General features: G+C 34.0%; 39 protein-coding genes, 1 tRNA gene and 1 rRNA gene (1 of these 41 only partly in view). 24 read left to right on the plus strand and 17 right to left on the minus strand.

The features are described from left to right. The 4 genes from ICJ85_RS03670 to ICJ85_RS03685 all read right to left on the minus strand — a co-directional run. On the minus strand, positions 1-186 hold the 5' portion of the coding sequence (locus ICJ85_RS03670) for an outer membrane protein assembly factor BamD (protein WP_188222410.1). It extends 624 nt beyond the left edge of the window; 186 of the gene's 810 nt are visible here — the first part of the coding sequence; the start codon lies at positions 184-186; its stop codon lies off the left edge, out of view. Between the two features lie 191 nt (positions 187-377). Continuing rightward, positions 378-1,301, minus strand: coding sequence for an ion channel (locus ICJ85_RS03675; protein ID WP_188222411.1), 924 nt, complete (start codon positions 1,299-1,301; stop codon positions 378-380). A gap of 1 nt (position 1,302) precedes the next feature. Continuing rightward, positions 1,303-2,181, minus strand: coding sequence for a 4-hydroxy-tetrahydrodipicolinate synthase (dapA, locus tag ICJ85_RS03680; RefSeq protein WP_188222412.1), 879 nt, complete (start codon positions 2,179-2,181; stop codon positions 1,303-1,305). After that, positions 2,174-2,701 (minus strand): DUF6913 domain-containing protein, encoded by a 528-nt coding sequence (locus ICJ85_RS03685; RefSeq protein WP_188222413.1) that lies wholly within the window; start codon positions 2,699-2,701, stop codon positions 2,174-2,176. Before ICJ85_RS03685 ends, dapA begins: the two co-directional genes overlap by 8 nt. A 58-nt stretch (positions 2,702-2,759) precedes the next feature. On the opposite strand from ICJ85_RS03685, the gene ICJ85_RS03690 reads away from it, so the two are divergent. Both ICJ85_RS03690 and ICJ85_RS03695 read left to right on the plus strand, forming a co-directional pair. Beyond that, positions 2,760-3,524 (plus strand): 5'-nucleotidase C-terminal domain-containing protein, encoded by a 765-nt coding sequence (locus ICJ85_RS03690; RefSeq protein ID WP_188222414.1) that lies wholly within the window; start codon positions 2,760-2,762, stop codon positions 3,522-3,524. A 5-nt stretch (positions 3,525-3,529) separates the two neighbouring features. Continuing rightward, positions 3,530-4,447, plus strand: coding sequence for a bifunctional metallophosphatase/5'-nucleotidase (locus ICJ85_RS03695; protein WP_188222415.1), 918 nt, complete (start codon positions 3,530-3,532; stop codon positions 4,445-4,447). Here ICJ85_RS03695 and ICJ85_RS03700 read toward each other — a convergent pair. From ICJ85_RS03700 to prmC, 4 genes are all read right to left on the minus strand, one after another. Continuing rightward, positions 4,444-5,181 (minus strand): hypothetical protein, encoded by a 738-nt coding sequence (locus ICJ85_RS03700; RefSeq protein ID WP_188222416.1) that lies wholly within the window; start codon positions 5,179-5,181, stop codon positions 4,444-4,446. The genes ICJ85_RS03695 and ICJ85_RS03700 overlap by 4 nt on opposite strands. Before the next feature lie 105 nt (positions 5,182-5,286). Further along, positions 5,287-6,009: a hypothetical protein gene (locus ICJ85_RS03705; protein WP_188222417.1), complete on the minus strand. Its 723-nt coding sequence runs from the start codon at positions 6,007-6,009 to the stop codon at positions 5,287-5,289. Between the two features lie 81 nt (positions 6,010-6,090). Beyond that, a complete protein-coding gene (gene ligA, locus ICJ85_RS03710) occupies positions 6,091-8,091 on the minus strand; it encodes an NAD-dependent DNA ligase LigA (protein ID WP_188222418.1) in 2,001 nt (666 codons plus the stop codon). Positions 8,092-8,101: 10 nt separating this feature from the next. After that, a complete protein-coding gene (prmC, locus tag ICJ85_RS03715; RefSeq protein WP_188222419.1) occupies positions 8,102-8,965 on the minus strand; it encodes a peptide chain release factor N(5)-glutamine methyltransferase in 864 nt (287 codons plus the stop codon). A gap of 157 nt (positions 8,966-9,122) precedes the next feature. On the opposite strand from prmC, the gene ICJ85_RS03720 reads away from it, so the two are divergent. Genes ICJ85_RS03720 through ICJ85_RS03735 form a run of 4 tightly spaced genes read left to right on the plus strand, consistent with a single transcriptional unit; the run spans position 9,123 to position 11,804 of the window. Continuing rightward, positions 9,123-9,575: a hypothetical protein gene (locus ICJ85_RS03720; RefSeq protein ID WP_188222420.1), complete on the plus strand. Its 453-nt coding sequence runs from the start codon at positions 9,123-9,125 to the stop codon at positions 9,573-9,575. 6 nt (positions 9,576-9,581) lie between these two features. Beyond that, entirely contained in the window at positions 9,582-10,586 is a 1,005-nt protein-coding gene (gene ribD, locus ICJ85_RS03725; protein ID WP_188222421.1) for a bifunctional diaminohydroxyphosphoribosylaminopyrimidine deaminase/5-amino-6-(5-phosphoribosylamino)uracil reductase RibD, read from the plus strand. Next, positions 10,579-11,190: an HAD family hydrolase gene (locus ICJ85_RS03730; RefSeq protein ID WP_188222422.1), complete on the plus strand. Its 612-nt coding sequence runs from the start codon at positions 10,579-10,581 to the stop codon at positions 11,188-11,190. The genes ribD and ICJ85_RS03730 overlap by 8 nt, the downstream gene beginning before the upstream one ends. A gap of 5 nt (positions 11,191-11,195) precedes the next feature. Next, entirely contained in the window at positions 11,196-11,804 is a 609-nt protein-coding gene (locus ICJ85_RS03735; protein ID WP_188222423.1) for an IMPACT family protein, read from the plus strand. A gap of 1 nt (position 11,805) precedes the next feature. Here the strand turns inward: ICJ85_RS03735 and ICJ85_RS03740 are convergent, their stop codons facing one another. Next, positions 11,806-12,204: an acyl-CoA thioesterase gene (locus tag ICJ85_RS03740; protein WP_188222424.1), complete on the minus strand. Its 399-nt coding sequence runs from the start codon at positions 12,202-12,204 to the stop codon at positions 11,806-11,808. A gap of 184 nt (positions 12,205-12,388) precedes the next feature. Here ICJ85_RS03740 and dnaA point away from each other — a divergent pair, with 184 nt between their 5' ends. From dnaA to ICJ85_RS03755, 3 genes are read left to right on the plus strand one after another with little or no spacing between them, the layout of a single operon-like run. Beyond that, a complete protein-coding gene (dnaA, locus tag ICJ85_RS03745; protein ID WP_188222425.1) occupies positions 12,389-13,816 on the plus strand; it encodes a chromosomal replication initiator protein DnaA in 1,428 nt (475 codons plus the stop codon). 12 nt (positions 13,817-13,828) lie between these two features. Beyond that, positions 13,829-14,281 (plus strand): low molecular weight protein-tyrosine-phosphatase, encoded by a 453-nt coding sequence (locus ICJ85_RS03750; RefSeq protein WP_188222426.1) that lies wholly within the window; start codon positions 13,829-13,831, stop codon positions 14,279-14,281. Continuing rightward, a complete protein-coding gene (locus ICJ85_RS03755) occupies positions 14,281-14,994 on the plus strand; it encodes an SAM-dependent methyltransferase (RefSeq protein WP_188222427.1) in 714 nt (237 codons plus the stop codon). The genes ICJ85_RS03750 and ICJ85_RS03755 overlap by 1 nt, the downstream gene beginning before the upstream one ends. Before the next feature lie 8 nt (positions 14,995-15,002). On the opposite strand, the gene ICJ85_RS03760 is transcribed toward ICJ85_RS03755, so the two are convergent. From ICJ85_RS03760 to dapF, 5 genes are all read right to left on the minus strand, one after another. Further along, a complete protein-coding gene (locus tag ICJ85_RS03760; RefSeq protein ID WP_188222428.1) occupies positions 15,003-15,662 on the minus strand; it encodes a peptidoglycan-binding protein LysM in 660 nt (219 codons plus the stop codon). 112 nt (positions 15,663-15,774) lie between these two features. Beyond that, complete coding sequence (locus ICJ85_RS03765; protein ID WP_188222429.1) at positions 15,775-16,686, minus strand: DUF2279 domain-containing protein; 912 nt, start codon at positions 16,684-16,686, stop codon at positions 15,775-15,777. Positions 16,687-16,700: 14 nt separating this feature from the next. Then, positions 16,701-17,744, minus strand: a complete 1,044-nt coding sequence (gene mltG / locus ICJ85_RS03770; RefSeq protein ID WP_188222430.1) for an endolytic transglycosylase MltG — start codon at positions 17,742-17,744, stop codon at positions 16,701-16,703. Continuing rightward, on the minus strand, positions 17,745-18,269 hold the full coding sequence (locus tag ICJ85_RS03775; RefSeq protein WP_188222431.1) for a GNAT family N-acetyltransferase: 525 nt from the start codon (positions 18,267-18,269) through the stop codon (positions 17,745-17,747). Then, positions 18,266-19,039 (minus strand): diaminopimelate epimerase, encoded by a 774-nt coding sequence (gene dapF / locus ICJ85_RS03780; RefSeq protein WP_188222432.1) that lies wholly within the window; start codon positions 19,037-19,039, stop codon positions 18,266-18,268. Before dapF ends, ICJ85_RS03775 begins: the two co-directional genes overlap by 4 nt. A 236-nt stretch (positions 19,040-19,275) precedes the next feature. Here dapF and ICJ85_RS03785 point away from each other — a divergent pair, with 236 nt between their 5' ends. The 11 genes from ICJ85_RS03785 to ICJ85_RS03835 all read left to right on the plus strand — a co-directional run bounded on the left by ICJ85_RS03785 (position 19,276) and on the right by ICJ85_RS03835 (position 32,884). Beyond that, on the plus strand, positions 19,276-20,679 hold the full coding sequence (locus ICJ85_RS03785) for a trypsin-like peptidase domain-containing protein (RefSeq protein WP_188222433.1): 1,404 nt from the start codon (positions 19,276-19,278) through the stop codon (positions 20,677-20,679). A 141-nt stretch (positions 20,680-20,820) separates the two neighbouring features. Further along, a complete protein-coding gene (locus tag ICJ85_RS03790) occupies positions 20,821-22,269 on the plus strand; it encodes a glyceraldehyde-3-phosphate dehydrogenase (RefSeq protein WP_188222434.1) in 1,449 nt (482 codons plus the stop codon). Between the two features lie 171 nt (positions 22,270-22,440). Next, positions 22,441-23,043, plus strand: coding sequence for a tRNA (guanine-N1)-methyltransferase (locus ICJ85_RS03795; protein ID WP_188222435.1), 603 nt, complete (start codon positions 22,441-22,443; stop codon positions 23,041-23,043). Between the two features lie 128 nt (positions 23,044-23,171). Beyond that, complete coding sequence (gene trmD / locus ICJ85_RS03800) at positions 23,172-23,849, plus strand: tRNA (guanosine(37)-N1)-methyltransferase TrmD (protein ID WP_188222436.1); 678 nt, start codon at positions 23,172-23,174, stop codon at positions 23,847-23,849. A 206-nt stretch (positions 23,850-24,055) separates the two neighbouring features. Further along, a complete protein-coding gene (gene rplS, locus ICJ85_RS03805) occupies positions 24,056-24,406 on the plus strand; it encodes a 50S ribosomal protein L19 (protein ID WP_188222437.1) in 351 nt (116 codons plus the stop codon). 853 nt (positions 24,407-25,259) lie between these two features. Further along, a complete protein-coding gene (locus tag ICJ85_RS03810) occupies positions 25,260-27,470 on the plus strand; it encodes an NADP-dependent isocitrate dehydrogenase (protein ID WP_188222438.1) in 2,211 nt (736 codons plus the stop codon). Between the two features lie 197 nt (positions 27,471-27,667). Beyond that, complete coding sequence (locus ICJ85_RS03815; protein WP_188222439.1) at positions 27,668-28,912, plus strand: efflux RND transporter periplasmic adaptor subunit; 1,245 nt, start codon at positions 27,668-27,670, stop codon at positions 28,910-28,912. Between the two features lies 1 nt (position 28,913). Beyond that, positions 28,914-30,302, plus strand: a complete 1,389-nt coding sequence (locus tag ICJ85_RS03820) for an ABC transporter permease (protein ID WP_188222440.1) — start codon at positions 28,914-28,916, stop codon at positions 30,300-30,302. Between the two features lie 47 nt (positions 30,303-30,349). After that, positions 30,350-31,813, plus strand: coding sequence for a TolC family protein (locus tag ICJ85_RS03825; RefSeq protein WP_188222441.1), 1,464 nt, complete (start codon positions 30,350-30,352; stop codon positions 31,811-31,813). Between the two features lie 29 nt (positions 31,814-31,842). Beyond that, complete coding sequence (gene murQ, locus ICJ85_RS03830; protein ID WP_188222442.1) at positions 31,843-32,664, plus strand: N-acetylmuramic acid 6-phosphate etherase; 822 nt, start codon at positions 31,843-31,845, stop codon at positions 32,662-32,664. Next, on the plus strand, positions 32,651-32,884 hold the full coding sequence (locus ICJ85_RS03835; protein WP_188222443.1) for a DUF6095 family protein: 234 nt from the start codon (positions 32,651-32,653) through the stop codon (positions 32,882-32,884). The genes murQ and ICJ85_RS03835 overlap by 14 nt, the downstream gene beginning before the upstream one ends. Positions 32,885-32,893: 9 nt before the next feature. Here ICJ85_RS03835 and ICJ85_RS03840 read toward each other — a convergent pair whose 3' ends face one another. Next, entirely contained in the window at positions 32,894-33,394 is a 501-nt protein-coding gene (locus ICJ85_RS03840) for a DinB family protein (RefSeq protein ID WP_188222444.1), read from the minus strand. A gap of 159 nt (positions 33,395-33,553) precedes the next feature. Here ICJ85_RS03840 and ICJ85_RS03845 point away from each other — a divergent pair, with 159 nt between their 5' ends. From ICJ85_RS03845 to ICJ85_RS03860, 4 genes are all read left to right on the plus strand, one after another. Next, positions 33,554-37,471: a hybrid sensor histidine kinase/response regulator transcription factor gene (locus ICJ85_RS03845; RefSeq protein WP_188222445.1), complete on the plus strand. Its 3,918-nt coding sequence runs from the start codon at positions 33,554-33,556 to the stop codon at positions 37,469-37,471. Between the two features lie 401 nt (positions 37,472-37,872). Next, positions 37,873-39,189: a T9SS type A sorting domain-containing protein gene (locus tag ICJ85_RS03850; RefSeq protein ID WP_188222446.1), complete on the plus strand. Its 1,317-nt coding sequence runs from the start codon at positions 37,873-37,875 to the stop codon at positions 39,187-39,189. A gap of 3 nt (positions 39,190-39,192) precedes the next feature. Then, positions 39,193-40,878 carry a hypothetical protein gene (locus tag ICJ85_RS03855; protein ID WP_188222447.1) on the plus strand — a complete coding sequence of 562 codons (1,686 nt, stop codon included), beginning with the start codon at positions 39,193-39,195 and terminating at the stop codon, positions 40,876-40,878. 339 nt (positions 40,879-41,217) lie between these two features. Continuing rightward, entirely contained in the window at positions 41,218-42,768 is a 1,551-nt protein-coding gene (locus tag ICJ85_RS03860) for a T9SS type A sorting domain-containing protein (RefSeq protein WP_188222448.1), read from the plus strand. Between the two features lie 66 nt (positions 42,769-42,834). Here the strand turns inward: ICJ85_RS03860 and ICJ85_RS03865 are convergent. Beyond that, positions 42,835-42,907, minus strand: a tRNA-Lys gene (locus ICJ85_RS03865). 76 nt (positions 42,908-42,983) lie between these two features. Beyond that, positions 42,984-43,057: ribosomal RNA gene (gene rrf, locus ICJ85_RS16875) — 5S ribosomal RNA — on the minus strand; the annotation flags it as partial.

Here is a 43,057-nt window from a genome sequence, read left to right on the forward strand (position 1 = left end):
TTTCCCTCTATAACTGGCAATAAGCGGCTCGAACAATCGGTTTGCCTTGGCGTATTTACCTTCGTTATAAAGTTCTTCTCCCATTTTATACTTTGCAGCAATATCTTCAGACTTTAAGGTTTTCTGATATTCGCTACAAGAGTTTAAAACTGTGATTGTTAATACTAAATAAAGAAATCTTTTCATTTGTTGTTATTACCTGTTTCTATTATCAATTGTAATATGCATAACATAAACATATTTAATTTATTGTAAATATGCACATTTCATTGCTTTAAAACAAGATGCAAAATTAAGTTAATAATATGGATTTTAAAAATATTATTTCACGCTAAAATACTTGAAGGATTATAGGAACCGTAAGGATTAAGTAATATTTAACTTTTATGAGGTTCGATAGCATCGAAAAGATCGTAGTCCAGAATTAAAGTTCCTTCAGGATTAAAATTCTGCGCCTTAACAAACTTGAAGTCAACCTGAGCTTCTTTTAAAACATAAGAGTGAATTTTATGCACTTCCTGATTAAAGGATTCGTCGTAATAACTCATCATGATAATTAACTCGCCATGAAGTTTTTTAATGGCTTCATTGGAATAACCCGATAACGGACTTTCTTCATCCAATTCATGAACAACAGTCCAGGTTGTTGGTAAATAATCGATGGCATCACGTTCCAGATTCAGCAAATAAAAATTATTCTGATATTCTCCGGAATCATTGGGCTGCGACAGCATTAAAGTTACTGATATTTTTGGCTGAATCATTACTGATTTCCTATCGTTAACCAACCTAAACATAACGGCGCGATGTTCTTTAAAGTCTCTTAAAATAAGATGCTCGCTAAACCTGACTGCCGATCGTGGTTTAGAAAATCGGCCGTAAATTAAACCGGTAACAAAGGCAAACAACATTAAGCCGAGAAAAGATTCAATAGACGCTACCATACCACTTAACCAGCCCTGTGGCGCTAAGGCTCCATACCCAACTGTAGTAAAGGTTTGAGTACTAAAGAAAAAAGCATTAAAAAAATCCTGAACCACACTACCCGACAACGCCGTGATTTCTTCAATACCAATTAACAGATAAATTAACGCAAATACAGCATTAATTATGAAGCCTACCAAAAATGAAAGACCAAAAAAATAAAACCACGAAATATTTACTAAAAAGTGATAAGCTTCGGTAAATTTTCGTGGTTTATTCTGATATTTTAAATTAAAAGACCCATCAGGTTTAAGCATTCGCTTAGCGTACTGCGCAGAGGCATTCCCTACTCCCGGATCTTTTATTTTATTTATCACATTAAAAGTTTGCTACAAACGATTTAATTTTTGCTTTTAACTCATTAGATGCAGGCACTAATGGTAATCTAACCGTATCTTGACAAAGTCCTAAAGCTTCGAAAACACCTTTAATTCCCGCTGGATTGTTTTCTTCAAATATATACCCAATCACATCTATTAATTTGAAATAGATTTTATGTGCATCTTTAGCATTTCCGGACAATCCTAAACGAATCATCTCTGAAAATTCTTTAGGGAACCCTTGACCAATTACTGAGATTACACCAGCACCTCCAGCTAAAACAACTCCTAAAGCTAAGTCATCATCACCAGAAATAATGGCAAAATCTTCAGGGCTATCCTTTAATAGGTCTAAATACTGAGCCACATTATTTCCTGCTTCCTTCACCCCAACTACATTAGCAAAATCGTTTGCTAAACGCAAAGTTGTCGATACTTCCATATTTTTAGCAGTACGGCCTGGTACATTGTATAATATAATATCCACCGGACAAGCCTCTGAAATAGCTTTGAAGTGTTGATAAATACCTTCTTGTGTTGGTTTACTATAATAAGGGACTACCGATAAAACAGCATCCATTTGACTTAAATCGGTTGATTTTATTTCTTCTACAACTAGAGCCGTATTGTTACCTCCAATACCTAAAACCATAGGTACGCGACCATTGTTTGCTTTAACTACAGTTTCAACAACTTCCTTTTTCTCCTGCTTTGTTAAGGTAACAACTTCTCCTGTTGTTCCGCAAATTACAAGATACTCAACTCCATTTTCTATATTGAAATTTACAATATTAGTCAAAGCCTCATGGTCCACACTTAAATCTGATTTAAAAGGTGTAACCAAAGCAACTCCAGTTCCTAGAAACTTACTATTCATTTTTAATTTTATTTAATATAGTTAAGTATTTAAAAAGTTCGTTTTTAAATACATCAAATTCATTCAATTTGGTTTTAATAATTAAATCGTTTAAACGCTCATCTTCTTCCAAAACACCAATTTTAAATTTCGCTTTAGACAAGGCGGTCAGTAATTTTAATTCTAAAACATCTTTGCTGTAATAACTTATTAAAGCATCAAACTCTGTTTTTAAAAAAGCTTTCAATTCTGAATTATTTATAGAACCTTTCCAACCTAAATCTTTAACATTATAACACACATCCCAAGCACTTTGCAAATCTATTTCTCGTTCAGAAAAAGCAATTATTTTTACTCTATTAGGAAGTGCTTTTATTAGGTCGGCTAACTTTTTAAATTGTTCAAAGTTTTCCGTTTCATCATAATTAAAGATAACGCCTAAACTTTCTATTTCACTATCATCAACAGTTCCCTGTCGTTCAGCTAACACTTTGTTTAAGTACTTTTTATTAGATTTTTCTTTAAAACCCTTTAAAATCATTTATCTTTATAATTTGCGCAAAGGTAACAAAACTAGATTCAAAAAATCTACTAAAAATATGAGGTTTACATTTTTAATTTATTTGTTATATATATCACTTTTTACCAATTGTAAACAACCTGAATATCACCTAACAAAAATTGAAGGCAAGCAAATTGGAGTTACAGACAGCTTAAAAGCAATCTCTGAAATAGACAGTTTTATTCAACCCTATCGTGCCCATCTTAAGAAGGACATGGATAGCGTTCTAGCTTATTCCGTGGGCACCTATTCTAGAGATGATGGCGAATTTAATACCGCCATAGGAAATTTTATGGTCGATGCAGTTCATGAGCAAGCGAACCCTATTTTTAAACGCCGCACCGGACATGATATAGATATGGTTTTATTTACCTACGGGACAGTACGCACCATAATCTCTAAAGGTGATATTACCATTAGAACGGTTTATGAACTCATGCCTTTTGAAAACAACATTGTTGTAGTCGCATTAAAACAACCGCAAATAGATAGCATGTTGCAGTATTTGTGTAAAACAAAAAAAGCAAATCCGTTTTCAAAACTAAAATTAACAATTGATAAAAATTACGATTTAGTAAATGCAACTATCAGCGGCAAACCTATAGACAACAACAAAACCTACTATGTAGCAACCCATGATTACCTCTATAATGGCGGAGATAACATGACCTTTTTTCAACCAAACGACAGCCTTTACAAGCTTAATTACAAAGTTAGAAATGCTTTAATAGACTACCTGAAAAAAGCAGATACTATTAATCCCGTTATGGATGACCGCTACATTCAAATTCCCCGAAAATAAACACTATGAAACGACGAGATTTTATTCAGCAGGCTTCTGCTACAACAGCATTAATTTCATTAGGTGGTATCGGGCTACATTCGTTTTCTAACAAACCTAGTGCCAAGCAAATCACCATACTTCATACCAACGACGTGCATAGCCATATCGATCCGTTTGGTCCAGATGATGGTAAATACCCGAATATGGGCGGTGTAGCCAGACGTGCTAGTTTAATAGAATCCATACGACGAGAAAACCCAAATACACTTCTTCTTGATGCTGGTGATATTTTTCAAGGCACTCCTTATTTTAACTATTACGGAGGTGAATTAGAATTCAAACTAATGAGCATGCTCAAATATGATGCTGCAACATTAGGAAATCATGACTTCGATGCCGGAATTGACGGTTTATATGCGCAGCTACCTCATGCTAAATTTGATTTCATTTGTTCTAATTACGATTTTTCAAATACCATAATGGACACTCATACTAAACCCTATAAGGTATTCACTGTAGATGGAATTAAAATTGGAATTTTCGGATTAGGAATTAAATTAAAAGGATTGGTTGACAGCGACAATTACAAAGAGACCACCTACCTAGACCCTATTGAAACTGCACAGGAAATGACGCGTATTTTAAAAACCGAAAACGCATGCGATTTAATTATATGCCTGTCTCATTTAGGGTACCATTACAAAAAGGAACCTAATAAATTATGTGATTTAAAAGTGGCAAGCCTAACCAAAGACATCGATTTAATTATTGGCGGCCACACCCATACGTTTTTACCCAAACCAACAGTAGTTAAAAACAGTGAAGAAAAAAGCATGCTTGTTAATCAGGTGGGATGGCACGGCATCAACTTAGGAAGAATTGATTTTTATTTTGATTCAGACAAAAACAAGTCAGCCAACGGAACTTCAATTATAGTTTAAGCCAGAACATTATTAGTATTTATTTCCTTTGAATCCTGAATTTGCATCTTATCTGAAATCGCATATTTAAACAAGAAATACAAAGCCGAAGCATACAAAATACGCTCTACAGCAACAAAACCTAAATGATAAAAATAATAGAGGTTTACATAGTTTAACACAACAGAAACAAACAAACTGCCCACTCCTATTAAAAACCAGACAGACACTTTTGTTTGCGTATTTAAATACACCCCAAACGATATCAACCCCAAAACCACAAGGCTTAAACTTTTCACAGCAAATAGTTGTACTTCCGTAGCGCTATTTAATACCACATTCAGTATTGAATAAATCTGAAACAAAAAGAACATGATGATACAAAACACACCTACTAAATAAGACCCCACCAAAGCACGAATTTCTGATACTTTAAATTTAGGCAAAATCATAATCAACAAATACATAAACCCCAAAAAGTAAAAAACGCTTGAAGCTTTGGTGAGCATATTTTCTGAAAAGAAGAGATTTGAAGCATCTCCTAAAAAAGAAAACAACAAATAGGCTATAAAACTAAATTGTAAAGACTTGTATTTGAAAAAATATGCTACCGAAAATAACGGCACATATAACAATAAACTATACGTTACAAGAGAAGCATTTGAGGTTAAAGCTGCAATAAAACTTACAGCAACAAGCAACCACAAAGCTAATACAAAGACTCTATCGTCTGTATTGGCGATCCAGTTTTTCATGGTAATTTCATAAGTAGGTTAATCAAACTTAATAAAATTTTACGTTTCACACGAAAAAACAAACCGTTAATCGATGAAATACCATGTTTTTAAAAATGAGGTTGATTAAATTTCCTGTGACACCATCTCTATTCCTTCATTTTTTTCATCTAACAGTTTAGACTGCTTGTAGAAGAAATAAAAGCCAACAAGATATAAAGTTGTCGACAGCAAATTCAGTAAGTTACGCTCAGCAATATAGGTATAAGCCACCCACATGACCTCAGCAAAAACAACACAAAGAACACCTATAAACAAATACAAGGCTTTTACGTTGTCTTTATAAAAATACCCAAGAAGCGCTACAGAGAGAAGTGATAAAAGCACGATATTATAAATCAACTCTACATAATATTCATCTGTTGTAACCACAAAAGGTTTAACTATATTTTGCAATACATACACAATATACACACTCAAAACAGACAACACCACTAAGTGGATATAAAAATTCTTCACTAAAAACCTTATTTTAATTGACTTACAAATTTCGATAAGCAAACAGACGTACGACATAATGTACAAAGCATTTCCAAAATAATAGTCAATATGCTTATAAACGTCAAAACTCTCAAAAAACACCAATATATCTGAAACTGAAAACAATACTAAAAACAGCGTAAAAAACAACGACTTATCTTTCACTTTAATAAAGTAAATAAGTGTGATAACTGGTAGAATTAACGAACTGGAATAATAAGCCAAATCATCATGCCCCGTAAACTGAAACAGTACAAATAATATGTAAATTAATATAACCAAACCCTCTATTATTTTCGATTTAAGCATAATAGCAATCTAATTCTTAAGGGCAAATATAAACAAATAATGTAATTAAACGGTAAAAAAGTGCTTTTTATCGATAAAAAATTATCCGAAGCTTATCATTTGTAAGAATTCAGATTCGGATTTTATAGCAATATTCAAGCTTTCCGCCTTTTTTAACTTACTTGGCCCCATTTTATCACCCGCAACCAAAAAGCTTGTTTTCGACGATATTGAACTACTTACTTTACCTCCGTTATCTTCGATTAGCTTTTTAAGTTCTCCTCTTGAGACTATTTCGAACACCCCAGAAACCACAATACTCTGCCCTTTTAAAATATCGGTTTGTCCCTGAAGCTCTTCTGCCGAGATTTCTAACTGTACTCCAAAAGATTTTAACCTTTCAATGATATTTAGGTTTTCTTCAGAAGCAAAAAACGCCAGAACACTTTCTGCTATTTTTACACCAATCTCATCCACATTCACTAATTCATCTTGGGTGGCCTGAGCAATAGCATCAATACTTTTATAATGCTTAGCCAACTTTTTTGCTACCGTTTCCCCCACATAACGAATTCCCAACGCATACAGTACGCGTTCAAAAGGAATGCTTTTAGAAGCCTCTATACCCTTAACTAAGTTCTCTGCACTTTTTTCCGCCATACGCTCTAACGGAACAACCTGCTCTTTAGTTAATTCATATAAATCGGAATAATTACTAATAAGACCCGCTTTTACAAGTAAAGTCACTGTTTCACCCCCTAAACCTTCTATATCCATCGCTTTACGAGAAATATAATGCTGAATACGACCAATAATTTGAGGTTCACAACCATTATAATTAGGACAATAATGCTGCGCTTCTCCCTCTTGCCTCACCAACTCGGTTTGACATTCCGGACAACGCGTGATGTATTCTGTAGGAACAGAATCCAATGGACGCAGAGATAAGTCAACACCTAAAATTTTTGGAATTATCTCTCCTCCCTTTTCAACATACACTTCATCTCCTACTCGAATATCTAATTTTACAATCTGATCGGCATTGTGTAACGACGCACGTTTAACAGTAGTTCCTGCCAATTCCACAGGTTCTAAATTAGCAACAGGCGTTATAGCTCCGGTACGCCCCACTTGATAGGTGATACTATTTAATCGCGTAGACACCTGCTCTGCTTTAAACTTATAAGCCATTGCCCATCGTGGCGCTTTGGCTGTATAACCTAATTCTTCCTGTTGTTGCAGATTATTCACCTTTATAACCACTCCATCGGTTTCGTAAGGGAGATTATGGCGTTCTTCATTCCAATAATCAATAAATTCCAGAACTTCATCAATCGAATTGGTTAGTTTCGCTGCACTTGGCACTTTAAATCCCCATTGCCTGGCTTTATCTAAACTCTCAAATTGTGAATTAACTCCTAAATTGGTTCCCGTTAAATTATATAACAAACATTCTAACGGACGCTTAGCCACCTCTGCACTATCCTGAAGCTTTAAACTTCCTGAAGCCGTATTTCTTGGATTTCTATAAGGCTCCTCACCTATTTCAATACGCTCTTCATTCATTTTATTGAAACCGTCAAAAGGCAAAATAATTTCACCACGAATATCAAATTTCTCAGGAAAATCACCTTTTAATTCTAGTGGAACTGATTTTATGGTACGCACATTAGCTGTTACATTATCACCTTGAAAACCATCACCTCGAGTAACGGCTTTTACAAGCTTACCATTTTCATAAGTTAAACTTATTGAAGCACCATCGTATTTTAACTCGCAAGTATATTGAATGTCTCCATCGACCATTTTTTTAATACGCGTTTCCCAATCCTGCAAATCTTCTTTAGAATATGAATTATCTAGAGAATACATACGATACTCATGCGCAACCGTTTCAAAATTTTTAGTCACAGCACCACCAACACGCTGCGTTGGCGAATTAGCATCAAAAAACTCAGGGTGTTTTGCTTCTAGATCTTGCAATTCTTTCAACTTTAAATCGAAATCATAATCTGAAATTACCGGAGTATCTAAAACATAATAGTTATAATTATGCTGATTTAATTCGTCTCTAAGTTTTTTTATCTGTTGTTCTGTATTCATGGGTAATTCTCTAATTCTTTTCTCCTTTTATCATTCTATCTTTCTTGAAGATATCCTGTTTTAATTGAATATTCACAAAATGATTTGAGGTTAATAAATGAATCATTTCTCGTCCTAAGAATTCATTAATCTCAAAAAATAATGCGCCTTGCTTTTCTAAATTTGAACTTGCGTATTGTGCTATGGCTTTATAAAACAGTAACGGGTTTTCATCTTTCACAAACAAAGCCAAATGCGGTTCGTTGTTTAACACATTAGGCTTCATCAATTGTTTCTCCTGCTCACGCACGTATGGAGGGTTCGATACAATAACGCTAAAGCTCATGCTTTTAAATGCATCACTCCAGGTATCAGGATTTAAAATATTAGCTTCAATAAATTCGATAGAAACATTATTTAATTCAGCATTTTGCCTTGCCATTTTTAAAGCCTCAGGACTTACATCAAGAGCGTACACTTTAGCATTTGGGATATTTTTGGCTAGAGAAATAGCTATGCAGCCGCTGCCTGTGCCAATATCTAAAATATTTAAAGTTTCATGATTTAATTTTGGCTGATGCTTAATAATCCACTCTACCAACTCTTCAGTTTCAGGCCGCGGTATCAAGGTATACGGATTGACCTTAAACGGCAGACCGTAAAATTCGGTCTCTCCCAATATATATTGTATAGGCTGCTCTTCCTTCAATAACTCTAAAGCCTCTTTCAACTTCGAGCTATCATTAACTAATGTTTCCGGATCCATCGCCAGTTTAATTCTTGTCAGATTATAAAACGACTCTATCAACAAAAAAAAGAAACTATCGACTTCTTCTTTTCCGTAAATATCATCCAATTCCAGATGAAACTGCTGTTGTATATCCTTTAATTTCATAGTTTGCGTGTTCACAACATTAGCTCTAAATTCAACACTTAACAGGTTAAACCGATAAACATCAAGTGATTATTTAAACCTGCAACAATAGTCTTTTACTAACTTTAAAATGTTAATTTTGCGCAAGTGAAGATACTTAAATCTCAAAAAAAAGACCATGAAACGCCTTATAATCTTATCAACAATATTTACCACTTTTTTAAGTTGCTCAGTAAAAGAAAAACCAGAATTCTTAGGCGTTGAAAACATACATGTTACAGATTCGAACTCAAAACAAATTATTGTATCTGCCAATGCCTTATTTTTAAACCCGAATGTTATTGGCGGCTCTTTAGAAACCGATGAAATAAAAATCTTTGTTAACGATAACGAAATGGGAAAAGTATCTGCCGAACGTTTTGATGTGCCGGCCGAAAAAGAATTTGCTATTCCATTACGAGCTGAAATTCCAACCGATAGTATTTTTAGCGACAAAAGTTTAAGTGGTTTACTAGGAAGCTTATTCAGCAGAAAAATAAAAGTACAGTATAAAGGAGATATCACCTATAGAGTATTTGGATTTTCGTATACTTACACTTTAGACAAAACAGAAGACATAAAAATAAAATAGGCTGCTTTGAAAACGCACGAATTCTACATAAAGCGCTGTATAGAAATTGCTAAAAACGGGTTGGGCGCAACCAGACCGAACCCTATGGTTGGGAGTGTTATTGTGCATAACAATAAAATAATTGGAGAAGGATTTACAAGTAGCTATGGAGGCAATCATGCCGAGGTTAACGCTATTAATTCGGTAAAACACAAAAACCTTTTAAAAGAAGCCACCATATATGTAACATTGGAACCTTGTTCACATTATGGAAAAACTCCACCTTGCAGCGATTTGATTATCAAACACCAAATTCCCAACGTGGTGATTGGGTGCTTAGACGATAATATTTTAGTTGCCGGAAAAGGCATCGAAAAGCTAAAAAATGCCGGATGCCAGGTTACTGTAGGCGTTTTAGAAGATGAATGCAAAACGCACCACAAGCGATTCTTTACATTTCACAACAAAAAACGCCCATATATTATTTTAAAATGGGCTGAGACCGGCGATGGTTTTATAGCTCCAGAAACAAAAGACAAACAAAAACCGGTTTGGATTACAAACACTTTTTCCAGACAACTGGTTCATAAATGGCGCGCCGAAGAACAGGCTATTTTAGTTGGCACAAATACCGTTTTACAAGACAACCCGAGTTTAACGACAAGAAACTGGACCGGTAAACACCCTATCCGTGTAGTGTTAGATGCTAAAAACAAACTCTCTAAAGACCTTGCTGTTTTTAACAATGAAGCCAGAACCATTTCTATAACAAAAAGCGATATTTATTTTTCAGAACAAGTAGCACAACAAATTTGTGAGTTGTTGTATCAAGAAAATATCACCTCCATTATTATTGAAGGTGGCGAAAAAACACTTCAAACATTTATTGATGAAAATTTATGGGACGAAGCTCGAATTTTCACAGGAAATGCAACTTTTAAAAATGGTACCAAAGCACCAGAATTTTCAGGACGATTAATTTCTGAAAAACAAATTATTAACGACACATTAAAAGTTTATACCAATGATTAATACCCTGATTTTCGATTTCGGGAATGTATTCATTAACCTAGATATTGAAGGTAATTTAAACTATGCCTTCGAAAAGTTCAAAATCGATTCATTTTCAAAGGAAATGATAGCTTTCAACAGTTTTTATGAGCAAGGCTTAATTTCTACTGAAGAACTTCTTGGATTTTACAGCGATAATTTTCCACATCTGTCAAATGAAGAATTAATTAGCATTTGGAATTTTATGCTGAAAGATTTCCCAAAACACCGATTAGACTTTATTCAGGAATTAAAAAAAGAAGACAACTACAAACTCATATTATTAAGTAATACCAACGATTTACATATCGACTGGATTAAAGAACAAGTTCCGTTTTTTGAAGACTTCAAAGCCTGCTTTCATAAATTTTATTTATCTCATGAAATTCAACTGAGAAAACCCAATAAAGATATCTTCGAGTTTGTATTAGGTGAAAATCATCTTAATGCCAATGAATGCTTCTTTATTGATGATAATACAGATAACTGCAATACCGCAGAAACAATGGGAATTAAATCATGGAACATCAACCCAAAAACCGATGATGTAACCACTTTATTCGAAACAAAAGCCGATATACTATAATTGATTTGGACAACTCAGATTTATACAAAACCATAAAGGCGCCCGTAGAAGGCATATTATACAAAGACAAAAACAGTAAGTTTTTTGGTTATGCTTACCCTGTTTCTACAGAAGAAGACATTAAAGCGCATATAGAAAACTTAAAAAAAGAACACCATTCAGCAAGACACTGGTGCTACGCATACCAGATAGGAACAGAAAATATAAGTTACAGAGCCAATGACGATGGCGAACCTAGCAATTCGGCTGGCATGCCTATATATGGACAAATTCAATCTTTCGAAGTTACAAATACGCTAATAATAGTGGTTCGTTACTTTGGGGGTGTTAAATTAGGCGTTGGCGGATTAATTAGCGCCTACAAAACAACGGCACAATTAACGCTTGATGAAGCTAAAATTATTGAGAAGACCATTAACAAAGATTTTTTAATAACTTTTGATTACAAAAACATGAATACCGTGATGCGTGTTATCAAGGAAAAAAACTTAAATATTACGCATCAAAAATTGGAGTTAGATTGTCAAATTACCATCTCAGTAAGGAAGACGGAAGCCGAATCTGTTTTTAATGCCTTCGATCACCTTTTTGAAATAAAAATTAAGGAAATTTAGACTACTTCTTAATAGCATCTAAAATGTATTGAGGAGCCCGCATTGGTCGGTTAGTTTTCATATCTATAAACACCAAAGTTGTACTGGCCGTTGTTAAAATTTCACCCGCTTCGTTAGTTATTTCATATTCGAATTCAATTTTAGCCGTAGGCGTCTTAACTACTTGAGTTTTTACATTAATTACATCATCGTAACACGCTGATTTTTTATAATTTACAGTCATAGAAACAACAGGCAACATCACGCCATTTTCCTCCATAGATTTATAAGAAACCCCAAGTTTTCTAAGCCATTCAATGCGTCCCATCTCCAGATATAATGCGTAATTTCCGTGATAAACCACTCCCATTTGATCGGTTTCGCCATAACGTACTCTAATTTGTATTTCGTCGATTTTCATAAGGATTATTAAATATTTTTTTGTAGTTTCGGCAAAGGCTATTACATGAGTAATTTTTTGGAAAAATTCAATACCCTTTTGATTTTTTTTTTAAGATTTTTGTTCACATATTTGCCAAGCCAAAGAACAACAACGAGAAACTTTTTTCTCGATCACAAAACTACTAAAACCCACGAAATAAACAATGAGTAAAACTGCGCAAACGGTATGGAATAATTGTCTTGAATTCATAAAGGATAACATCCAGCCGCAAGCTTACAAAACTTGGTTTGAACCTATCATCGCAGTTAAACTCACTGACAATGCCCTAAGTATTCAAGTTCCAAGTAAATTTTTCTACGAATGGCTTGAAGAACATTATGTAAAGATTTTAAAAGTATCTTTAACAAAAGAGTTGGGAGAAAAAGCCAAATTGGTTTACATTATTAAAATGGAAAACACGTATGGCAACAAGCAACCGTTTACTGAGAAGATTCCGAGTTCAAACAGAAGTGCTGTAAAATCACAGGAAGTTGACATTCCATTAAAGAACAAAAATCCTGAATTACGAAATCCATTCGTTATTCCTGGGATTAGAAATGTTAAGATTGAATCGCAATTAAATCCTAATTACAGTTTTGAAAACTTTTTAGAAGGAGATTCTAACCGTTTAGCAAGAAGTGCCGGATTAGCGGTAGCAGCTAAACCTGGTGGAACTTCGTTTAACCCACTACTTATTTTTGGAGGTGTTGGATTAGGTAAAACCCACCTTGTACACGCTATTGGTGTTGATATTAAAGATAAGTACCCAGAAAAGACCGTTTTATATATTTCGGCTGAAAAGTTTACACAACAGTATATTGATTCGGTTAAGAAGAATAATAGAAATGATTTTATTCACTTCTATCAAATTATTGACGTGTTAATTATTGACGACGTGCAATTCCTTTCTGGTAAAACGGGAACACAGGATGTATTCTTCCATATCTTTAATCACTTACACCAAAATGGCAAGCAGGTTATCTTAACCAGTGATAAAGCACCGGTAGATATGCAAGATATCGAGCAACGTTTGTTATCTCGTTTTAAATGGGGGCTTTCGGCTGAATTACAGACTCCAGATTTTGAAACACGTGTTTCTATTGTAAAGAATAAGTTATATCGTGATGGCGTGGATATGCCTGAAGAAATAATTAATTACGTTGCAAAAAACATTAAATCTAACGTACGTGAGCTTGAAGGTGCTATCATCTCTTTAATAGCTCAATCTTCTTTTAACAAAAAAGAAGTAACCATAGATTTGGCTCGTATTGTAGTTGAAAAATTTGTTAAAAACACCAAACGTGAAGTTTCTATCGATTATATCCAAAAAGTTGTTTCAGATTACTTTCAGATGGATGTAAACACCTTGCAGTCTAAAACGAGAAAGCGTCACATTGTACAAGCAAGACAACTAGCCATGTTTTTCGCGAAGAAATTCACGAAGGCATCGTTAGCAAGTATTGGTTCTCAAATAGGAAAACGAGACCACGCAACTGTATTACACGCTTGTAAAACCGTAGATAATTTAACATCGACAGACAAACAATTTAAAAAGTATGTTGATGATATTACAAAAAAGCTGTCTGTTTAAAACCTTTTTTAAATGACTAAAATATTAATGGTTTGTTTAGGCAACATTTGCCGTTCACCATTAGCCGAGGGAATTTTAAAATCTAAATTACCTCAAAACACCTTTACAGTAGACTCCGCCGGAACGGCTAATTACCATTCCGGCAGTCAACCTGATCACCGCTCCATCTCTGTTGCTAGAAAATACGGATTAAATATTTCAAATTTAAAAGCACGACAATTTGTAGTTTCAGATTTCGACCAATTTGATTATATCTATGTGATGGACGAATCGAACTACCAAAATGTATTATCGTTAGCTCGTAATGAAGCCGATAAAACTAAGGTTGAATTCATTTTAAATGAAACATACCCCAACCAGAATTATCCGGTTCCGGACCCTTATTACGGAGGTGACGAAGGATTTGAAAACGTTTATAAAATGTTAGACGAAGCCTGCACTATAATCGCACAAAAACTTATTTAATGAATACCAAAGGCGTTTTATATTTAATTCCAACCACATTAGGCGATAACGATCCTATGGATGTTTTACCGGCTTTTGTGAAACGCGTTATTGAACAAACCGATACGTTTATTGTCGAAAATGATAAAACTGCAAGACGCTTCATTAAAAAAATAACGCCCGAAAAATCGCAGCCTGGTTTAAAGATGTTTCACTTAAACAAATTTACCGACCCTGCCGATTTGCCAACCTTTATAGAACCTTGTCTTAACGGAACCAATGTAGGTTTACTATCTGAAGCAGGGTGCCCTGGTGTCGCCGACCCAGGTGCAGATATTGTGAGTTTAGCACACAGAAACAATATTAAAGTAGTGCCCTTGGTAGGCCCTTCTTCTATATTAATGTCGGTTATGGCTTCGGGAATGAATGGGCAAAGTTTCACTTTTAATGGCTACCTCCCTATCGATAAAGGCGAACGTAAAAGTGAAATTAAACGCCTTGAACGTTTATCGTTCGAGTATAATCAGTCACAACTTTTTATAGAAACGCCTTACCGAAACAATAAAATGCTGGAAGATTTATGTAATGTTCTGGATAGAAACACACAAATTTGTGTCGCCTGTGATATTACTTTAGATACCGAATTTATAAAAACACAGTCTGCAGCCAGCTGGAAAAAAAATATCGTAGACCTTCATAAAAGACCTACGATATTCATAATTCATAAAAGCTAATTATAGTCTTAAATTGCTTTTGCTTTCTTATTCGGTTTTAATGAAGAGGTATCGTAACCCGAAAACTTTTTCATATAGTACTCCACATTTGTACCATAACTGTCTTCAAAGTTATCTAAACCGTAGCTTCTCAAATACTTCTTTACACTTCCAGGTCCGGCTAAATGTGCCGCTGCTAAAATACCTGACTCTGTAACCAACACACCATTAATTCGTTTTCCAACAAAGTTTTTGATGTCTCTACGAAGTACCCATTTGTTTCGCTCTGCATTTGCTATAAACGCTCGCTCCTGAAGCTCTGGATTCTTTAAAAACTTCTTAGGGTTTTTAATTCCTAATAATCTTAATGTACCTTTTCCAAATTGATATTTACCTAAATACCCTAAAGTATTCACAGTAAAATAATCGCCGCCAGACTCTTTAAAACCAACGGCTTCTTTAAATCCTACAAAAGATTTCCCCAAAAAAGGAGAAAACGTTTTGTTCACATCATTCGACGCCAAAACATTATCTTTAATGTTTTCGTCTGGACTTACAGTATAATTTAACTCTAAGCCTTCTGTTGAGTATTTACCTAAATTTACCGTTTCATCTGTTGTAAACGATACCGACAATAGAATACATATTGTAACGCTTAGGGCAATAAAAGTTGCAATACTTTTTCTCATAAACTTAAATTTCTTCAGCTCAGTATTTCTACTTTAGCGAGCTTGAAAATTTCAGCGTGCAAAATTATAAATTTTTTTAATTATTTCAAAATTAATCGATTATCTACTTTTTTTAGATGTAGAATAGATGAAATACACACCTGTTTTTGTTAATTTCAAGTGTAGGAAAAGGTATTTTTATTGTGTTAAAAACTTCAAAAACAGACCTTAACAGTCGTGAGTTTGTTTTTATCTTACTTAGGTCTACATCAAGACTAAAATAGAATTGACGGTACCTATCATAGCTTGGTAAATCCATGTTATTTTCATCAGAAATACCCGAAAGCATCCCATCGGCGCCATATCCAAAGGCTACATTTAACCATTTTGGAATATGTTTTCCTCTAAAAAAAGAACTTAAATTAAGACTTAGCCAATATGTTTGTCCGTTATAATCTTTTAAAACACGCTCAAAAAACCCCGTTCCCAGTTTATCTGAACGTTGAGGAGCATACATTGTTTCATGATAAGAAAACTTTAACAGTATACGTTGCTCATTCCAAAGCAGTTGCTGACCAACATACAACCCGGTTCCGGATGCATTAGCGATAATATCTCCCCACGAGAAGCCCCATTCTTCCGAAAAGCCATCAAGCACCTCAACCGCTGTTAAAAAACCAAAACCTAAAGTAGAACCATAAATTAGCTGATTTTTTTCACTTACCCCACTCCAGTTTAAAAGGTCGGCACCAAACTTTCCCATTTGGTAAGAGGTAAACACATGCCCCATTTTATCCATTTGGAGCCATTCCTTATTATCATTAATGGTATGAAAATTAGAACGCTCGTAATCGGCATACCATAATTGATTTAAACCAATTAATGTAATACCTGCTAAAGATGCTTCGCTAATAATTACGGCATTTCTTCTTGACTTGTGAAGTGTATCGCTTGGGGTTAAAAACCGTTCTGTCTCAGATTGCGCAAAAGAAAAAAGGCTAACAAATAAAAAAAGTATTATATATGTTAGCCTTTTGTGTATCATCTAATATTTATATGTTATTTATTGATGCCTTGAGATGATAAATAACGTTGGTATTCTCTGGCGTTGGCATTGTGCTGTGATAAATTTTTTGCAAACTTATGGAATCCTAATTTTTGAGCATTAGCCGCAAAATATAAATAATTATGCTTCTCATAGTTTAGCACAGCATCGATGGCCGAAATATCCGGCATTGCAATTAGTCCAGGAGGCAAACCTGCATTTTTATAGGTATTATAGGGCGAATCAATCTCCTTGTGAACATTAAGCACACGTTTAATCACCGTATTTTTATATTCTGGTAATTGATAGGCAGCAAATTTTAAGGTAGGATCAGCTTGCAAAGGCATTCCTATTCTTAATCTATTCATATAAACACCTGCAATTCTGGGTTGCTCGCTAGCTTGCTTCGATTCTTCGTAAACAATAGATGCTAAGGTCATGACTTCGTCTTGCGATAAACCAATAGTTTTAGCTTTGGCTTTTCGAGAATCGTTCCAAAAACGATTATACTCCGTAAGCATGCGTTCTCTAAATAACTCTGAAGACGTATTCCAGAAAAACTCATAACTATTAGGAATATACATGCCTAAAGCCGTTTTCTCGTTAAACTTATTCTTAGTTAAAAAGGAAGCCTCTGTCATAGCTTCTATTAACGATATACTATCGGCTTCAATTTGAGTACTTATTCGACCTGCTAACTTTTCTAAACTTTCCTGATTATTAAAAGACAAGGTGATTGGTAAATTTTTGCTTCGAATGGAATTAATAATATCATTATTATTCATTCCTTTTTTAATAGCAAAACGTCCCGCTCTTAAATTAGTCATGTACTTTTTCTGTTTTGCTAAAACATCAAAAGATTCTATATCTTTTAATAAAGGCTCCAATTGCTCTCTAATCTCCTGATAGTTTGCATTGGTCCTTACGTAAATATAAGCAGTATCATTATTAAATGCCGTATTGGGTTTTAACATGGCATTATAAACGAAATAAGCAAAGTATGCAGCGCCAACTAAACCAAGTAAAGCAATGGCAACAAGTATTTTCTTTATATACATTTAATTATTTATAAGCTGAAATAAATATTCGTTTTTAAAAGATCCGTTAAAACGAATCCAGTCTTTTTTAAGTCCGACTTCCTGAAATCCCTGTTTGGTAAAAAGTTTAATACTGGCATGATTATCTTCCGAAATATTACAGTATAACTGATGTAAATCTAAATGAATAAAACTATAATCTACGAGTAACTTTAAAGCTTCACTCCCTACCCCTTTTAATCGGTTAATTGGTTCTTTAACCAAAATTCCAATACCGGCGCGTTTATTTTTAAAATCGAAATCAAACAAATCAATCAACCCTAAAGTCTCGTGATTGTAATTACAGATTACAAGTCGCAATTGTTTAACCTCAAAAATATCTTTATGAGCCTGCTCTAAATACTGTTTGATTAAATACTTTGAATACGGCGTTTGTGTACAACTGATTTCCCAGATAGACTCATCGTTTTCAATCGCATGAATAAACTCTAAATCTTCAGGTTCCAGAGCACGTAAATAAATATGTTCGCCTTTTAAGGTAATCATATGGTCCCTTTAAAAACATAGGTTGCTGGCCCAATAAGCCAAACGTTTTTATAGACACCATTATCTATATCGAAACTTACCTGAAGCTTACCACCTTCAACATTTAAGTTAATTAAAGTTTTATCGGTTTCTTTTAACCTATTCATAGCTATAGCTACAGCTGTTACACCTGTACCACAAGATAAAGTCTCATCTTCTACACCACGCTCGTAAGTTCTTACTCTAAACGTATCATCGTTAACCTTACTTACAAAGTTAACATTGGTTCCTTCTTGATTATAAGGCGCTCCATAACGAATTTGAGCTCCTTTAGTTTTAATATCGAAGTCTTCTATTTTTTCTTCAAACTGAACATGGTGAGGCGACCCTGTGTTTAAAAATACATGGTTTTCAAACTCCTGAACCGAATCAACATCTAACATTTGAAGTTTAACAATACCGTTATTGATTTCGGCATGGTGCAAACCATCGATCGCTTCAAAAACCGCATGTTCTTTTATAACACCCAAGTCTTTAGCAAAAGCCACTAAACAACGCCCGCCGTTCCCACACATAGTACTTTCGTTTCCATCGGCATTGTAATACACCATTCTAAAATCCAAATCGGGATGGTTCTCTAATAAAATTAATCCGTCTGCTCCTATGCCAAAACGTCGGTCACATAAAAAAGCAACACGTTTGGTATCGTTTTTGTCGAACGTTTGCTGACGATTGTCAATCATGACAAAATCGTTTCCTGTTCCTTGATATTTATAAAAAGTCTGTTCCATAATAGAGCGCAAATATAGGAATAATTAACCGTTTTTTCACGTGTTAAACCGGAGTTAAAATTGACGTTAAAAATCGTTAAAACAAGAAAAGTAACTCAATAAATAATTAATTTTAATCGTTCTTAAACAAGATTTTAATCGCTAAAATCTTTGTCCTCACAAGGTCAATCTCTCAAAAAAGACCTGACGAACATTTTAGCAATTATTAAATATATTAACTAAAATAGATGATAATTATGAAGAAGATTTTCTCATTAGTACTAGTTTCTGCATTAGGGGGCGCATTAACTCTTGGTGCTTACAAACTTTTTTTAGAGCCTGAAAACAAAATTGAAATCACAGCAGACTCTAATCCATCATTTTTACCTACCAGTAATATTAGTAATGTATTCAACAGTGCTGCCGAAGCGCCCGATTTAACTATCGCGGCAGAAAATGCAGTTAATGCCGTTGTACACGTAAAAAACGTAACGATTAGCACCGGACAAATGACCTTTCAGGATTTGCTTTTAGGAAGAAGTCCCCAACGTGCGCAGATGGGTACCGGGTCAGGGGTTATTATCAACTCAGATGGATACATCATTACAAATAATCATGTTATTAATAATTCAGATAAGCTTACAATTACCTTAAATAACAATAAAACTTACGATGCTGAGATTGTGGGCACCGACCCTAAAACGGATATCGCATTATTAAAAATAGATGCTGACGAAGATTTACCTTATGTCACCTTTGCAGATTCCGATCAAGCACGAATTGGTGAATGGGTGCTGGCTGTTGGTAATCCGTTTAATTTAACCTCAACAGTTACCGCCGGGATTATTAGTGCTAAAGCAAGAGATTTATCGGGTAATTCAACACAGTCATTCATTCAAACCGATGCTGCTGTAAACCCAGGAAATTCCGGAGGCGCCTTAGTGAACACAAACGGAGAGTTAATTGGTATTAATACAGCAATTTCTTCACAAACCGGGTCGTACATTGGGTATTCGTTTGCCGTACCAAGTAATATCGCCAGACGTGTTATTGAAGATATTATGGAATATGGCTATGTGCAAAATGGTATTTTAGGGATTACAGGTGGTGCTTTAAATAGTGCCGCTGCCGATGAATTAGGTGTTAATGATACCGAAGGTATTTATGTGGCTAGTGTGGTTGAAGATTCAGGGGCAGACCTTGCCGGTATTCTGGAAGGCGATATTATTAAAGAGATTGACCGTATTAAAGTTTCTAAATTCTCTGATTTAACTGGACATATTGGAGCTAAACGTGTCGATGATATCGTAGAGCTTAAAATATCTAGAGATGGAGACCTTAAAACTCTTAAAGTTAAGTTAACCCGAAACGAAACATTAAATCTGCCTCTTGTAGGTATGGTTAAAAATGCCAAAAAAGAAGATTTAAAATCGTTAAATGCATCAAATGGTGTTAAAATTATCGAGTTGAATAAAGAATATGAATCTTACTGGAAGAAAAATGGTGTTGACGAAGGTGCCATCATTACTTCTATTAACGATGTAAAAATTAATTCGGTTGACGATGCACAACAAGCGATTAAAAACAAATCGACTTATGAGCCACTTCGAATTGAACTCATCAATTCTAAAGGTGAAAAAGAACGTTACAACTTCAGATAAAAACACTTAAATAATAATTGTCATTTAGCCTCTTAAAAACCCAATTTTTAAGAGGTTATTTTTTTGTTAAAATAGCTTACGAAAACGTTTGAAATATGATATTTTTGCCAAATATTTATAAAACTAAACTATCTCAAAAGAATGTCTTTTAACAAAAACTATGAAAAGGAATTAGCCTTTCAAGCAGACCGTAGAAGAGCCACTGTAGAATTTATTAAAATTGTAAGTGACTTATGGTACGACAAGTCCATAGAACTTGTTCTTTTTCGCAATCAACTAATCGACAGAAATGTTAGTCAAATTTTAAATCTGCATGAATACGCAGGTAAATTTGTTCAAAAGCCTATTTCTATTTTCGACTCTGTTGAAATTGCTCAAGCGATTAAATCATTAGACATTGCCCCTTCTAAATTGGACATAGGAAAACTAACCTATGAATATCATTTAGAAGACACGAAATACAATAATGCCAGTAGTTTTATTGCAGATAAACTAAAGGATGCCAAAAAAAATGGAGCCTTACTTCCTAAAGATGTTGTTCTTTATGGTTTTGGTAGAATTGGTCGTTTGGTGGCTCGTGAAATTATGGCTCGAACAGGAAAAGGTAGTCAATTAAGATTACGAGCTATTGTAACCCGTGGCGCTATTGACGCTCAGGTTTTAGAAAAACGCGCAGCGCTTTTACGTAACGATTCGGTACACGGCGAATTTTCCGGAACGGTATCGGTCGATATCGCTAACAAGGCTTTAAACATTAACGGAACAACCGTAAATATTATTTCAGCAAATAATCCGGAAGAAATTGATTATACTAAATACGGTATCAACAATGCTTTAGTAATAGACAATACTGGTGCTTTTAGAGATCAGGAGGCTTTAAGCAGACACTTAAAATCTCGAGGTGTTGCCAAAGTATTATTAACCGCTCCAGGAAAAGGCGTTCCTAATATTGTGCACGGAGTAAACCATTTAGAGTATGATCCGAGTAATGTAAATATATTCTCGGCGGCATCATGTACAACCAATGCCATTACACCTGTATTAAAAGCCATTGAAGACACTTACGGTATTAAACACGGTCATCTTGAAACGATTCACGCATATACTAACGATCAGAATTTAGTAGACAATTACCACAACAAATACCGTCGCGGACGTGCTGCCGGATTAAACATGGTTATTACCGAAACTGGTGCCGGAAGTGCCGTTGCAAAAGCTTTACCTAAATTAGAAGGTAAATTAACCTCGAATGCGATTCGTGTTCCCGTGCCAAACGGATCCTTAGCTATTTTAAATCTTGAACTAAAGAATAAAACTTCGGTAGAACAAATGAATGCTACCTTAAAGAAATATGCTTTAGAAGGTGATTTAGTTGAACAAATAAAGTACGAACTAAGCGACGAGTTAGTTTCTAGTGATATTGTTGGATGTTCGGCACCATCAATTTTTGATAGTAAAGCTACCATTGTTCGCTCTGATGGTAAGAATGCTGTTCTATATGTATGGTACGATAATGAATATGGATACAGCCAACAAGTTATTAGGTTAGCAAAATATATTGCAAAAGTAAGACGTTACACTTACTATTAATAAGTTAAGATTAGTGAAATAAATACGCTATTTTCGCTTAAAACATCTAAATTATATTTATTAACGTATATAACGAAAAGCCTCACCACGTGAGGCTTTTTCACAATTTTATCTTTTACAGTAAACAATATTTTATAATTTAGTAACCCAATATTCAAAAATTTTCCTAAAATGAACAAAATCAAGTATTTAGCTGTTTTTAGCTTTTTATTTACTGCGACAGTATTTGCGCAAACAGAGAATGATGAAGAGAAGTTATCTTTAAACAGCGGTACCATTGATAACCAATTTGAATATGTTATTCAACGTTCCAACAATTACCAAGATTATAAAGTAATTAAAAAAGTATGGCTTTATGCCTTAAAAGCGCATACTATGGATTCGTTAAATGCTGTTCATAAAAACCTTAACGACACCAAGGCTGTTGTTAATACACAGGCTAAAGAAATCGACAATTTAAAAGCCAGTCTTACCGAAACGCAAGACACTTTGGATGCTACAAATTTAGAAAAAGACAGCATGTCTTTATTCGGAATACAAATGAGTAAAGGAAGCTACAATTTTTTAATGTGGTCAATCATTGGCGGATTACTTGCCTTACTATTGTTATTCATTTACAAATTTAAAAACAGTAATGTCATTACTACTGAAGCCAGAAAAGCCCTGTCTGAAATTGAAGAAGAGTTTGAAGAGCACAGAAAAATTGCGCTTGAGCGTGAACAAAAAGTAAGGCGTCAACTTCAAGACGAAATTAATAAGCATAAAAAGATTTAATGCTTTATTTATAATTGAAAAAAAGCCGGAGTTTCCACTCCGGCTTTTTGTTTTTCCAACCTCAATACAAAAAGACATAGTAAATATATTTTTAATTCAATTATCTTTGCACTTCTTAAAAAAAGATCATGCGCATAGATATTATAACTGTTTTACCTGAATTATTAAGAAGTCCGTTTGAAGCCTCTATTCTAAAACGTGCTATCGAAGCTAATTTAGTTGAAGTCCACTTTCATAATTTACGCGATTATGCGACCGATAATTATAAAAGTATAGACGATTATCAGTTTGGTGGTGGTGCAGGAATGGTGATGATGATTGAGCCAATAGACAAATGCATTTCTGGATTAAAAGCAGAACGTGATTACGACGAGGTGATTTATATGACGCCTGATGGTGAAACCTTAAAACAAGGCATAGCAAATCAATTATCGTTGAAAGAAAACATTATTATTCTTTGCGGACATTATAAAGGCGTGGACCAACGCGTCCGCGATCATTTTATAACTCGGGAAATCTCTATTGGCGATTACGTTTTATCTGGTGGCGAACTGGGAGCAGCCGTATTATGCGACGCAGTTATCCGATTAATTCCGGGTGTTTTAGGAAATGAGACCTCTGCCCTAACCGATTCGTTTCAGGATAACATGTTAGCGCCTCCTATTTACACTAAGCCGAGAGAATATAAAGGATGGAAAGTACCGGAATTGTTATTTAGTGGTAATTTCCCTGAGATTGAAAAATGGCGTGAAGATCAGGCTTACCAAAGAACAAAAGAACGACGTCCGGATTTACTGGACGAATAAGCTATTTTGTGTTAAGGATAGTAGCGGCACCCTTTTTCAAAACAAAAGATATAGTGAATAACCTGACCAGGAAGGGAACACTATAAAATTTACAGTTAAAGATTGTAGGTTATTAATTATTAATTATCTTTGCACCCTGTTTCGGGTTAACCTCTGGCGAAAATCGTGTATGTTATTCTGAATTAACTATTTAAAAAAATAAAGATATGGAATCTTTAGTAAAATTTGTACAAGACGAATTTGTAGCAAAAAAAGACTTTCCAGAGTTTGGAGCTGGAGACACAATTACTGTGTATTACGAAATTAAAGAGGGTAACAAAACACGTACTCAGTTCTTTAGAGGTGTTGTTATTCAAAGAAGAGGTTCAGGTTCATCTGAAACTTTCACAATTAGAAAAATGTCTGGAACTATTGGTGTAGAGCGTATCTTCCCTATCAACTTACCAGCATTACAAAAAATTGAAGTTAATAAACGTGGTAAAGTTCGTAGAGCTAGAATTTTCTACTTTAGAGGACTTACTGGTAAAAAAGCAAGAATTAAAGAGAGCAGACACTAGTCTAAACCTCTTTAAAAAGCATAAAAAAGCCTTGATTATCATCAAGGCTTTTTTTATTAACAAATGTTAATAACTTCGGTTTATAACAAGTTGATAATTAAATGGTTAAAAAAAATTGCAAATCTTCATTTTTTGATGTATATTAGCATAAGTTAATAATAAATCAGCAGGTTGCTTTGCGAAACACCTGTTGAACATTATAAACTAAATAAGATAACGTTCACATTTTTAATTGTTTTTTGAGGTTTTAAACGTATCATGTGTAAGCATGTATTTAAAAACCATGATATTATAAAAGACTGTTTAGCAATAAACAGACACTAGATAATTGAAAGTCTAAACAGAACCACGGTTTTATCACAACCATGAGGCTGAACAAAGACAATGCTTTATTAAACTAATCGTTAACAGCGGATAGAAACAAATAAATGCATCAAGAAAAACAATTTTCTGAAGCATTTTGTAATAGGTCAATACATTTTGAAAATTACATGAAATGTTTCATTTAAAATAGCAACACTTAAATTGTAAAGGTTTAATGAAAATTTGAACTGATTTAGTGAAATCTAATTGATTAAGTTCTGCTATTTTAAGAAAGCCATGTCAGAGTAGATTAAGTTCTGCAGTGATATGGCTTTTGTTTTTTTAACTCCGAGCCCATTTTCTTTAAAAAATTCGTAGTGCTACTCCCCTTTTTTAGCGTTCTCTAAAAACTTACCAACTAAAGGCTTTTTGTTTAAACGATTAAGCATTTATAATCATCTATTTTTGTATATTCGCAACTCGAAAAAAAATCCTTTCTTTTTTCATATTCATTAAACTAAGTAAAAAAATAAAAAAAATCACTAAAGTAATGTCTAACATAATTTATACAAAAACTGATGAAGCTCCAGCTTTAGCTACGCATTCATTTTTACCTATTGTTAAAGCTTTCGTTAAATCTTCAGGAATTAATATAGAAACTAAAGATATTTCTTTAGCTGCTAGAATCTTAGCTGTATTTCCTGATTTTTTAAATGAAGATCAAAAAGTTTCAGATGACTTAGCACTACTAGGTGAATTAGCAAAGAAGCCAGAAGCCAATATTATTAAATTACCTAATATTAGTGCTTCTATTCCACAGTTAAAAGCCGCTATAAAAGAATTACAGTCTCAAGGGTTTTCTATTCCTAACTACCCTGATGAGCCTGCAAACGATGCTGAAAAAGATATTAAATCGCGTTACGATAAAGTTAAAGGTAGTGCGGTAAACCCTGTGTTACGCGAAGGTAACTCAGACAGACGTGCACCTAAAGCCGTTAAAAATTACGCAAAAAACAATCCGCACTCTATGGGTGCCTGGACAAAAGATTCTAAAACGCACGTAGCAACTATGGAGGCTGGTGATTTTGCACACAACGAAAAATCATTAACCTTAGCGGAAGCCACTACTATCAAAATTGTTCATACAGATGATAACGGAACTGAAACCGTTTTAAAAGATAGTTTTGCTATTCAAAAAGGAGAAATTATTGATGCTACGGTAATGAATAAAAAAGCCTTAATCAGCTTTTTTGAAAAACAAGTAGCCGATGCAAAAGCCAACGGTGTATTGTTCTCATTACACATGAAAGCCACTATGATGAAAGTAAGTGACCCAATTATTTTTGGTCACGCTGTAAAAATCTTCTTTAAGGATGTATTTGCTAAACACGGTGAAACTTTAGAGCAAATTGGTGTTGACGTAAATAGTGGTTTCGGAAACTTAGTTGAGAAATTACAAGAATTACCAGAAGCAAAACGCAACGAAATTCAAGCCGATATCGATGCTGTATTTGCTAACGGACCTGCTTTAGCAATGGTTAACAGTGATAAAGGTATAACGAATTTACACGTACCAAGTGATGTAATTATTGATGCTTCTATGCCTGCTATGATTCGTACTTCTGGACAAATGTGGAATGCTGAAGGTAAATTACAAGATACTAAAGCTGTTATTCCAGATAGTAGCTATGCTGGTGTGTACGCTGCGACTATCGATTTTTGTAAAGAAAATGGAGCATTCGATCCAACAACAATGGGAACTGTTCCTAATGTTGGATTAATGGCTCAAAAAGCAGAAGAATACGGATCGCACGATAAGACATTCGAAATGGCATCTAACGGAAAAGTTACGGCTATTGATGCTCACGGAAATACCTTATTAGAACACACTGTTGAAGAAGGAGATATCTGGAGAATGTGTCAAACTAAAGATGCACCTATTCAAGACTGGGTTAAATTAGCAGTTACGCGTGCCAGAGCTTCAGAAACGCCTGCTGTATTCTGGTTAGATGAAAACAGAGCTCATGATGCCGAGTTAATTAAAAAAGTAAACACATACTTAAAAGATCACGATACAACAGGATTAGATTTAAGAATCTTATCGCCTGTTGATGCAACCATCTTTACTTGTCAAAGACTTAAAGAAGGTTTAGATACTATTTCTGTTTCAGGAAACGTATTACGTGATTATTTAACCGATTTATTCCCTATTTTAGAAGTAGGTACCAGTGCGAAAATGTTGTCTATCGTTCCTTTAATGAATGGTGGTGGTTTATTTGAAACTGGTGCTGGTGGATCTGCTCCTAAACACGTACAACAGTTATTAGAAGAAAATCACCTACGTTGGGATTCTTTAGGAGAATTCTTAGCGCTTGCTGTTTCTTTAGAGCACTTTAGCGAAGTGAACAGTAATGAGAAAGCTAAAGTTTTAGGTGAAACTTTAGATGACGCTACAAGTTCTTTATTAGAAAACAAAAAAGGACCTTCTAGAAGTGCTGGTGAATTAGATAACAGAGGTAGCCACTTCTACTTAGCGATGTACTGGGCTCAGGAATTAGCTAAACAAAATAAGGATGCCGATTTAAAAGCTGAATTCGAGCCAATTGCAAAACAATTAGCAGAAAACGAAGAAGCTATCATTAAAGAGCTAACCGATATTCAAGGAAAACCGGTAAGCATTGGTGGATATTATGAGCCAAGCGAAGATTTAACAAATCAAGTAATGCGTCCAAGTGCTACACTTAACAGTATTTTAGCTTAAAAAAATAACTTTATATCACAAAGAGCTCCTAGAAATAGGAGCTTTTTTTTTGCCCAATTTTATTCAAACCAAACAATATTAGTTCTTTGTTTAAGTTATAAAAATACATCTTGTAAGAATTTTACAAAAATTTTAACAAATTCTTAAGTTTTAGATTATATATTTAACATCAAACCTATTTCATCTATCAATTAACTATGAAAATAAAAAAAATTGTGCTTTGGACAGCAATAGCTTTAACCCCCATTTTAATATTCTCCTTCTATAATAGTGACGACAGTGAGAGCGCATCATTAACTACAAAAGTGGTAAGGGGCACTTTTAATGATGAAGTCATTATATCGGGAGAAGCACAATCTACCAGCTCGAAACAAATTAATGGCCCCAGCAACGCAAGGCGCTTCGGACTTTATAATATTAAAATTCAAGATTTGGTTCCAGAAGGTACCGTTGTAAAAAAAGGCGACTACATTGGGAAATTAGATGTTTCTGAACTTAACGGGAAAATTCTGGATGCTGAAATAAATTTAGACAATGCGCAATCAGCGTATACACAACAGCAACTTGATACAACACTTACTTTAAAGCAAGAGCGCAATGCTATTAAAGATTTACTTTTCGAAATTGAAGAAACAAAACTGGAGTTAAATCAATCAAAATATGAAGCTCCAGCTGTTATCAGACAGCTAGAAATAAAACTTGAAAAATCGGAGCGAAATTTAAAAAGTAAAAAGGAAGATTATTCTATAAAGAAACAACAATCTAATGCCAAGATGATTATTGCCAGCAATAACGTATCTAAAAACAAAAAGCGCATTGATGAATTGTTAGAACTTCAAAAACAATTTACAATTTATTCTGATGAAGATGGCATGGTTACCTATATTAAAGAGTGGAATGGCTCAAAAAAGCAAGTCGGCTCAACCATTTCTCCTTGGGAACCAGCTATTGCCAGCCTTCCAGATTTAACCAAAATGGAATCTAAAACCTATAGTAACGAAGTCGACGTTCGTAAAATAAAACAAGGACTTACCGTGAAGGTAGGCTTTGATGCCTTTCCTGATATAGAATTAGAAGGAATTGTTACCGAGGTTGCTAATGTGGGTGAAACCAAATCTGGGTCAGACATTAAACTTTTTCAAGTCTTAATAAAGCTTAACGGAACAAACGAAAACATCAGACCTGGAATGACCACCTCAAATCGAATTCTTACAAAACAGAAAGAAGACGTTTTAATGATTCCTTTGGAAGCCATTTTTTCAAAAGATTCCATTAGCTATTCTTATGTTAAATCCGGTTTATCTATCGAGAAGCAAGAAGTAGAGCTAGGGAGTTCCAATAACGAGGTAGTTATAATCAAAAACGGACTTAAAGAAAATGATGTGGTTTACCTAAACAAACCTGAAGACCTTGAAGAGAAAAGTATTAAACTATTAAAGTAAGATGATAGATAAAATACTTTTTGAAAAACTTAAGTCCAATTTTACTGAAGCCTTCTGGTTCATTAAAACCAATAAAGTCAGAACCTTTTTAACAGCTCTTGGTATTATTTTCGGTGTAGCTTCAGTAATTACGATGCTTGCGATTGGTAATGGTGCTGAAAAGGAAATTTTATCGCAACTGGAATTGGTTGGTGTAAATAATATTGTGGTGACTCCTATTCCAGATGAAAAAGATGAAAATTCAAACGAAGAAGGAAACGATGGAAACAATAAAAGTAATGAAACCAAACGCTATTCTAAAGGCTTAGACATCCTAGATGCCGAAAGTATAAAAAACAACATTCCAAGTGTTAAACTGGTAAGCCCTGAAATTATTATGGACACCTATGTAATCAATAACGGTCGACAAAATCCGGTAAAGCTTATTGGTGTCTCCTCCTCTTTTTTCGAATCTTCAAATATTCACATAGAAAAAGGTAAAGATTTTTCAAAACACCAACTTTTAAATGCCTTACCGGTATGCATCATTGGAAAAAAAGTCGAGAAAAAATTATTTACTGGAGAAAGTGCCTTAGGCAGACAGATTAAAGTGAAAGATGTCTGGCTTCAAGTTATAGGCGTTATAGAAGAAAAACTTATTTCAGATCAGGCACAGGAAAATTTAGGTATTCGAGATTTAAATCAGGATATCTACATTCCTATAAAAACCTTTTTAATACGTTATAAAGACCGTAAAATTATCAGTAGCACAGGTCCTTCCATTTCTGGAGGTGGCGGAAATATAATTATTGTTGGTGGACAACAAAATGGTCCTAAAAAGCGTATTCCCCGTGGCAATTATCACCAAATTGATAAACTCACGGTTCAGGTTTCAAATTCTAACGAATTAAAAGCCACTGCCGAAGTATTGAGTAAAATGCTAAAGCGAAGACATAATGATGTCCTGGATTTTGAAATTACCATCCCTATTCAACTACTTAAGCAACAACAAAAAACCAAGCAAATTTTTAATATTGTATTAAGTATTATCGCCGGAATATCACTCCTTATCGGAGGCATTGGTATTATGAATATCATGCTGGCATCGGTGCTAGAGCGTACTAAAGAAATTGGTATTATTCGTGCCATAGGGGCTACGGAAGAAGATGTTATTCTTCAGTTTTTATCAGAATCGGTACTTATTAGTGTTGGTGGTGGTGTTGCAGGTATTTTGTTAGGAATTATTGGCGCCTACACCATTGAGATATTCTCAGGAATAGAAACCGTGCTCTCGTTAACCTCTGTGCTCGTTTCCTTCTTTATTGCTGTTTTAGTTGGATTATTTTTTGGAATATTCCCTGCTAAATCGGCAGCCAGAAAACGACCAATTGAAGCCTTACGAACAGAATAATATTTTGTTATCGCAATCAAAATTCATCAATCAAAACAACTAAATACATGAAAAAATTATTCACACTAATTTTCTTTTCATTTTTATCTGTAAATGTATTTTCTCAGTCAAAAACTATATCTCTAACAGAGGCTATAGATATTGCTCAAAAAAAATCTCCGGATTATAAAACAACCCTAAACCGAAATCAGGGGAGCTATTGGCGTTTTAGAAATTATAAAGCACGCTTTTTGCCTCAACTTAGATTAAACGCCACCATTCCTGAATATAATAACGCCATTAGAAGAATAACAAACGATGAAGGTCAGGACGTTTTTGTAAATCAGGATCAACTTATTGTTCAAGGTGGTTTATCACTGAATCAAAATATCCCCTACACTGGAGGTACACTGTCTTTGAACTCCAATTTAGAGCGCGTAGAACTGTTTGGTCTAAACGATAATATTGGTTATTCGGTTATACCTTTTTCTATAAGTTATTATCAGAATTCTTTGTTTTTTAATCAGTTTAAATGGGACAAAAAAATTGAACCTCTGATTTACGAAGAATCTAAACGTGATTTTATTGAAAAAATGGAACAAATTTCAATAACCACCTGTCAGCATTATTTTAGTTTACTAAAGGCACAAATGCAACTGGAAATAGCCGAAAAAAATCTATCCAATCAAGATACCTTATATCAGATTTCATTAGGACGTTATAAAATGGGGAAAATTGCCGAGAACGAATTACTTCAAATGGAACTTACGCTATTAAATTCTAAAAATAACGTGACAACTAATAAAGTAGAACTAAAAAGAACCTCTCAAAATCTTGCGCGTTATTTAGAAATGGATAATGAAAACTTAAAATTAGATATACCGGAAAAGCTTCCCTTATTTGATGTCGAGGTTACAACTGCACTGCGAGAGGCACAATCTAACAGAAAAGCTGTTATCGAATTTAGAAGACAACGTTTAGAAGCAGAAAGAGAAGTAGCGCGTGCCAAAGGGACTAACTCTGTTGACATGAGACTGAATGCAAATTTCGGTATCTCCAATAACGCTAACGATTTTAATGCTTTATTTAACAATTTTAATAAACAGCAAAATGTATCACTATCGGTTTCTGTGCCAATTTTCGATTGGGGTGTATCTAAATCAAGGCGTAAAATGGCTGAAGCCGATTTAGATTTGGTAAATAATAATGTAGAACAGGAAACACAAGCCTTCGAACAAGAGATCTATCTTCATGTTTTAAACTGGAGTAACCAAAGAGATTTTTTGTTCACCGCAGAAAAAGCCAAAGAAGTTGCTACCAAACGTTACGACATTTCAAATAAAAGGTATGTTTTAGGTAAAATAACTATTACCGACTTAAATATCGCTCTACAGGAAAAAGATAAAGCTGTCCTGCAATATTTAAATTCACTTGAAAAATTTTGGAGAGATTACTACGTTCTTAGACAATTAACCTTATACGATTTTATCAATAATGAAAAAATAACTGTTGAAGATGTAATTTATGATTAAAACCACCAATTAATTTCTATTTTTGGTGCATGAGTTTTACAAAAACAACCGAACAGGATTCAAATTACAATCATTTAGAGAGAATGAGTGTAAAAGAACTGTTAAGCAACATAAATAAAGAGGATAAAACCGTTCCTGATACTGTTGAAAAAGCACTTGCTGAAATTGAAAACCTGGTTAATGTAATCGTTGAAAAACTAAAGCAAGGAGGTCGTTTATTTTATATTGGAGCAGGAACTAGTGGACGATTAGGAATTTTAGATGCTTCGGAATGTCCTCCCACATTTGGTGTTTCTCACGACTTAGTTATCGGACTTATTGCAGGCGGTGATACTGCTATTCGAAAAGCTGTTGAGTTCGCTGAAGATTCTAAAACTCAGGGTTGGGAAGATTTGCAAGCTTATCATATCTCGAATAAAGACGTTGTGGTAGGTATTGCTGCTTCAGGTACTACGCCTTATGTGATTTCAGCATTGGAAACCTGCAATACCAACAATATTGTTACGGGTTGTATTACCTGTAATGCCAACAGTCCGTTATCGAAAACCGCTCAATTTCCAATAGAGGTTATTGTTGGTCCTGAATTTGTAACAGGTAGTTCCAGAATGAAAGCAGGTACCGCTCAGAAACTTGTTTTAAACATGATTACAACATCTACAATGATTCAGCTTGGTCATATTAAAGGCAACAAAATGGTCGATATGCAACTAAGTAATAATAAATTGGTTGATCGCGGAACAAAGATGATTATGTCGGAGCTTAACATTTCTGAATCCGAAGCTAAAGCCTTATTACACACATACAAAAACGTACGTACAGCTATAAAAAACTATAACAATGGAACAAACTAATAGAACCGACAAACAACTCCTTTTTAAGGGTATTAAAACTTTAGTATTTGCCTTATTAAGTCTTTTTATGGGACCAATTTTAATGCATTTAGCGTTATCTGATAAAGAGAACTCACTTTATCTTCCGTTATTAATAGTTGCCAGTCTTATTTGTGCTTTTGCTGTTTTTTTAATTTTTAAAGGCATCAAAATTATTATGGCTAGTATGTTTAAAAAATAAAGCCCAAAGTTAGGACCATGTTGTTGGTTTAGGTGTTGTTGGGTTATATCCAAACTCTAAATCAACAATAGTTATTTTTAATCCGCTTAAAATATAATTTATAATAGCATAATGGTGAATAGTGTGGCTATTGGCCTGTGATAGCAATGCCCCAATAGTGTAAGGGATCTCTACTTTTCCCTGACCTAAATCCTCTATTACTAAAACCGTTTTATCTATTTTTTGGTTAAATGCATTCAACTTATTGATCAATAACACCAAATAGGTTCTGGCCTTAGCACAATCCTGCTCTACTTCTCTATTTCTACTTCGTGCTGTTAAATCTATTTTATTTTCATCATTCAAATTAAAAATACAGTTGTAAAAATCCAATATATGCCTGATATGTGTTCCTATAGATGAAAAATAAGGAGGCACTGAAGCATCTCGTAATTGTTCATTGGTTAAACTATTCAGAAGAATTTCTGTTTTGGTCAGTGTTTGTAAAGTAGATTCTATAAGTTTATTCATTGTCTCCAATTTAATCAAATAATTCAAATAATAAAATACTTACAATACAAAACATTATATTATTCATTATAAACCACTAAAATTAAATTAGTTAGTAAAATTCCTTATATTGGTGTAAGTCTTATTTCATAAAACTCTCATATACGTTAGGTGGTGTACTTGAACAAAATAATTACAAATACCTTACAACTAATTTTTACAATTTGCTGCTGCATACCATTAAATGGCCAGGAACTTGTAGAAGTTGATTCAGATACATTTGCCCCTCAAAAACAATTTTCATTTAAAACCCTAACTATAAACGATGGTTTATCTCAAAACAGTGTAATTAGTATCGCTCAAGATAGTATTGGTTATTTATGGCTGGCTACTCAGGATGGGTTAAACAAATACAACGGACGTGATTTTAAGCATTACGACAAACAGTTTGAAGACATTACCCGGGCTACATTTAGTAAATTGGGTAAGGTATATATCGATAAACAAAATAGACTTTGGATCATTACACATTCCGGGAAATTAGAATTGTATCAACCTCAAACCGATGATTTTAAACACATCAAATTTAAGTTTGATGTTAGTACCATATTCCAAGACAAACACCAAAACCTATACATTGGCACTTTCAATAACGGATTATTTAAAGTCGACTCCCGCACAAAAGACACTATTCAGGTATTAAAAGATGCTGATAAAAGTAAAACTGTTTATCATCTTATGGAAGATGATAATACATTAATAGCAGCCTGTTCTGAATCTGTTTTCAGTATTTATGAAAACAGGGATTATAATACTATTCCGGTTCAAAATTCAGTAACTACCAATTATAGTTCCCTTGAAAAAGGATCCGATAACACACTTTGGTTAGGCACTTACGGTCATGGGCTTTTTTACAAAGCTCAAGGAAGCAAATACTTTATTAAATATGAGAATAAAAACATTCCGCCCGATTTAAATATTGAAGATTTATTGATTGATAGCAAGTCTCGATTATGGATTGCTACCTATGGTAATGGTGTTTATTTAATAGATAAGAAATCGAATATTGTAAAAAACTTTAAAGCCAATAAAAACAACCCCTTTGCCATTCACTATAATGACATGCTTTCATTATACGAAGATATAACCGGAACTATATGGTTTGGCTCAGATGGTACCGGAGCCAGTTACTACGATGCCCATCTAATTAAGTTTAATATTCTAACTAATAATCAGGTGCCTAAATCGGTAAATGTAGATATGGTAAGGTGCATTACAACCGACAAACAAAATAATATTTGGATTGGTACTTCGGGCAAAGGACTTACGGTTGTTGATTTAAAAAAAGAAACCTACAAAACGTACACGACTGAAAATAGCTATATAGCCAGTAATCGTATTATAAGTACTTGCTTCCTTAATGATGAACTGTGGATTGGACATCAGGGTTATGGACTAAATATTCTGGAGGCCTCAGGTAACTATAAGTACTATCCTGAATTAAAAAATCATACCATTTGGCGGATTATAAAAGCATCAAATCATCAAGTCTGGCTATGTACAGAACGTCACGGTATCATTTTATTTGATAAATACAAAGGTATTTTAAAAACATATAACACCAATAATTCAAAATTTTCTTCTAACAATATAAGGGCTTTAGTTTATGGAATTGATAACGATATGTGGATTGGAACAGATGATAACGGACTTTTTAAACTAAATAAAACCACAAATCAAATTGAAAAAATAAATAATATTAATGATAAAATTAAGTCGCTGTACTACAGTAAAAACACCTTATGGGTTGGCACCAATGGTAATGGACTTAAAGCTTATGATATTGAAAAAAATACCATCGAAACCTTTACAACAAAAAATGGGTTACCCAATGATGTAGTTTACGGAATACTCCCTGACAATGAAAATAACCTTTGGCTGAGTACTAATAATGGAATTAGTAAATTCAATCATATAAATTTTGAAAACTTTAGCGTTTATGACGGCCTGCAAGCCAAAGAGTTCAATACTGGTGCTTACTATAAAGATCAATACAATACGTTATATTTTGGTGGATTAGAAGGCATTAACTGGTTTCATCCAGAACAATTAAGTTTTAATAAAGAAAAACCAAAAACTATAATTTCAAAATTCGAAGTATTTTCTAAACCTCGAAACTTAGAACCGAAGTTAAGTTTAAACTATAAAGAAAATACCATTACTTTCAGTTTTTCAAGTCTTCATTTTTCTCAACCCAAACGAAATTTATATAAATATCAATTGGTAAATCATGATGAATCCTGGATAGCATCAGGAAATAACAATACTGCCCATTATACAAACCTTCCTCCAAACACCTATACTTTTAAAGTTATATCCTGCAACTACGACGGTGTTTGGAATAATACCCCAACAACCTACACCTTTACGATTCGGCAGCCCTGGTATTTCAGTACGATGGCCATTGTTTTATACCTTTTATTATTTCTTATCATAAGTTACTTGGTTTACAGCTACCTAAAATGGCGTTGGCATATTAAAATGCAATTACAATTTGAACATGAAGAAACCGAACGCTTAAAACAATTAGATAGTTTTAAAACGAAACTGTACACTAATATTTCACACGAATTCAGAACACCATTAACTTTAATATCTGGTCCGGTTGAAAAACAACTCAACAATCCGAAACTTTCAAATACCGACCGAAAAGAACTTAAATTGGTACAACGTAACTCAAAACGCCTTTTAAACTTAGTGAATCAGTTGCTGGATTTATCTAAGCTAGAAACAGGCAACCTAACTTTATCGGTTGTTCAGGGTGATTTAGGTTTATTTTTAACCCAGTTAGTGAAAAGTTTTCAATTTAAAGCTGAAGAAAAAAATATTGATTTCAGATATAATATTCCTAAAATTCAAGAGGCATGGTTTGACAAAGATGTTGTTGAAAAAATAGTTACAAATCTATTAGCCAATGCCGTTAAATATGCTCCTAATAATGGTAAAGTATCCTTTCAGGTTAATAAGCAACAGGGGGAAATTATCATTGCCATCATTAATAATGGCAACACAATTCCTAACGATAATATAAGTAAACTTTTTCAACGCTATTATCAAGATAATAAATCTGCCGATGGTGTTGGAATAGGGTTATCGCTCGTTAAAGAACTAACCGTTTTATCTCATGGTAATATCGTGGCTCATACATTAAATAAAGATGAAATTCAATTTACAGTCACTCTTCCTATTGAACGATCATTCTTTAATCCTAATGAAATTACGGAAATTTCTACTCCTAATACCACTGATAATACGAAACAAGAACAATCAGAAAATGTTATTGCACATAAAGAACAACCGCTAATGCTTATTGTTGAAGATGACGAAGATATTCGAATCTTCTTAAATGCCATTTTTAGAGAAGACTACAACATTGAAGAAGCCGAAAATGGTGATATAGGCATTAAAAAGGCGGTAAAACTCATTCCGGATATTATTATTAGTGATGTTATGATGCCAAAAACCGACGGAATCATATTATGTAACACCTTAAAACATGATGAACGTACCAGTCATATTCCTATCATACTGCTAACTGCCAAAAGCGGAACGCCTAATGAGATTGAAGGTTTAAAAACCGGTGCCGACGATTATATTGAAAAACCCTTCCACACCCAAAAACTAAAAATTAAAATTCAAAATTTAATTGAATCCAGACGAAAACTTCAACAACGCTACAGTCAAAATTTTGAGCTGACTGATATTGCCGTGACAAGCACTGAACAACAATTTTTTAACAAAGTAAAAGAAGTTTTAGACCAAAATATTACAGACAGTCAATTTAACTCAGCCGATTTTAGTAAAAAAATGTTGATGAGCCGGATGCAGTTACATAGAAAACTAAAAGCGCTAACGGGTTTAACTACCACGGAATTTATTAGGTCTGAACGTTTAAAACTAGCAGAAAAACTTTTAAAATCTTCTGATTTAACGGTTTCTGAAATTGCGTTTCAAGTAGGCTTCAATACGCCTTCCTATTTTATTAAATGCTTCAAGGAACAATACAAAAAAACCCCATCAGAATACCATTCTAAATAAAACTTCTGTTTTTTTAGTCTTGTTACATTTAAAGTATCTTCTGTTACATACTTGCTATGCTTCTTCAACCTTCCCGCGTACCTTTACACCAAAGTAATAAAATAGCAATCAGTTAATATACCCCTTCCCTAAGAAACCAAATGTTTAAAACTGATGACATAAAAAAAGAAGATAATCAAAATATCTACTTAAGTATTGACCACCTAAAAAAAGGACAATACCTGCTAAATATTATGTTAGACAACAAGGTTTTAAAATCTATAGAAATCGATAAGGACACTTAAAAATATATAAAGAAGCTATTAATCAGGGTAAAAAGAGAATAATGAAAATATAAAAATTGGATTTATTCTCTTTTTTTATTGAAATGCTTAGGAGGTGTCTTTTTAAACTTCACAATTATGAAAAAAATTACACTTCTTCTAACACTTTGCTTGTCTGTTTCGGCTATGAGTCAAACAGTTTACCGACTGCAAAAAATTGAATACTACGATTGGGATAATACCGCTTGGGTATTAGATGAAACCGAAACCTATACCTACGAAAATGAAGGCACAAAAGAAACCCTTTTATTAAATGAAAGTATAACAAACGGCCAAACACAAATTTACAGGCACCTTAAAACCTATAATTCTAACAACTCCATTACGGAAGATAAAGTGCAAACTAAAGTTGGTAGTGATTGGGTTAATTCTAACAGAAACCTTACAACTTATGATGAGGAAGACCGTATTATTCTTAGCTTATATCAAGTATCAGACGGTACTAATTGGTTTGATGAAGAAAAAACCGAATACGAATATCCAGATAATGAAACTATTATAAAAAATGAATATGAATATAAAACAAATGCTTGGGTAAGAATTAACGAGGAAACCATAACTGCAACGGCCTCGGGTTATATACAAATTACCAAAACCTTAGTTGATGATGTATTAACTAATAGTGAAAAATTCGAATCTATTTTTGAAAATGATAAAATCTCAGAACAAATCATATGGATTTGGGACGAAAGCATTCCAGATTGGGTATTTGATGGTAAATATAATGCCATTTATAATATAGACGGCAATTTAGAAAGTGAAGAAATATACTACTGGAATATTGACATTACACCTGAAGAATGGGCTATGAATTCTAAAGTAACTTACACCAGATCTCAAACCAACCCCAAACTTATAAAACTATTTCAAGATTGCGAAAGTGGTACTTGCACAGATGTTCAACGAACCCTTACTAATTATGATTCTAATGGCGATTTACAATCTTCAAAATCTGAAACATGGGATCCTGAAAATGGTATATGGAGAGATTGGAATCTTTATACCTACCAATATGATGCTAATCATAACAATACCGAAACAATCCTCCAAAGAGTCGATTTGTTCTTTCAAACCGAAGACTTAGTAAATACGTCTAAAACCATAAAATACTGGGAAGAAGCTACAGCTTTAAGTGTGAGCTTTAGTAACAACAAACAACTATCTATTTACCCCAATCCCACAACCAAAACCATCAATATTACCTTTAAAACACCAATCTCATCAAATCAGAAATTAACGCTTTATAACATACAGGGACAAATTATAAAACAAAGGAACTTAAATGCAGGCGAACAATCTGTTAGCCTTCCAATACAACAGCAAAATTCGGGTATTTATATACTGAACATACAAACTAATGATAATACCAAAACTTATAAAATAATAAAACACTAAATCATGAAATCTAAATATATTGTTCTAACTGGTTTGGTCTTTTGTGTAGGCTTTTCAGCTGAAGCCCAACTGCTAAAAAAATTAAAAGAAAAAGCGCAACAGGCCGTAGAACGTACAGTATTAAAAAAAACAGACGAAGTCGTTACAGAAACAACAGAAAGCACCATCGATGGTATTACTGGCGGTAATAAATCTAATAATGATAATAATTCAACCACAACCTTCTCAAGCAATGAAGCGCTAACAATAAATGCAGAAGACAAAAAGAAATTTTTCAAAGAAGATGTTATTATAAAAATGCATGAAAACGGTAATTTAAATCAAACCCAGTATTTCGATGCCGATGCCGTAGCTGTAAGAACGAATGTACCTAACCAGCCCAAACCTATGTTTATAGATAGTGAAGGCTTTATCTATGGTTATAAAGATGGTGAATATACCAAATCTTCAATTGTAGCACTACAAAGTCAAGGTATGATGGTACCAACCATGATGCTTGAAGCTTATAAACTTCCTCCAGAACCCTTTATGGCTCAGCTTCAAAAACAACATGATTTAGGCATGACAGCCAATCCGTTTAACGGTATTGTAGAATTCGCATTTATTTACAAACCCGATGATTTTAGATACAAAGATTTTAAAGAAACGAAACAAACACTAAGAGGAAACACCTATACCAAATTCGAGTTTCTTAACGACCCCGGCTACGAAGACAGCTACGTACTTTTCGACGACCAAGATAGATTAATAGAAATCTACACCAATAAAGCCGATACCGGTCAGTCTGCAGATATGTTTGAAATGAGTGTCTTACCTCCTGGAGAGAGTTTATTGCTTTACGATTACCAACCTGTCGACGTGCAATTACCCGAAGCCAGAGAAGTTAAAGCTCAAGGTCAAGGTCTTATGGAAGCTGTTATGGGAGGAGTCGTAAAAGGCGGTAATTCAGGTAATAAAAATATTGACGACGATGATTACGATACGAGCGATACTAAGGGCATGACTAAATCCATCAAAACCTCTTTAAAAAATTATAAAGTTACAGCAAACGACTTACCGGAATCGTACGATTTTGATTGGATTTACCAAACTGAAATGCTTATGGGAGACAAAAAAAAGGAAAAAATGGATATGGAATTCTTAATAAAAGAAGGTGCTAATTACCAGGCCACAAAAATGATCGATGAAAAAAATAAAGATATGGGCAATGCCACTATGTTATTCGATTCAGAATTAAACACTATGGTCATGTTTATGGAAGCCCAAGGCAATAAAATGCTTCAATTATATCCTATACCAGAAGTTAAAAATCAAGATGTTAAAACAGACTACAAAATAACCGATCTGCCCTCAAAAACCATTCTAAACTACACGTGTAACGGACTTCAAATGGAAAACGATAAGTACATTATTAAGGTTTACCATACAAAACACGAATCTATTAGCTTAGGAAACTTCTTAAACTTTGGTGGCTCACAAAAGATGAATTTACCGGATATCGATTCTAGAATACTAGAGCAATTCTCTAACGGACTCATCATGGAAATGGATATGGTTGACAAAAAGAAGTCTAAAAATAATATGAATATTACTGCTAAATCTCTAAGTAAACAACCAACAAAAATCTCAAAGAACGAGTACCAAGTTATGAACTTCTTTTCCGGAGCTTCAATGATGAATAAAAATTAGAATGAAACTTCTTGAAGTCTATTAATCAAATAAAAAATACCATGAAAAAAATAATAACTCTATTAATCTTCATTCTTTATTCCAACCAAACAACACAAGCCCAAGATTGTTCTCTTCCATAATTAGTACCATTTTTTTATGGACTTGAGTTTGGAACTCCTACACTAGATTGTAATACAGTATCTATGATTTATGTATTTGGATTTAATTAAAATAGAAACAAACCTAGGTACAATTACAAAAAAAGTAATAGTAAAATAATAACAGCCCCATTAAAATCATATAAATGAACTTATTATCTACAATAGAATAAACTATTAACCAATTAAATCATTTATTATGAAAAAACTAATACTAGTAATTCTGTTTATTTCCGCAAACAGCTTTGCGCAATCAGAATGTTTTGGTGAAATTACATCAATACACCAACAATGTAAAAACGGAGAACCTTGTCTTCAAATTTTTTATTTTGCAGAAAATACTGATAATATATACCCAATGTATTTAACTGTTAAAACTGAAAATTCAATAATATATCATCCTGCTGATTCAAATAATAGTGGCTATTTATTATGTGATTTTAACGTGGGGGAAACAGTAGAGCTTTATATAAGTGATAACACGTTTAACACTTGTACAGGAAGTTCTGATTTTTATACGATTGAATCTTGTTCTGAACTAGATAATGATAATGACAGTTACTCCGCAGATGTAGATTGCGACGATCAAGACTCTAAGATTTACCCTGGAGCCCCTGAAATTTGTGGAAACAATATAGATGAGAACTGTAATGGAATGGATGATGATGTATGCCAATGTATAGACTCAGATGGAGATACTGTATGTGATGCCGATGATATTTGTCCTGGTTATAATGACCACGCTGATGCAGATGCTGATACCGTGCCTGATGGTTGTGACCTTTGCCAAGGTGATGATGCTACAGGAGATGCCGATAATGATGGTATTTGTAATGATTTAGACCCGTGTCCAGTTGATGCCTCAAACGACTCAGATGGTGATGGTATTTGTGATTCTACTGATAATTGCCCTGATCGATTTAACCCGAACCAAGAAATAGATAATGATTGCGATGGTGTACTGGCAACAGAAGATTGTGATGATAACAACGCCTCGATAACCTCATTAATAACCAGCGATACCGATGGAGATGGAACACCCGATTGCCAGGATGAGTGTCCTACCGATAGAAATAAAACCACAGCCGGAGACTGTGGTTGTAATGTAAAAGATACCGACCGTGATGGTGATGGTGTAGCAGATTGTAATGACTTAGAAATTAATTCTCTTTGTCCTTTATTAGTTGATGAAGATGGTGTCTCTTTAGATTCCGATCTTGATGGTGTTCCTGATTGTGACGATTTATGTGAAGGCTTTGATGACAATTTAGATGAAGACAACGATAAAATTCCAGATGGTTGTGATACTAATCCATATTGCCGTGGAGACAAAGTAGTTATTTGTCATATAAACAATAAAGGAGAACAATCAACCCTATGCGTATCTTCAGGGCAAGCACAACGACATTTAGATCATGGTGATAGTTTAGGAGCGTGTTCAGATGTTAATATATCTCAAATAATATATGAAGATGATATAATAATTACTGAAGACAGCAGTAGTGACATAGAATTTTTGATTTATCCAAATCCATCGTCTAAACACATCTCTATTTTAACCAAAACAGACAAAAAAAGTGTTTCTTTATCAATTAACAGTATTCAAGGCACTTTGCTATATCATACAACCATTATAACACCAAATTCACAAAAATTTGATATTCCAAAAAGTTTTACTAAAGGTATTTATTTTGTAACGCTTCAAACAGATCAATCTAAAATAACCAAACAATTCATAATTATAGAATAAAAATAATATTATGAAGAACCAAAAAGCCTTTATCTGGTTTGATAAAGGCTTTTGTTATGTTTGTTGTGACCAGGCTGGGGCTCGAACCCAGGACCCTTTCATTAAAAGTGAAATGCTCTACCAACTGAGCTACCTAGTCTTTAATTTTATATCTCTGGCTTACACAAGCCATATAATAAAAAATCCTCAGTCTATTCTATAAGACTGAGGATCAAAAAAGGCAACGACCTACTCTCCCACGGATGCAGTACCATCGGCGCTAACGGGCTTAACTACTCTGTTCGGAATG

This window comes from Aestuariibaculum marinum (assembly GCF_014596975.1).
Lineage (GTDB): Bacteria > Bacteroidota > Bacteroidia > Flavobacteriales > Flavobacteriaceae > Aestuariibaculum > Aestuariibaculum marinum.

What these genes read in the sequence shown, in the direction of transcription:
- ICJ85_RS03790 (WP_188222434.1), top strand. Translation starts at nt 20,821, where the DNA reads ATGTCTTTTAACAAAAACTATGAAAAGGAATTAGCCTTTCAAGCAGAC.
- ICJ85_RS03825 (WP_188222441.1), top strand. Translation starts at nt 30,350, where the DNA reads ATGAAAAAATTATTCACACTAATTTTCTTTTCATTTTTATCTGTAAAT.
- ICJ85_RS03755 (WP_188222427.1), top strand. Translation starts at nt 14,281, where the DNA reads ATGAATACCAAAGGCGTTTTATATTTAATTCCAACCACATTAGGCGAT.
- ICJ85_RS03765 (WP_188222429.1), bottom strand. Translation starts at nt 16,686, where the DNA reads ATGATACACAAAAGGCTAACATATATAATACTTTTTTTATTTGTTAGC.
- dnaA (WP_188222425.1), top strand. Translation starts at nt 12,389, where the DNA reads ATGAGTAAAACTGCGCAAACGGTATGGAATAATTGTCTTGAATTCATA.
- ligA (WP_188222418.1), bottom strand. Translation starts at nt 8,091, where the DNA reads ATGAATACAGAACAACAGATAAAAAAACTTAGAGACGAATTAAATCAG.
- ICJ85_RS03775 (WP_188222431.1), bottom strand. Translation starts at nt 18,269, where the DNA reads ATGATTACCTTAAAAGGCGAACATATTTATTTACGTGCTCTGGAACCT.
- ICJ85_RS03695 (WP_188222415.1), top strand. Translation starts at nt 3,530, where the DNA reads ATGAAACGACGAGATTTTATTCAGCAGGCTTCTGCTACAACAGCATTA.
- ICJ85_RS03750 (WP_188222426.1), top strand. Translation starts at nt 13,829, where the DNA reads ATGACTAAAATATTAATGGTTTGTTTAGGCAACATTTGCCGTTCACCA.
- ICJ85_RS03785 (WP_188222433.1), top strand. Translation starts at nt 19,276, where the DNA reads ATGAAGAAGATTTTCTCATTAGTACTAGTTTCTGCATTAGGGGGCGCA.
- ICJ85_RS03835 (WP_188222443.1), top strand. Translation starts at nt 32,651, where the DNA reads ATGGAACAAACTAATAGAACCGACAAACAACTCCTTTTTAAGGGTATT.
- trmD (WP_188222436.1), top strand. Translation starts at nt 23,172, where the DNA reads ATGCGCATAGATATTATAACTGTTTTACCTGAATTATTAAGAAGTCCG.
- ICJ85_RS03815 (WP_188222439.1), top strand. Translation starts at nt 27,668, where the DNA reads ATGAAAATAAAAAAAATTGTGCTTTGGACAGCAATAGCTTTAACCCCC.
- ICJ85_RS03855 (WP_188222447.1), top strand. Translation starts at nt 39,193, where the DNA reads ATGAAATCTAAATATATTGTTCTAACTGGTTTGGTCTTTTGTGTAGGC.
- ICJ85_RS03760 (WP_188222428.1), bottom strand. Translation starts at nt 15,662, where the DNA reads ATGAGAAAAAGTATTGCAACTTTTATTGCCCTAAGCGTTACAATATGT.
- ICJ85_RS03860 (WP_188222448.1), top strand. Translation starts at nt 41,218, where the DNA reads ATGAAAAAACTAATACTAGTAATTCTGTTTATTTCCGCAAACAGCTTT.
- dapF (WP_188222432.1), bottom strand. Translation starts at nt 19,039, where the DNA reads ATGGAACAGACTTTTTATAAATATCAAGGAACAGGAAACGATTTTGTC.
- murQ (WP_188222442.1), top strand. Translation starts at nt 31,843, where the DNA reads ATGAGTTTTACAAAAACAACCGAACAGGATTCAAATTACAATCATTTA.
- ICJ85_RS03820 (WP_188222440.1), top strand. Translation starts at nt 28,914, where the DNA reads ATGATAGATAAAATACTTTTTGAAAAACTTAAGTCCAATTTTACTGAA.
- ICJ85_RS03850 (WP_188222446.1), top strand. Translation starts at nt 37,873, where the DNA reads ATGAAAAAAATTACACTTCTTCTAACACTTTGCTTGTCTGTTTCGGCT.
- ICJ85_RS03700 (WP_188222416.1), bottom strand. Translation starts at nt 5,181, where the DNA reads ATGAAAAACTGGATCGCCAATACAGACGATAGAGTCTTTGTATTAGCT.
- ICJ85_RS03795 (WP_188222435.1), top strand. Translation starts at nt 22,441, where the DNA reads ATGAACAAAATCAAGTATTTAGCTGTTTTTAGCTTTTTATTTACTGCG.
- ICJ85_RS03730 (WP_188222422.1), top strand. Translation starts at nt 10,579, where the DNA reads ATGATTAATACCCTGATTTTCGATTTCGGGAATGTATTCATTAACCTA.
- prmC (WP_188222419.1), bottom strand. Translation starts at nt 8,965, where the DNA reads ATGAAATTAAAGGATATACAACAGCAGTTTCATCTGGAATTGGATGAT.
- ICJ85_RS03840 (WP_188222444.1), bottom strand. Translation starts at nt 33,394, where the DNA reads ATGAATAAACTTATAGAATCTACTTTACAAACACTGACCAAAACAGAA.
- rplS (WP_188222437.1), top strand. Translation starts at nt 24,056, where the DNA reads ATGGAATCTTTAGTAAAATTTGTACAAGACGAATTTGTAGCAAAAAAA.
- dapA (WP_188222412.1), bottom strand. Translation starts at nt 2,181, where the DNA reads ATGAATAGTAAGTTTCTAGGAACTGGAGTTGCTTTGGTTACACCTTTT.
- ICJ85_RS03685 (WP_188222413.1), bottom strand. Translation starts at nt 2,701, where the DNA reads ATGATTTTAAAGGGTTTTAAAGAAAAATCTAATAAAAAGTACTTAAAC.
- ICJ85_RS03720 (WP_188222420.1), top strand. Translation starts at nt 9,123, where the DNA reads ATGAAACGCCTTATAATCTTATCAACAATATTTACCACTTTTTTAAGT.
- ICJ85_RS03690 (WP_188222414.1), top strand. Translation starts at nt 2,760, where the DNA reads ATGAGGTTTACATTTTTAATTTATTTGTTATATATATCACTTTTTACC.
- mltG (WP_188222430.1), bottom strand. Translation starts at nt 17,744, where the DNA reads ATGTATATAAAGAAAATACTTGTTGCCATTGCTTTACTTGGTTTAGTT.
- ICJ85_RS03705 (WP_188222417.1), bottom strand. Translation starts at nt 6,009, where the DNA reads ATGCTTAAATCGAAAATAATAGAGGGTTTGGTTATATTAATTTACATA.
- ICJ85_RS03810 (WP_188222438.1), top strand. Translation starts at nt 25,260, where the DNA reads ATGTCTAACATAATTTATACAAAAACTGATGAAGCTCCAGCTTTAGCT.
- ICJ85_RS03740 (WP_188222424.1), bottom strand. Translation starts at nt 12,204, where the DNA reads ATGAAAATCGACGAAATACAAATTAGAGTACGTTATGGCGAAACCGAT.